The organism is Pantoea sp. NPDC088449 (assembly GCF_044753225.1).
Lineage (GTDB): Bacteria > Pseudomonadota > Gammaproteobacteria > Enterobacterales > Enterobacteriaceae > Pantoea > Pantoea floridensis.
Genome location: NZ_JBIVMT010000003.1, coordinates 574175 through 619765, shown reverse-complemented (window position 1 = coordinate 619765; position 45591 = coordinate 574175). Strand labels below are relative to the sequence as shown.

36 protein-coding genes, 1 rRNA gene and 1 riboswitch (1 of these 38 running past the window's edge) are annotated in these 45591 nt (G+C 55.0%); of the genes, 21 read left to right on the top strand and 16 right to left on the bottom strand.

Annotated features, from left to right (window positions below; genetic code table 11):
• Nucleotides 1-146: 146 nt before the first annotated feature.
• From rrf to aceK, 5 genes are all read left to right on the top strand, one after another.
• Nucleotides 147-262, top strand: a 5S ribosomal RNA gene (rrf, locus tag ACIP6T_RS17305).
• A gap of 297 nt (nucleotides 263-559) precedes the next feature.
• Nucleotides 560-1489 (top strand): homoserine O-succinyltransferase, encoded by a 930-nt coding sequence (metA, locus tag ACIP6T_RS17300; RefSeq protein WP_097095292.1) that lies wholly within the window; start codon nucleotides 560-562, stop codon nucleotides 1487-1489.
• A gap of 263 nt (nucleotides 1490-1752) precedes the next feature.
• On the top strand, nucleotides 1753-3351 hold the full coding sequence (gene aceB, locus ACIP6T_RS17295) for a malate synthase A (protein ID WP_400458193.1): 1599 nt from the start codon (nucleotides 1753-1755) through the stop codon (nucleotides 3349-3351).
• Between the two features lie 16 nt (nucleotides 3352-3367).
• A complete protein-coding gene (aceA, locus tag ACIP6T_RS17290) occupies nucleotides 3368-4669 on the top strand; it encodes an isocitrate lyase (protein ID WP_097095290.1) in 1302 nt (433 codons plus the stop codon).
• A gap of 65 nt (nucleotides 4670-4734) precedes the next feature.
• Nucleotides 4735-6468, top strand: coding sequence for a bifunctional isocitrate dehydrogenase kinase/phosphatase (gene aceK / locus ACIP6T_RS17285; protein ID WP_400458192.1), 1734 nt, complete (start codon nucleotides 4735-4737; stop codon nucleotides 6466-6468).
• On the opposite strand, the gene iclR is transcribed toward aceK, so the two are convergent.
• Nucleotides 6465-7301 (bottom strand): glyoxylate bypass operon transcriptional repressor IclR, encoded by an 837-nt coding sequence (gene iclR, locus ACIP6T_RS17280; RefSeq protein WP_400458191.1) that lies wholly within the window; start codon nucleotides 7299-7301, stop codon nucleotides 6465-6467. The genes aceK and iclR overlap by 4 nt on opposite strands.
• On the opposite strand from iclR, the gene ACIP6T_RS17275 reads away from it, so the two are divergent.
• Complete coding sequence (locus tag ACIP6T_RS17275; RefSeq protein WP_345827454.1) at nucleotides 7300-7503, top strand: hypothetical protein; 204 nt, start codon at nucleotides 7300-7302, stop codon at nucleotides 7501-7503. The genes iclR and ACIP6T_RS17275 overlap by 2 nt on opposite strands.
• A 14-nt stretch (nucleotides 7504-7517) precedes the next feature.
• A complete protein-coding gene (gene metH, locus ACIP6T_RS17270) occupies nucleotides 7518-11183 on the top strand; it encodes a methionine synthase (protein WP_400458200.1) in 3666 nt (1221 codons plus the stop codon).
• Between the two features lie 126 nt (nucleotides 11184-11309).
• On the opposite strand, the gene ACIP6T_RS17265 is transcribed toward metH, so the two are convergent.
• The 5 genes from ACIP6T_RS17265 to ACIP6T_RS17245 form a co-directional block, all read right to left on the bottom strand.
• Entirely contained in the window at nucleotides 11310-13400 is a 2091-nt protein-coding gene (locus tag ACIP6T_RS17265) for a YjbH domain-containing protein (RefSeq protein WP_400458190.1), read from the bottom strand.
• Complete coding sequence (locus tag ACIP6T_RS17260; protein WP_400458189.1) at nucleotides 13400-14137, bottom strand: capsule biosynthesis GfcC D2 domain-containing protein; 738 nt, start codon at nucleotides 14135-14137, stop codon at nucleotides 13400-13402. The genes ACIP6T_RS17265 and ACIP6T_RS17260 overlap by 1 nt, the downstream gene beginning before the upstream one ends.
• Nucleotides 14134-14781, bottom strand: coding sequence for a YjbF family lipoprotein (locus tag ACIP6T_RS17255; RefSeq protein WP_400458188.1), 648 nt, complete (start codon nucleotides 14779-14781; stop codon nucleotides 14134-14136). The genes ACIP6T_RS17260 and ACIP6T_RS17255 overlap by 4 nt, the downstream gene beginning before the upstream one ends.
• Nucleotides 14782-14854: 73 nt before the next feature.
• Nucleotides 14855-15103: an exopolysaccharide production protein YjbE gene (gene yjbE, locus ACIP6T_RS17250; protein ID WP_097095282.1), complete on the bottom strand. Its 249-nt coding sequence runs from the start codon at nucleotides 15101-15103 to the stop codon at nucleotides 14855-14857.
• 584 nt (nucleotides 15104-15687) lie between these two features.
• Nucleotides 15688-16818 carry an ABC transporter substrate-binding protein gene (locus tag ACIP6T_RS17245; RefSeq protein ID WP_400458187.1) on the bottom strand — a complete coding sequence of 377 codons (1131 nt, stop codon included), beginning with the start codon at nucleotides 16816-16818 and terminating at the stop codon, nucleotides 15688-15690.
• A 206-nt stretch (nucleotides 16819-17024) separates the two neighbouring features.
• On the opposite strand from ACIP6T_RS17245, the gene ACIP6T_RS17240 reads away from it, so the two are divergent.
• Entirely contained in the window at nucleotides 17025-19172 is a 2148-nt protein-coding gene (locus ACIP6T_RS17240; protein ID WP_400458186.1) for a TonB-dependent receptor family protein, read from the top strand.
• Nucleotides 19173-19242: 70 nt separating this feature from the next.
• On the opposite strand, the gene pgi is transcribed toward ACIP6T_RS17240, so the two are convergent.
• Entirely contained in the window at nucleotides 19243-20889 is a 1647-nt protein-coding gene (gene pgi / locus ACIP6T_RS17235; RefSeq protein ID WP_097095279.1) for a glucose-6-phosphate isomerase, read from the bottom strand.
• Between the two features lie 89 nt (nucleotides 20890-20978).
• Between pgi and ACIP6T_RS17230 the strand changes: the two genes are divergently transcribed.
• The 4 genes from ACIP6T_RS17230 to panS all read left to right on the top strand — a co-directional run bounded on the left by ACIP6T_RS17230 (nucleotide 20979) and on the right by panS (nucleotide 25105).
• Nucleotides 20979-21203, top strand: coding sequence for a hypothetical protein (locus ACIP6T_RS17230; protein ID WP_400458185.1), 225 nt, complete (start codon nucleotides 20979-20981; stop codon nucleotides 21201-21203).
• Between the two features lie 185 nt (nucleotides 21204-21388).
• A riboswitch (Lysine riboswitch) is annotated at nucleotides 21389-21583 on the top strand.
• Between the two features lie 111 nt (nucleotides 21584-21694).
• Nucleotides 21695-23050, top strand: coding sequence for a lysine-sensitive aspartokinase 3 (gene lysC / locus ACIP6T_RS17225; protein WP_400458184.1), 1356 nt, complete (start codon nucleotides 21695-21697; stop codon nucleotides 23048-23050).
• A gap of 264 nt (nucleotides 23051-23314) precedes the next feature.
• Complete coding sequence (aqpZ, locus tag ACIP6T_RS17220) at nucleotides 23315-24007, top strand: aquaporin Z (RefSeq protein WP_400458183.1); 693 nt, start codon at nucleotides 23315-23317, stop codon at nucleotides 24005-24007.
• Between the two features lie 174 nt (nucleotides 24008-24181).
• Nucleotides 24182-25105, top strand: a complete 924-nt coding sequence (panS, locus tag ACIP6T_RS17215; RefSeq protein ID WP_097095276.1) for a ketopantoate/pantoate/pantothenate transporter PanS — start codon at nucleotides 24182-24184, stop codon at nucleotides 25103-25105.
• Between the two features lie 45 nt (nucleotides 25106-25150).
• Here panS and ACIP6T_RS17210 read toward each other — a convergent pair whose 3' ends face one another.
• The 3 genes from ACIP6T_RS17210 to ACIP6T_RS17200 all read right to left on the bottom strand — a co-directional run bounded on the left by ACIP6T_RS17210 (nucleotide 25151) and on the right by ACIP6T_RS17200 (nucleotide 26615).
• Nucleotides 25151-25585: a hypothetical protein gene (locus ACIP6T_RS17210; protein WP_400458182.1), complete on the bottom strand. Its 435-nt coding sequence runs from the start codon at nucleotides 25583-25585 to the stop codon at nucleotides 25151-25153.
• Nucleotides 25582-25722, bottom strand: a complete 141-nt coding sequence (locus ACIP6T_RS17205) for a hypothetical protein (RefSeq protein ID WP_400458181.1) — start codon at nucleotides 25720-25722, stop codon at nucleotides 25582-25584. The genes ACIP6T_RS17210 and ACIP6T_RS17205 overlap by 4 nt, the downstream gene beginning before the upstream one ends.
• A gap of 299 nt (nucleotides 25723-26021) precedes the next feature.
• Nucleotides 26022-26615, bottom strand: coding sequence for a YhgN family NAAT transporter (locus tag ACIP6T_RS17200; RefSeq protein ID WP_345827447.1), 594 nt, complete (start codon nucleotides 26613-26615; stop codon nucleotides 26022-26024).
• Between the two features lie 221 nt (nucleotides 26616-26836).
• Here ACIP6T_RS17200 and asd point away from each other — a divergent pair, with 221 nt between their 5' ends.
• The 6 genes from asd (at nucleotide 26837) to glgP (ending at nucleotide 37737) form a co-directional block, all read left to right on the top strand.
• The gene (asd, locus tag ACIP6T_RS17195; protein WP_345827446.1) at nucleotides 26837-27946 is read left to right on the top strand and encodes an aspartate-semialdehyde dehydrogenase; all 1110 of its coding nucleotides are present in this window, start codon (nucleotides 26837-26839) and stop codon (nucleotides 27944-27946) included.
• Between the two features lie 356 nt (nucleotides 27947-28302).
• The gene (glgB, locus tag ACIP6T_RS17190; protein WP_097095271.1) at nucleotides 28303-30489 is read left to right on the top strand and encodes a 1,4-alpha-glucan branching enzyme; all 2187 of its coding nucleotides are present in this window, start codon (nucleotides 28303-28305) and stop codon (nucleotides 30487-30489) included.
• The gene (gene glgX, locus ACIP6T_RS17185; protein WP_400458180.1) at nucleotides 30489-32468 is read left to right on the top strand and encodes a glycogen debranching protein GlgX; all 1980 of its coding nucleotides are present in this window, start codon (nucleotides 30489-30491) and stop codon (nucleotides 32466-32468) included. Before glgB ends, glgX begins: the two co-directional genes overlap by 1 nt.
• 10 nt (nucleotides 32469-32478) lie before the next feature.
• Complete coding sequence (gene glgC, locus ACIP6T_RS17180) at nucleotides 32479-33771, top strand: glucose-1-phosphate adenylyltransferase (RefSeq protein ID WP_097095269.1); 1293 nt, start codon at nucleotides 32479-32481, stop codon at nucleotides 33769-33771.
• Between the two features lie 63 nt (nucleotides 33772-33834).
• The gene (glgA, locus tag ACIP6T_RS17175) at nucleotides 33835-35268 is read left to right on the top strand and encodes a glycogen synthase GlgA (RefSeq protein ID WP_097095268.1); all 1434 of its coding nucleotides are present in this window, start codon (nucleotides 33835-33837) and stop codon (nucleotides 35266-35268) included.
• Between the two features lie 21 nt (nucleotides 35269-35289).
• Nucleotides 35290-37737, top strand: coding sequence for a glycogen phosphorylase (gene glgP, locus ACIP6T_RS17170; protein ID WP_097095267.1), 2448 nt, complete (start codon nucleotides 35290-35292; stop codon nucleotides 37735-37737).
• 110 nt (nucleotides 37738-37847) lie between these two features.
• Here the strand turns inward: glgP and ACIP6T_RS17165 are convergent, their stop codons facing one another.
• The gene (locus ACIP6T_RS17165) at nucleotides 37848-38405 is read right to left on the bottom strand and encodes a DcrB family lipoprotein (RefSeq protein WP_400458179.1); all 558 of its coding nucleotides are present in this window, start codon (nucleotides 38403-38405) and stop codon (nucleotides 37848-37850) included.
• Nucleotides 38406-38521: 116 nt separating this feature from the next.
• On the bottom strand, nucleotides 38522-39187 hold the full coding sequence (locus tag ACIP6T_RS17160) for a 7-cyano-7-deazaguanine/7-aminomethyl-7-deazaguanine transporter (RefSeq protein WP_097095265.1): 666 nt from the start codon (nucleotides 39185-39187) through the stop codon (nucleotides 38522-38524).
• Between the two features lie 306 nt (nucleotides 39188-39493).
• On the opposite strand from ACIP6T_RS17160, the gene tusA reads away from it, so the two are divergent.
• A complete protein-coding gene (tusA, locus tag ACIP6T_RS17155; RefSeq protein WP_007891299.1) occupies nucleotides 39494-39739 on the top strand; it encodes a sulfurtransferase TusA in 246 nt (81 codons plus the stop codon).
• On the opposite strand, the gene ACIP6T_RS17150 is transcribed toward tusA, so the two are convergent.
• Both ACIP6T_RS17150 and ACIP6T_RS17145 read right to left on the bottom strand, forming a co-directional pair.
• On the bottom strand, nucleotides 39736-42012 hold the full coding sequence (locus ACIP6T_RS17150) for a zinc/cadmium/mercury/lead-transporting ATPase (protein WP_400458178.1): 2277 nt from the start codon (nucleotides 42010-42012) through the stop codon (nucleotides 39736-39738). The genes tusA and ACIP6T_RS17150 overlap by 4 nt on opposite strands.
• A 93-nt stretch (nucleotides 42013-42105) precedes the next feature.
• Nucleotides 42106-42735: a lysoplasmalogenase gene (locus ACIP6T_RS17145; protein WP_400458177.1), complete on the bottom strand. Its 630-nt coding sequence runs from the start codon at nucleotides 42733-42735 to the stop codon at nucleotides 42106-42108.
• A 164-nt stretch (nucleotides 42736-42899) separates the two neighbouring features.
• Between ACIP6T_RS17145 and ACIP6T_RS17140 the strand changes: the two genes are divergently transcribed.
• Nucleotides 42900-43256: a DUF2500 domain-containing protein gene (locus ACIP6T_RS17140; protein WP_097095262.1), complete on the top strand. Its 357-nt coding sequence runs from the start codon at nucleotides 42900-42902 to the stop codon at nucleotides 43254-43256.
• Between the two features lie 39 nt (nucleotides 43257-43295).
• Here the strand turns inward: ACIP6T_RS17140 and ACIP6T_RS17135 are convergent, their stop codons facing one another.
• Both ACIP6T_RS17135 and rsmD read right to left on the bottom strand, forming a co-directional pair.
• A complete protein-coding gene (locus ACIP6T_RS17135; protein WP_097095261.1) occupies nucleotides 43296-43565 on the bottom strand; it encodes a DUF1145 family protein in 270 nt (89 codons plus the stop codon).
• A complete protein-coding gene (gene rsmD, locus ACIP6T_RS17130; RefSeq protein ID WP_097095260.1) occupies nucleotides 43555-44151 on the bottom strand; it encodes a 16S rRNA (guanine(966)-N(2))-methyltransferase in 597 nt (198 codons plus the stop codon). Before rsmD ends, ACIP6T_RS17135 begins: the two co-directional genes overlap by 11 nt.
• A gap of 230 nt (nucleotides 44152-44381) precedes the next feature.
• Here rsmD and ftsY point away from each other — a divergent pair, with 230 nt between their 5' ends.
• A protein-coding gene (gene ftsY, locus ACIP6T_RS17125; RefSeq protein WP_400458176.1) for a signal recognition particle-docking protein FtsY crosses the window boundary here: on the top strand, nucleotides 44382-45591 show its 5' portion. 209 nt of this gene lie beyond the right edge of the window; 1210 of the gene's 1419 nt are visible here — the first part of the coding sequence; the start codon lies at nucleotides 44382-44384; its stop codon lies off the right edge, out of view.

The window sequence follows — 45591 nt, the reverse complement described above, 5'->3', positions numbered from 1 at the left end:
TGCGTTGAGCTAACCGGTACTAATGACCCGTGAGGCTTAACCTTACAACGCCAGAGGCGTTTTGGTGAGAGAGACCAGAGATTTTCAGCTTGTTTATGGATTGGTTTGCGGTGCCTGACAGGGCTTCGTGAACGAAACAGAATTTGCCTGGCGGCTTTAGCGCGGTGGTCCCACCTGACCCCATGCCGAACTCAGAAGTGAAACGCCGTAGCGCCGATGGTAGTGTGGGGTCTCCCCATGCGAGAGTAGGGAACTGCCAGGCATTAAATAAGTGAAGAAGCCCTGAACTAACGTTCAGGGCTTTTTTACGTCTTAAGAAATGTAGCGCTGTACTTTTATTTTATGCAATAAAGTGCCTATATCAGTTATCAACTGCTTCAACATCATCAATAACCTATGACAAATTCGTCGATCTCCCACGCCTGATTTCAAATTCCACCTAAAGCTGAAACATTTTCATAAACCGCATGAAGACTCGACATTTACGACATATCAGGCTAATGTCGGGCATCTGGATGTCTAAACGTTTATACGGTTGTAAGTAAGAGGTGAGCAGGCTATGCCAATCAGGATTCCCGACGAATTACCGGCAGTGAATTTTTTGCGTGATGAAAACGTCTTTGTCATGACGTCGTCGCGCGCCAGTGTTCAGGAGATCCGTCCGCTAAAAGTGCTGATCCTCAACCTAATGCCTAAGAAGATCGAAACGGAAAATCAGTTCCTGCGCCTGCTCTCAAACTCGCCGCTACAGATTGACGTACAGCTGCTGCGCATTGATAGCCGTGAGTCGCGCAACACACCAACCGAGCATCTGAACAACTTTTACTGCAACTTTGAAGATATTCAAAACGATAACTTTGATGGGTTGATTGTCACGGGTGCGCCGCTGGGATTGGTTGATTTTAATGATGTGGCCTACTGGCCGCAGATTCAGCGCGTGCTGCACTGGGCCAACGAGCACGTCACATCCACACTGTTTGTCTGTTGGGCGGTACAGGCAGCGCTGAACATTTTGTATGGCATTCCTAAGCAGACGCGGCAAAACAAATTGTCAGGCGTCTACGAGCACCAAATCCTGCATCCACACGCGCTGCTAACCCGTGGCTTTGACGATAACTTCCTCGCGCCACATTCACGCTATGCCGATTTCCCTAGCCAGCTAATTCGTGATTACACCGATCTCGAACTGTTTGCCGAGTCGGAGGCAACGGGCGCGTATTTGATGGCGAGTAAAGATAAGCGTTTAGCCTTTGTCACCGGCCATCCTGAGTACGACGCTTTGACGCTATCAGGCGAATATCATCGCGATTACGATGCGGGTCTGCAGCCGGAGGTGCCGTTTAACTACTTCCCACAAAACAATCCAGAATTGCCGCCGCGAGCGACCTGGCGTAGCCATGGCAATCTGCTGTTCTCGAATTGGCTCAACTACTACGTTTATCAGATTACACCGTTCGATCTGCGACATATGAATCCAACACTCGAATAAGTCTCCCCCTCGTTTGATCCTGCCGTGACAGCCGCAAACTGTTGCGGCTTTTTTTTGCTTTCATTCTTTAGTGGAAATCATTGCCTTTAATTCGAGAGATTAAATTACATAAATATCATATTGATGTATGTAATTTGTAATAATAATGGAAATAGTTTTTGAAAATAAAATTAAAACCATTATGCTCTGATCTTGCAGGTTAAAAAACACCCTACATCCGGATCCGATCGCCAGACGATAGATCAACTCAGGAGGCAGCCCGCATGACAGACTCGGTTATCAGCAATACGCTAACCTTTAGCCAGCCCTTTACCCACGCGGAAAAGCAGCTGCTTACCCCGGAAGCCATCGACTTCATTCATTCACTGGTGGTGCGTTTTGCACCGGAACGCGAACGACTGCTGAAAGCACGCCGGCAACGTCAGCAGCGCTATGATCAAGGTGAGTTACCTGGATTCGATGCGGAAACCGCTTCCATTCGTGAAAATGAGTGGCAAGTTCGTCCCATTCCCCAGCTGCTGCAGGATCGCCGCGTAGAGATCACCGGTCCGCCGGATCGCAAAATGGTGATCAACGCGCTCAATGCGAACGTCAAAGTCTTCATGGCTGACTTTGAAGATTCACTGGCACCGACGTGGCAAAAATTGGTGGAAGGACAGCTCACGCTGCGCGATGCGGTTAATGGCTCGCTGAGCTTCACCAGCGAGGCCGGTAAGATCTATCAACTGCGAGCCAACCCGGCACTGCTGATGTGCCGCGTGCGTGGCCTGCATCTGGATGAAAAGCATGTAGAGTGGCGCGATCGGGCCATTCCGGGGGGATTGTTCGACTTTGCGCTCTACTTTTTCCACAACGTTGAAGCGTTGCTGGAGAAGGGCCACGCACCGTGGTTTTATTTGCCGAAAACCGAGCATGCGGCTGAAGTAGCATGGTGGCGTGAGATCTTCCGCTTTAGTGAAGATCGCTTTGATCTACCGCGCGGAACGATCAAAGCCACGGTGTTGATCGAAACGTTGCCCGCGGTATTCCAGATGGATGAGATCCTATGGGAACTGCGCGATCACGCGGTCGGCCTGAACTGCGGTCGCTGGGATTATATCTTCAGCTACATCAAAACATTGGGCCAACATCCCGATCGTATCCTGCCGGATCGTCAGCAAATCAGCATGGACCAGCCGTTCCTTGATGCCTATTCCCGCCTGCTGATCAAAACCTGCCATCGCCGCGGCGCGCTGGCAATGGGCGGCATGTCGGCGCTGATTCCGAGCAAAGATGCAGAGCGCAATTTATGGGTGACGCAAAAAGTACAGGAGGATAAAACGCGCGAAGCGGGCAACGGCCACGATGGTACATGGGTCGCCCATCCCGGCCTGGCTGATATCGCGATGGAGGCGTTTGATCGGCGGTTGGGCCACCAACCTAATCAACTGCATATCACGCGTGCACAAGATGCGCCGATCACCGCCGAACGTCTGCTGGCGCCGTGTCGCGGTAAACGTACGGAAGCGGGCATGCGCGCTAACATCCGCGTGGCGCTGCAATATCTTGAAGCCTGGATCAGCGGCAACGGCTGCGTACCGATTGATGGCTTGATGGAAGATGCCGCCACTGCAGAAATTGCGCGCACCTCTATCTGGCAATGGATTCATCACAAACAAATTCTCAGCGATGGCCAGCCGGTAACAGTCGCGCTGTTCGAACGGCTGCTGGATGAAGAGTTAGCCGCGCTGCAGCACACCCTTGGCACCGAACGTTTTAGCAACGGACGTTTCGAGGATGCTGCTGCGTTGATGGCAAACATCACTACCGATGATGAACTGATTTCTTTCCTCACTCTGCCGGGCTATCGCCTGCTGCCCTGAACCTGGAGATATGGCTATGAATCGTACGCAACAGATCAAACAACTGGAATCGAGCTGGAACGAGGCGCGCTGGGAAGGGATCACACGACCATACAGTGCGGAAGATGTCATCAACCTGCGCGGTTCGGTCAATCCGGCCTGCACGCTGGCAGAGCGCGGCGCGACAAAACTGTGGTCGCTGCTCAACGGCGAATCCAGCAAAGGTTATATCAACAGCCTCGGCGCGTTGACCGGTGGCCAGGCGGTGCAGCAGGCGAAAGCCGGTATTGAGGCGATTTACCTCTCCGGCTGGCAGGTGGCAGCCGATGCCAACCTTGCTGGACAGATGTATCCCGATCAGTCGCTGTATCCGGTGAATTCGGTGCCCAATGTGGTGGAGCGCATCAATCAAAGTTTCCAGCGTGCCGATCAGATTCAATGGGCCAGCGGCGTATCGCCAGAAGATAGCGATTTTATTGATTACTTCCTGCCGATTGTGGCCGATGCAGAAGCGGGATTTGGCGGCGTACTCAACGCGTTCGAGTTGATGAAATCGATGATTCAGGCCGGTGCCGGTGCGGTACATTTTGAAGATCAGCTGGCGGCGGTGAAGAAGTGCGGGCACATGGGCGGTAAAGTGCTAGTGCCGACGCAGGAAGCCATCCAAAAGCTGGTGGCGGCGCGTCTGGCGGCGGATGTAATGAACGTGCCGACAGTATTGATCGCGCGCACCGATGCCGATGCGGCCGATCTGATTACCTCCGACTGCGACCCGCGCGATGCGGCGTTCATCACCGGCGAGCGCACCGCCGAAGGCTTTTTCCGCACGCACGCCGGCATTGAACAGGCGATCAGTCGCGGGCTCTCCTATGCGCCGTATGCCGATGTGCTGTGGTGCGAAACCTCAACGCCCGATCTTGAGCTGGCACAGCGCTTTGCCGATGCGATTCACGCGCAGTATCCCGGCAAGCTGCTGGCCTATAACTGCTCGCCGTCGTTTAACTGGAAGAAAAATCTCGACGATCGCACCATCGCGCGTTTCCAGCAGGCATTGAGCGACATGGGCTATCGCTTCCAGTTCATCACGCTGGCTGGCATTCACAGCATGTGGTTCAACATGTTTGACCTCGCCCACGCCTATGCGCAGGGCGAAGGTATGCGGCATTACGTGGAAAAAGTGCAGCAGCCGGAGTTTGCGGCACGCGATAAAGGCTATACCTTCTCGTCACATCAGCAGGAAGTCGGCACCGGCTATTTCGATCGCATCACCAATGTGATTCAGGGCGGGCAATCCTCGGTAACCGCACTAACCGGTTCCACTGAAGCCTCGCAGTTCTAAACCCACACCGATACTGCCATTGTAGGGTCGCCATTAATGGCGACCGTTTTCCTGGAGCGTTGCCGATGACACCGAGAGAATCGCTGATCGCCCACACCATCCTGCAAGGTTTTGATGCGCAGTATGGTCGCTTTCTGGATATCACTGCCGGCGCACAGCAGCGCTTCGAGCAGGCCGACTGGCTCGCGGTGCAGCAGGCAATGAAAGCGCGTATCCATCTCTACGATCACCACGTTGGCCTGGTTACCCATCAGCTGCGCATTCTCAATGACACCTCGGAATGGGATGAAGCCTTTTGGCTGCGCGTTAAAAGCCATTACGAAACCCTGTTGCCTGGCTATCCGCGCCATGAAATTGCCGAAAGCTTTTTTAACTCGGTCTATTGTCGATTGCAGGGACACAGACACCTCTCGCCCGAACGCCTATTTATCTTCCCGTCGCAGCCTTACGCGCCGGCTCCGGTTGCGCAGCGCCCGCTGTCGCGCCTCTATCGCCCGCAGCAAAATTGGCAGGAGACGCTGCGTCAGGTGTTAAATGACATGCCGCTGCGCCTGACGTGGCAGGATCAGACGCGTGATATCGGCTGGATTGTCCGTCATCTGCATGAACAGTTTGGCGCCGCGCAGTTGGCAACGGCAACGCTGGATGTCGCCTGCGAGCTGTTTTACCGCAACAAAACCGCGTGGATTGTGGCGCGGCTGCAGCTGAGTGATGGCATGGTGCCCTGCTTGCTGCCGATCCAGCGTGATGCTGCTGGACGCTTGTGGATCGATACCTGTCTCACGGATAGCGATGATGCCAGCATCGTGTTTGGCTTCGCGCGCGCTTACTTCATGGTGTACGCGCCGGTGCCGGCAGCGCTGGTGGCGTGGCTACAGCCGATTCTGCCAGGCAAAACCGTCGCTGAGCGCTACATGGCGATTGGCTGTCAGAAGCACGGGAAAACCGAATGTTATCGTGAATATCTGCACTATCTGGCACACAGCCAAGAGGATTTCACCATCGCGCCCGGCATTCGCGGCATGGTGATGATGGTGTTCACGCTTCCCGGTTTTGATCGGGTGTTCAAAGTGATCAAAGACCGCTTCGCGCCACAAAAAGAGGTTACCGATGCGCAGGTGCGCGACTGCTACCGCATGGTTAAAGAGCACGATCGCGTCGGACGCATGGCGGATACGCAGGAGTTCGAACACTTTGCGTTACCGCGCGCGCGTATTCCCGCCGAGCTGATGGCGGAGTTTGAACGCGATATTCCTGAAAAGCTGGAAGTGCGCGACGACGTGGTAATCATCCGCCATTTATGGCTGGAACGGCGCATGGAGCCGCTCAATTTGTGGCTGGCGCAGGCCACGCCGGAGCAGCGGCAGCACGCGATTGGCGAGTACGGCGATGCGATTCGCCAGCTGGCGGCGGCGAATATTTTCCCCGGCGACATGCTGTTCAAAAACTTTGGTATGACGCGCCATGGTCGCGTGGTGTTTTACGACTACGACGAAATCCGTCCGATGAGCGAACTGGTATTCCGCGATGTGCCGCAGGCACGTTATGAAGAGGATGAGCTACAGGCCGAGCCCTGGTATAGCGTTGGCCCGGATGATGTGTTCCCGGAAACCTTCCGCTATGCGCTGTGCAGCGAACCGGCGACCGGTAAATTGCTGCTGGCGCTGCATCCCCAGCTGTTTGATCCCAACTGGTGGCGTGCGCTGCAAGCGCGCATCCGCGCAGGGCATATTGAAGAGGTGATTGCCTGGCGCGCCAGCCAGCGTTTCAGCGCGCGCTATGCTTCGGTGGCCGCTTAGCGGCCAGAATAGGTTTGCGTCACCTGTTTGGCGGCGCGAATTACCAGCGCACCCAGTTCGGTAATGCGGTCGTCGGTCATACGCGCAATCGGGCCGGAAATGGAAATCGCGGCGAACGGTTCGCCGTGCTCGTCATAAATCGGCGCGGCGACACAGCGCAGACCCAGCGCGTGCTCCTCATCATCATGCGAAAAGCCCATTTTGCGAATCAGCGCCAGATTTTCTTTCAGGCTGTGCGGCGACATCAGCGTCTTCGGCGTGTAGTGATGCAATCCTTTTTGGTGCAGCAGCGACGTGACTTGCTCATCACTCAGATGCGCCAAAAAGGCTTTACCGGCACCGGATGCATGCATCGGCAGCTTGCCGCCGATCGGCGCCGACATACGCATTAGCTGCGTGCACTGCACCTGATCGATAATCACCGCCTGATAATCACTAAGATCCAGCACCGCCAGATTCACCGTCTCACCGGCATCTTCCATCAGCTTGCGTAATACCGGATGCACAATCGCCAGCAGATTGCGGCTCTGCAGAAAGCTGCTGCCGACCACAAAGGCATGTGAAGCGATGGTCCATAACCCTAAGTCGCCTACCTGATGGACAAAACCTTGTTGCTGCATGGTGGTGAGCAGGCGATGCGTGGTCGAATTCGGTAAGCCAGCCTGCTGTGCCAGCTCCGTGAGCGCTACGCTGCCGTGGGATTCGGCAATCAGCTCCAGCAGGCGCAGGCCGCGTGTCAGTGACTGAACCTGCCCGCCAACAGGCGCGCTGGTGGTGGTGGTGGTTGTAGCACGAGGTTTCTTGCCGCGTTTCACGGGCGCAGGGGTTGCCATGACTTCTCCACAATCGCATCAATTATGGAAACCATTTTCGTTTTTAATGGTACGAATGCAAACGTTCGCTTTCTGGTCGGATCTGTTAGGCATCATGGCTGAAAATGTCTCATCTGACCTGACTTTTGCTCACCTTAAAGATATGCCAGTATGTCTGGCTGGCATTGTTGCCAACGCAATGACGTGGACGGGGCAAGAGTGAGCAATAAAACAGACATGCTGCAGCAGCAGCTGGCGCAACGCATCATGATTCTGGACGGTGGCATGGGCACCATGATCCAGAGTTATAAACTGAGCGAGCAGGATTTTCGTGGCAGCCGCTTTGCCGACTGGCCATCCGATTTGAAGGGCAACAACGATTTGTTGGTGCTCACCAAACCGCAGGTGATCCGCGAAATTCATGATGCGTACCTCGCTGCGGGCGCGGATATTCTGGAAACCAACACCTTTAACTCCACCACCATTGCGATGGCGGACTATGCGATGGAAGCGCTGTCGGCGGAGATCAACTTCGAAGCCGCTAAACTGGCGCGAGCCTGCGCGGATGCATGGACGGCGAAAACGCCGCATCGCCCGCGCTACGTGGCGGGCGTATTGGGCCCGACCAACCGCACCTGTTCTATCTCGCCGGATGTTAACGATCCCGCCTATCGTAACGTCACCTTTAATCAGCTGGTGGATGCCTATCGTGAATCGACTCATGCGCTGATTGCCGGCGGTTCCGATCTCATCATGATCGAAACGGTGTTCGATACGCTGAATGCCAAAGCGGCCATCTATGCGGTGCAGGCCGAAATGGAAGCGATGGGCGTGAAGCTGCCGCTGATGATCTCCGGCACCATCACCGATGCCTCCGGTCGTACGCTCTCCGGCCAAACTACCGAAGGTTTCTATAACTCGCTGCGCCACGCCGAGCCGCTGTCATTTGGCCTTAACTGTGCACTCGGCCCGGACGAACTGCGTCAATATGTCGCAGAGTTGTCGCGCATAGCCGAAGGTTACGTCACCGCGCACCCGAATGCCGGTTTGCCCAATGCCTTTGGTGAATACGATCTTGATGCCGCCATCATGGCTGAGCAGATTGGTGAGTGGGCACGCGCCGGATTCCTCAACATTATCGGCGGCTGCTGTGGCACCACGCCGGAGCACATCGCGGCGATGGCGGCAGCAGTAGAAGGCGTTGCGCCGCGCCGGCTGCCGGAGATTCCGGTGGCTTGCCGCTTAGCCGGGCTGGAACCGCTCAACATTCACGCCGATTCACTGTTCGTCAACGTTGGCGAACGTACCAACGTCACCGGCTCGGCTAAGTTCAAGCGGCTGATCAAAGAAGAGAAATATAACGAAGCACTGGATGTGGCGCGCCAGCAGGTGGAGAACGGTGCGCAAATCATTGATATCAACATGGATGAAGGCATGCTGGATGCGGAAGCGGCCATGGTGCGCTTCCTCAACCTGATCGCCGGTGAGCCGGATATCGCGCGCGTGCCGATCATGATCGACTCCTCAAAATGGGAGGTGATCGAGAAAGGCCTGCAGTGCATTCAGGGCAAAGGCATCGTTAACTCCATCTCGATGAAAGAGGGCGTTGAACCTTTCATTGAGCACGCACGCAAAGTGCGTCGCTACGGCGCGGCGATGGTGGTGATGGCGTTTGATGAAATCGGCCAGGCGGATACGCGCGCGCGCAAAATCGAAATCTGTCGCCGCGCCTACAAGATCCTCACCGAAGAGGTCGGTTTCCCGCCAGAAGACATCATTTTCGATCCGAATATTTTTGCCGTTGCCACCGGTATTGAAGAGCACAACAACTACGCGATGGACTTTATTGGCGCCTGTGAAGATATTAAGCGCGAGCTGCCACACGCGATGATCTCCGGCGGCGTCTCCAACGTATCGTTCTCGTTCCGCGGTAACGAACCGGTGCGTGAAGCGATCCACGCGGTGTTCCTCTATTACGCCATCCGCAATGGCATGGACATGGGCATCGTCAACGCCGGGCAGCTGGCGATTTATGACGATCTGCCAGCCGAACTACGCGATGCGGTGGAAGACGTGATCCTCAACCGCCGAGATGAGGGTACCGAGCGCCTGCTGGAGCTGGCGGAGAAGTATCGCGGCAATAAAGGCGACGGTGAGCAGGAGAAACAGCAGGCCGAATGGCGCAGCTGGGACGTGGTAAAACGTCTGGAATACTCGCTGGTGAAAGGCATCACCGAGTTTATCGAGCTGGATACCGAGGAGGCGCGTCAGGCATCCGAACGCCCGATTCAGGTGATTGAAGGACCGCTGATGTCCGGCATGAACGTGGTCGGCGACCTGTTCGGCGAGGGCAAAATGTTTCTGCCGCAGGTGGTGAAATCGGCGCGCGTAATGAAGCAAGCAGTGGCCTATCTCGAACCCTATATTCAGGCCAGCAAAGAGGCCGGACGCAGCAACGGCAAGATCGTACTGGCGACGGTGAAGGGCGACGTGCACGACATCGGCAAAAACATCGTCGGCGTCGTACTGCAGTGTAATAACTACGAAATTATCGACCTCGGCGTAATGGTGCCGAGTGACAAAATCCTCAAAACTGCGATTGCTGAGAACGCCGATATTATCGGGCTTTCCGGCCTGATTACGCCGTCGCTGGATGAAATGGTCAACGTGGCGAAAGAGATGGAGCGCCAGGGATTCACCATCCCGCTGCTGATTGGCGGCGCAACCACCTCGAAAGCGCATACCGCGGTGAAGATTGAGCAGAACTACAGCGGCCCGACGGTGTATGTGCAAAACGCCTCGCGCACCGTGGGCGTGGTGTCATCGCTGCTCTCCGACACGCTGAAAGAGGATTTCGTGGCGCGCACGCGCAAAGAGTACGACACGGTGCGCATTCAGCACGGACGTAAAAAGCCGCGCACGCCGCCGGTGAGTCTGCAAACCGCGCGCGATAATGATTATTCCATCGATTGGGAAAGCTACACGCCGCCGGTGCCGCATCGCCTCGGTGTGAGCACGGTGCAAGCCAGCATCGAAACGCTGCGTAATTACATCGACTGGACGCCGTTCTTTATGACCTGGTCGCTGGCGGGGAAATATCCGCGCATTCTGGAAGATGAGGTGGTGGGTGAAGAGGCCAAACGGTTGTATGCCGATGCGAATGCCATGCTCGATATGCTGAGCGCCAGCGGCACGCTCAATCCACGCGGCGTGGTCGGCATCTTCCCGGCTAACCGCGTCGGCGATGATATTGAGATCTATCGCAATGAGAACCGTGATGAGGTGCTGTGCGTGAGCCACCATCTGCGTCAGCAGACGGAGAAAACCGACTTTGCTAACTATTGTCTGGCCGACTTCGTGGCGCCGAAATCCAGCGGTAAAGCCGATTATCTCGGCGCGTTTGCCGTTACCGCAGGCATAGAAGAGGATGCGCTGGCCGAGGCGTATGACAAGCAGCACGATGATTACAACAAAATCATGGTGAAAGCGGTGTCGGATCGTCTGGCAGAAGCCTTTGCCGAGTATCTGCACGAGCGGGTGCGCAAGGTGATTTGGGGCTTTGCCGCCCATGAGAATCTCAGCAACGAAGAGCTGATTCGCGAGAATTATCAGGGCATTCGTCCCGCGCCGGGTTATCCCGCTTGTCCGGAACATACCGAAAAAGCGCCCATTTGGCAGCTGCTGGAGGTGGAAGCCAATACCGGCATGAAACTCACCGAATCCTTCGCCATGTGGCCCGGTGCGGCGGTTTCCGGCTGGTACTTCAGCCATCCTGACAGTAAATATTTCGCCGTGGCGCAGATTCAACGCGACCAGGTGGAAGATTACGCGGCGCGTAAAGGGATGAGCGTGAGCGAGGTTGAGCGCTGGCTGGCGCCGAATCTGGGTTATGACGCGGATTAATTCATTTAGGAGGTCGCCATCAATGGCGGCCCTTCGTAGGGTCGCCATTGATGGCGACCGTGAACGGGGCGCGTAATAAAAAAGGTCGGCATAAATGCCGACCCTACAATTAATGAAAATAATCAATCAGTTAAACCGCGCATCGCGATCTGACGTCAAATCATACAGCTGGTACTTACGGCCCAGCATCTGGCCGCCATCGCGCGTCAGCGGTACCCAATTCACCTGTGCACGGCCACGGGTTGGCGTCACGGTAAACAGATCCATCGGCACCGAAATGTAGAAGCCTTTGGTAAAGTCGCCTTCACCATACGCTTCTGCCGACACGTTGGTTTTGGTGGCGTAGAAGCCAACCATCACGCCGCTGTCGAAGCGCTTCGACACATCCAGCGTCACACCTTTATCTTTTGCCAGATATTGCCCGACGCTGGCTTTCACCAAGACATCCTGCATAAACCACGGACGCCAGTAGGTGGTGAAGTGTCCGGTTGGCGCTTTGTAATCGGTGAACTGCATCATGTTGTCCCAATCACGCTGCTTCACGTAGTTGGCATCAACCCCGAATGCCCAGTTGCTATCAATCGGACGATACAACACTTCGCCACCGACGCCGCCGTACATGGTTTCCAGATAACCGCCGTAAACCTGACCATAGAAACCATTGCCGAGCGAATGCATGTAGTTGGCTTGCAGATCGTTGACGTAAACGTTGTTCTCAACGTAATCGCGAATGTGGGTGCGCACGCGCGGCAGCGTGGAATCCGCAGGTGCGCCGTTGTAGTTAAATTTGTTGTAGTTATTCGCGACGTTGCCGAACAGGCTGCCGCCCACCAGCAGGTGATCGGTGAGCCAGTAATCGGCGTTGGCCATCACGCCAACCTGATACATATAGAAGCTTTCCGGTCCGCCCACCGACTGATTCAGCACCGGCGACAAACTGTAGTTCAGGCGCTCTTTGCGGATAAAGAAGCCTTGCTCAGTGGTGCCGGGATCGACCGGATTATCACGCGTCTGCTGCAGCGGCTGCTCGTGTCCCAGCGGATAACCGGCCAGCTCATTGTGCAGGCTGGCGACGTTGGTGCGCGTGCTGACCTGCGGCATATTGAAGCGCGACTCGGTGACATCGATGGTATCGATACCGGCTGGCAGGTTGTTCATGATGATGCGATTGGCGCGATCGACGCCTTCGCGCGTGTCGCGATATTTGGTTTGTTCGCCGGAAACGTACAGCGTGCTGCCTTTGGTCTGAATATGCGGGCCGTTCAGTCCGGCGTTGTACTTCAGATCCGTCAGCTGATTCGCCACCACCGTTGGTTGCAGCAGGTCGCCCTGCGGCTGCGGGTTGTAGGCCGGTTTCTCGCTATCAATGTGCGACTGATGCAGATCGTTGAAGTTGGTGCGCAGGGTAAAGCCGAACATAAAGGTGTTGCCGCGCTCGTAGCTGGCGTTGATGTCGGCCCAATCGGTGATGCGATAAATCGCGCCGACGTTAACCTTGCTGCGCTGATCCAGACGGCCAGCAAAATCATCCTGATAGTTGTTGCCTTCGTATTCCACTTTGAGGCGCAGCGGCTGCCACGGCGTCTGATACTCCACGCCGCCGAACAGCGCCGACGGGCCATGGAACATCTGCGAACCGTTAATCGAACCCGCTTCGCCACCGCCAGTGCGGCTACAGAAACTGTCGCTGTAGGAACAGAACGGATTTTTGATGGTGCCGCTGTTGCCGAGATAGCCCCAGCCCAGGCCTAAGGTGAAATCAAACGGGCCCCACGCTTTGCTGGCGACCAGATATTCACTGTCGAACAGGCCGGTGCCGCCTAAATCGCGCGAGCCAACCGCCACTTCGGGCAGCCAGTAGCTCTCCTGCCACAGCCGGAGCTTCACATCGAAGGCTTTGTCTTTATAGCTTTGGTTACCGCTGAAACCCTCTACCGCACTGTAGCGACGCGTCCGCACGTCGGTATAACGCACGGTGGTTTCCAGCCACGGGAACAGCTGCAGTGAGGCCGAATAGTAACGATATTGATCGTTATCGCGGAAGTTAACGCTAAATTCACCCTCTTTCGCCATACGCGCCGTTGGCGTTTGCATCAGGCCCACGCCGCCGAAATCCGATTGCGAAGGACCGACCGGTTCAGGCCAGGTTTCCGCATGCACCTGGCAGGCAGCGGCAACGGAAGCAGCCAACAGGCTGAGAAGTAATTTTTTTTTCATCAGTCTGGTATCCGGTGAGTCAGAACGGAAAGCATGCGCGTATTCAAATCGCTTTGGCCCCAGGGCAGGCTCCATGAGGTGAAACCGAGCCAGATAATAGTGCCGGGCTCCACTTCAACGTGGCGATGATTCCAGTAAGCGATAGGCACTTGCTGCTTACTGCCGGACGGCGCAATCACCGTGGCAAAACTGCGCTCCGCGCCGGACAGGCGTTCGTGACCGTCGAGATAATCACGCACCTCACGGCCGGGCTGCCAGCTCTCTTTACCGGGATTGCTCAGCGCACCGAGCACCAGCACCTGCGTGGGCTGCGCCAGCGTGTAAAGGTCATAGCTGCCCTGCAGCGTGCGGTTAGCCTGCGGACGCAGGCGCACTTCATCGGGATCGAGCGAAGTGAACTGGCGGCCAGTGACTTTTACGTCATTGAGCTGGCGGATGACTGCGCCAATAGTGGCGGCCAGCGACTCACCGCTGTCGGCTTGCCAGGCGCGCAGATCGACCAGCAGCTGTTGCTGCTGTTGTTGAGCCACGGCGGTTGCGCCGCGTTCGGCAATCACCGTACCCGGCCACCAACTGCGCAGTGCAGGATTTGTCAGTAATTGAGAGAGGTCTTGCGCATCATCGATTTGCAGTGCGTTTTTACCCTGCACATCGTGCACGGTGACGTGAGCCGCGGCCAGCGCATGGCCAGCCGTTAGCAGCATCAACGCTGCCAGCATTGGAGTTATTTTTTTCATGATTTCGCCGGCTTCAGAATAGTGGTTTCAACAGGGAAGGCGTCGGCGGCCAGCATCTGATTGGCCTGCAGCACCGTGCCATCGCGGTTATCGATCCAGAAGGTGTTCTGCCACTCCGCGCCCAGGCTTTCCATGCGCACGGTTTCATGCCAGACGCGGCAGGGCACGCGCTCACCGGCTATGTCCAGAACGGTATCGTCACCGCGCTGGAAGGTGGAGGTGGCCGTTGCGGCACGGACTTTTTCCTGTTCGCGCCACTGCACCACGCGCGTCCAGTCAGCACCGTTTTGCAGGTGCAGCGCATCGGCAAGCGGATCCTGCGCCAGATTACTGACATCCGTAAGGTTGCTCGGTAATCCCAGGGTTTTCACCAAACGACCATGCTGCATCACCAGCATGGCTTTATCCTGAGTCACCCATTTCTGCTGACCGTTTTCGTTGTAACCCAGCACCACGAAGATACGTGGGCCATCATTAATGCGGGCATAAAGGCTGGCGTAGGGCAGGTTATTGACCTGTTCGTCAGTGACCGTGACATCATCCGGCCCCTTTACGGCCAGCATTACGGTTTGTTCGAGGCCTTTTTGCGTTTGCGTGCAGGCCTGCAATAACAGGCAAAGTAGTAGCAAAGAGAGTCGGCGCACTGTGTATCCCTGTCTAAATAAGCCAAACAAAAAATAACCACACGACTGTGTGGTTATGTTTAAAGGTGCTACATCAACGAGTGGTGCTCGTTGTGGTGGTTGTTGTTGTACCGGTATTTGCGCCGTCACCGCCGCCAGAAGCAGCAATGCCGAGGCCCACTAACGCACCGAGCGCGCCGATACCCACAGCGGTGGACGCACCGGCAGAGATTGCTCCCGCCTGCGCGCCCGCTGCAGCACCAGCTTCTTCCGGTGCGGCAATCGCAGAGGAAGAGACGGCAACGTAAAGTAAGGCTGCACCGGCAACCATCAGTTTTTTCATAACAACGTTTCCTGCATTTATATAAATGAATGAATGTAGGATGTACCCAGATTTCGGGCGCGTTCAGTATAGGGCAACAAATTACCAGAGTTCAGTCTGAGTAAAAGAGGGTAACAAACAGTGATGTTTCTGGTGATAAATACGGCGAATTGGCGTTAGATGCTTTTTTTAAATGCACTTTTTTGCAGGCGTGGAATAATTAATGGGTTGTGCGAAGTGAGGCAGGATTTTTCACTTTTGCATTAACTATTGGTACGGAATAGGAATAATCAGATTTTCCTGAAGCAGGATAAATAAAAATCATAAATCAATCATACGGATAGATTTAAATTCTCGGTAAATAGATCCATTTTTTAGTGAGCGCCATTCGGAATTATCTTGAAAAGATCCGATTATCCTTAGGTCACTTTAAGAATAATCTAACTGTGACGTGATGGGTAAATAACGGCGTTGTCAGCGGTATTAGGGAGTTAAACGTCATAGTGAAGGGAATATTGCCGGGGTCATGGCTTTGCTGCGGTGAAATTCATCCCAACAAGCAGGGATGAATTAATCTATCTGTGGATCTGATGTGGCAGGAAATATCAAGGCGTCGCCGTTAGCCAAAATAATCCGGAATAAGGCATTTTAAGGAAGTCGTGATGAACCGTCTCCAGATCTGCCTGAGGGTTGAGGTCGGTGAATAGCTGCGGATGCAGGAATTTCGCCATGGCTTCTACTGCCAGGATATTGAGCGGACTGTCATAGAACTGATGATAAATTACCATCACATCGCGCTGTTTCACCGCCTTCAGCACGTTGAGACCGTTGCGATTCAGCAAATGATCAAGGCGTTGCTGAGCGAGCTTAAGGTCAGCGGTATAACCGAGCGGCACGCCGATACTCTGTTTATAGTTATCGCTCCAGTCTGCGCCGGTCATCAGGTATTTGCCCGGTTGGCTGGTAATCAGCTGCTCAAGGCCGATGGTGCCATTTTTGCCCGAGAACAGATCGCTGCCCACATTCTTTCCGCCCGCCGTTTCAATAAATTCGCCAAAGCTGCCATTGCCATAGGTGAAACAACACTCGTCGCCGGTCATGCCCGCATGACGCTCAATAAACACCAGCGGACGCTGTTGGGCGGTGAGGGATGCTGTGCGATCGCGGATCAGGCTCAGACGCTGTTGGTAAAACTGACTCCAGGCTTCCGCATGCTGTTCATCGCCCAGCACTTTGCCCAGCAGGCGAATGCTCGGCACGCTGTTGCTTAATGGGCGCAGGCGAAAATCGATGAACACCACCGGAACGCCAATCTTCTCCAGCTGATCCAATACACGACTCTGCTTCAGCTTCTCCAGCACCCCGAAATCAAAAATGATCAGATCAGGACGCATCTGCACCGTGCGTTCAACGCTGAAATCACTCAGGTAAGCATTCTCCAGCATCGGCAGCTTGCTCAGCTGCGGAAAGCGTTGCAGGTAGAGCGCATAGAGATCCGGCGCTTTGGTTTTAAGCGTGTTATCCCAGGCAATCAAATTTTTGAAGGGATCGTCAGGATGCACGATTTGCAGCGCCTGTAGCGCCCGGGCATCAGCCAATATCACGCGCTGCGCCGGATGCGCTAGCGTCACCTGGCGGCCGGCAATGTCTGTGACAGTAATGGGATCGGCCGCGACGCATGCTGCAGCAGTAAGCAGCAGGCTCGCCAGCAGCGCGCGAATGAGGGGGAATCGCATGGTCAATCAACCTGTAAAAAGTGGAACGGAAACTGGGCTGTTAACCCTTTCATATCAAGGTTACAGCCATAAAAAGCGTGCCGCATAAACAAAAGGGCGTTTACGCATCAACTTGCCTTACTTTATAATTGATAATGGTTATTATTCATATTCTTGTTTCTTTTTTAAAACAAAAACTGTTGTCTTATTGGGGATTGATTTAATAAATGTTAAAGGGTTATCACTATTCGCTGCTTGCGAGCGCTATCGCCTTCGCATTACCCACCTATGCTGCAGAAACATCAACTTCTACAACCGCCGATCGTACCGACAACTTAACCGTGGTGGGCAACTGGCTCGACAATGCTGATCCAGACAGCGTGGTGCTTGACCATCCCGGCGCGCGAACCATTGTTTCTAGTCAGCAGGTGAAAGAGAAAGGGGCTGAAACGGTTTCCGAAGCTCTGCGCGGCATTCCCGGCGTGCAGGTCCAGGAAAACAACGGTACGGGCGGCAGTGACGTGTCGCTGAACGTCGGCGTACGTGGTTTGACCTCACGCCTCTCTCCGCGCTCCACCATTATGATGGATGGCGTGCCTCTGGCCGTTGCACCGTACGGCCAACCGCAGCTGTCGATGGCGCCTCTGTCGATGGGCAATATTCAGTCGATTGACGTGATTCGCGGTGGCACCGCGGTACGCTACGGGCCGCAAAACGTGGGCGGGGTGATTAACTTCGTCTCCAAAGAGATCCCGAAAACCTTCGGCGGCGGCGTTAGCACGCAGACCGAAGGCGCAGAACATGGCGGATTGAAAACGCTTACCAGTGCTTCCATCGGCGGTACCGCCGATAACGGTTTCGGCGCGGAGTTGCTCTACTCCGGACTGCACGGCCAGGGCTATCGCGCCAACAATGACAATACCGATATCGATGATTTCATGCTGAAGACTCGCTATGACTTCACGGATAAAGATCAGCTAACTGCCAACTTCCACTACTACAACGCGTCAGCGGGGATGCCGGGTGGTTTAACGGCAGCCCAGTACAAAGCCAATCCGTTCCAGTCGGTGCGTCGCTACGATCAATTTGAAGGCCGCCGTCAGGATATGTCATTCAAATATCGCCATCAGGAAGAGGATAGCCAGCTTGAAGTGCTGACTTACTTCACCAAAAGTTTCCGTACCAGTGATATTCAAAGCGGCATTGGCACCGGTGTGAATCTGGGTAAAAGTCGCCTGGCTGCCGCACCGCGCCATTATACGACCTGGGCGGTAGAGCCGAGTTATTCCCGGATGTTCCGCATCTGGGATATGGCGCATGAAGTCACGGTAGGTTACCGCTATCTGAATGAAACCTCTGATGAAAAGGGCTATCGCTCAGGGTGGTACGATCCGGACACCACCTTTTCTGCGCCGGATGCTAAAGAAAATTATTACCAGCATTCGTCAGGCGGTTCTGAAGCTCATGCGGTATATATCGATGACGCGGTAAACGTCGGCAACTGGACAATCACGCCGGGTGTGCGTTACGAAAATATCAAAACTCACGTCTCAGATGGTTTTGCCAATATTGACCGCAACAAGTCATACAGCGAACCTCTGCCGTCGCTGAATGTGATGTATCACCTGAGTGATTCATGGAAACTGTTCGCCAACGCCAATACCTCCTTTGGTAGCCTGCAATACTTCCAGCTGACGCGCGGTGGCAGTGGCGGCCAGCCTGCACCCGGTCTTGAGCCGGAAAAAGCCTATACCTATGAAGTGGGAACGCGTTACGACGATACCGTGGTGAAAGCTGAGCTGACGGCGTTCTACATCGATTTCAACAACCAGCTGCAGTACATCAACAATACCATTGGCTGGACCACGCTGGGTGCCACGCGGCATGAAGGGATTGAGCTGGCGCTGAACTACGATTTGAGCGAGTGGGCACCCGCGCTGGAAGGGATGAGCCTCTACACCACCTACACGTACACCAAAGCCACGGCGCAGAAAGGGGAGTTTGCCGGTAAAGATCTGCCGTTTTACTCGCGCCAGGTATTTACCGTGGGTTCCCGTTATCAGACCGGAAATTGGGTATGGAACTTAGACGGTTTCGCCCAGTCTGGCCAGCGTTCGCCGGGTTCTGCGGACGCCGGCAATGGATACATTACCGAAGAGACGCCTGATGGTCAGTATGGTGATATTCCGGGCTGGATGGTGTGGAACGCGCGCGGCGAGTATGACTTCGGTCCAGCGTGGTCAAATCTGACGCTGGGGGCCGGGGTGAAAAACCTGTTTGACCAGCGCTACTTCACCCGATCCACCGATAACAACTACGGCAAGTATGTGGGTGAACCGCGTACATACTTCGTGCAGGCGTCGGTAAAGTTCTAATTCAGCAAATAAAAAAGCCGTCATCCTGCGATAACGGCTTGTTACTGGCGATGGGGTTGCCCCGATGAACTCAACGCCAGGATTTGTAACGGTTGATCAGGCCATTGGTCGAGCTGTCGTGGCTACTGATTTTCGCGTCATTCTCCAGCTCTGGCAGAATGCGGTTTGCCAGCTGTTTACCCAACTCAACGCCCCATTGGTCAAAGGTGAAGATGTTGAGAATCGCGCCCTGGGTGAAGATCTTGTGCTCGTATAGCGCGATCAGCGCTCCGAGGCTAAACGGCGTAATTTCACGCAGCAGGATGGAGTTGGTTGGACGGTTGCCCTGGAACACCTTGAACGGCACGATGTGCGCCACGGATTCGGCCGATTTACCGGCATCGGTGTACTCTTTCTCTACCACATCACGCGACTTACCAAACGCCAGCGCTTCGGTCTGCGCGAAGAAGTTCGATAGCAGTTTTGGATGATGATCGGCCAACACGTTGTGGCTCAGCGCCGGGGCAATGAAGTCGCACGGAATCAGTTTGGTGCCCTGATGAATCAGCTGGTAAAACGCATGCTGACCGTTGGTGCCCGGCTCGCCCCAGATGATTGGACCCGTCTGGTAATCCACTGGATTGCCTTCACGATCGACGTATTTACCGTTGGACTCCATGTTGCCCTGCTGGAAGTAGGCAGCAAAGCGGTGCATGTATTGGTCGTACGGCAGAATGGCTTCGGTTTCTGCACCGAAGAAGTTGTTGTACCAGATACCAATCAGCGCCAGCAGCACCGGCAGGTTCTGCTCGGCAGGCGTGTTGGCGAAGTGTTTGTCCATGGCATGCGCGCCGCTCAGCAGCTGCTCGAAGTTCTCGAAGCCAATAGACAGAATGATCGACAGACCGATGGCTGACCACAGTGAATAGCGGCCACCTACCCAATCCCAGAATTCGAACATGTTGTCGGTATCAATACCGAACTCACCGACCGCTTTGCCATTGGTCGACAGCGCGGCAAAGTGCTTCGCCACGTGCTGTTGGTCGCCTGCGGTTTTCAGGAACCAGTCACGCGCGCTGTGGGCGTTGGTCATGGTTTCCTGGGTGGTGAAGGTTTTGGAGGCGACGAGGAACAGCGTGGTTTCCGGGCTGAGATCTTTCAACGTTTCGGCGATGTGTGTGCCATCGACGTTGGAAACAAAGTGCATGTTGAGGTGATTTTTGTACGGACGCAGCGCTTCGGTCACCATGAAGGGACCGAGGTCGGAACCACCGATACCAATGTTAACCACGTCGGTGATCGCTTTACCGGTATAGCCTTTCCATTCGCCGCTGATGATGCGCTCCGAGAAGCCTTTCATCTTCGCCAGCACCGCGTTGACTTCCGGCATCACGTCTTTGCCATCGACCACAATCGGCGTGTTGCTGCGGTTACGCAGCGCTACGTGCAGTACCGCGCGCTCTTCGGTGCGGTTGATCTTCTCGCCAGAGAACATCGATTTAATGGCGCCTGCCAGATCGGTCTCTTTAGCCAGCGCCTGTAATTTTTCGAGGGTTTCCTCGGTGATGCGGTTTTTTGAGAAATCCACCAGCATCTGGTCATCGAAAGTGGCAGAGAATTTCGCAAAACGATCGGCATCTTGCGCAAACAGGTCGGCAATTTGCACCGATTTCATCTGTTCAAAATGCTGCTGCAGCGCTTTCCAGGCTGCGGTTTGTGTCGGATTGATATTTTTCATGGCAACACTCTAGTTGAAATAAGAACCGTCATTCCATCCGGGGCATCCTGCTGGCCCGGCATCCTTAGCATTCTTGCACGGGGTTGAGTATGACCACAGTTACCACCGAAGGGAAAAAATTTGTGACCGTGGCCGCAGTGTTTCAGGTAAATCCGGCGGCGATTGTCAGCGGAACGCCAGGAAATTTCCCTGTGCCGCATCAGCAAAAAGCCGCGTTTGTTGCATTCGGACTCTACTTTAGGTCGGTGTTAGTCATCACGTTTGTTCAACGATGCGTTTACCGCAGTGTAAAGGTGAGCAAATCTTCAACCTGAAATAAGCCTAGCCAAAATAATTCGAGTTTCAGGAAGGCGGCAAGTGTATTCATCTCAAGAGCTTACTGAAGTAAGTGACTGAGATGAAAAGACGCAGCCAACGCACCTGAAACTTGACGTATGAAGGGTATGGACAGCAGAACAATTAATCAGTACTTTATGCGCGCTACTTACACCTCCGGGTGTAAGCCAGAAGAGGCGCGTCGCCCAGGCAGTGTGTTTGAGGATCCGTATCCGCAGATAACACATCAGGGGGTGTGACGCCGAGGTGGGGCAACACGCGGGGTGTTGCACTGTCGGCTGCAGGGGCTGAATCCTCTGGGTTGTCACCAGAATCGTCCACAGTCGGACGCTTCGCAAGGTGAAGCGCTTCTGGGTGACTTGTCTTCTGATCTTGTCTGCCCAATTCTGCTCTTCTCTTGTGCCTAGGCTGCTACTATGTCTTCCGCCCCAAAAACGGAAGAAAGATAACCTGACACGGGGTTCGTTACATGTCTCAACATCTGATCGTGGCTAAATTTGGCGGCACCAGCGTTGCCGATTTTGATGCTATGAACCGCAGCGCGGATGTCGTGCTGTCAAATGCCAATACTTGCTTAGTGGTGCTCTCTGCTTCCGCTGGCGTCACCAACCTGCTGGTTTCTCTTGCTGAAGGCCAGGAACAAGCGCAGCGTGCATACCTGCTGGATGAAATCCGCCGTATTCAGTACGCCATCATCGATCGCCTGCAGTCACCGGATGTGATTCGCGACGAAATCGATCGCATGCTGGAAAATATCACCATGCTATCTGAGGCCACGTCGCTGGCGACTTCGCACGCGCTGACCGATGAGCTGGTCAGCCACGGTGAGCTGATGTCGACGCTGCTGTTCGTGGAGATCCTGCGCGAGCGTCAGGTAAACAGCGAATGGTTCGACGTGCGTAAAGTGATGCGCACCAGCGACCGTTTTGGCCGCGCGGAACCGGAAGTGGCTACGGTGAAAGAGCTGGCGGCGGCGCAGCTGCAGCCACGTATTGCTGAAGCGCTGGTGGTGACACAAGGCTTTATCGGCAGCGAAATTAAAGGCCGTACCACCACGCTGGGCCGTGGCGGTAGCGACTACACCGCCGCGCTGTTAGGCGAAGCGCTGCAGGCGGCGCGTATCGATATCTGGACTGACGTTGCGGGCATCTACACCACCGATCCTCGCGTGGTGCCAACGGCAAAACGTATCGAAGAAATTACCTTCGAAGAAGCCGCTGAAATGGCGATTTTTGGCGCCAAAGTGCTGCATCCTGCCACGCTGCTGCCAGCAGTGCGCAGCGATATCCCGGTGTTTGTCGGTTCGAGCAAAGATCCGGCCGCCGGCGGTACGCGCGTGTGCAACGAAACCAAAAATCCACCGCTGTTCCGGGCACTGGCGCTGCGTCGTAAGCAAACGCTGGTGACGCTGCATAGCCTGAATATGCTGCATGCCCACGGCTTCCTCGCCGAAGTGTTCAACATCCTGGCGCGCCACAGCATCTCTGTCGATCTGGTTACTACCTCCGAAGTGAGCGTGGCGCTAACGCTGGATAGCACCGGCTCCACCACCACCGGTGACAGCTTGCTGACGCAGGCGCTGCTGACTGAACTCTCTTCGCTGTGTCGTGTGGAAGTGGAAGAGAATCTGGCGCTGGTGGCGATCATCGGCAATAACCTATCGAAAGCCTGTGGCGTGGGCAAAGAGGTCTTCGGCGCTCTGGAGCCGTTTAATTTACGCATGATTTGCTACGGTGCCAGCAGCTACAACCTGTGCTTCCTGGTGCCAACGCCAGATGCAGAAGAGGTGGTACGCGCACTGCATAAGAATCTTTTTGGTTCCTAAGGCAAATTTTTAGCGGTAAAAATCAAGCCGGACATGGTCCGGCTTTTTTATTGGTAAATTTTTTTAAACAATAATTTAAGCCTAGCGGTAGCGTCGCTTTCGAGCCAGACATTTCTGAAAAATCCCGGATAAGCGCCTGAGACCCTTCTTGTTTTCACTGGAATTGCCTAAAAATCACACTAATCTCTCATTCAGCGGTTGTGCTTTAATCGCCTGAAACGATAATCCCGCCGCGAAAACATTAAATTATTTGAGGGAATAGATATGAAAAGGCTCGTGGCAGAAAGTCTCGGCACATTTGTGTTGGTTTTGGGTGGTTGTGGTAGCGCGGTGTTGGCTGCAGCGTTTCCAGAACTGGGCATTGGTTTTGCGGGTGTCGCACTGGCGTTTGGTTTAACGGTTTTGGTGATGGCGTTTGCCGTTGGCCATATCTCAGGTGGCCATTTTAACCCGGCGGTGACGATTGGTTTAACCGCTGGCGGACGTTTTCCAGCGGCTCAGGTAGTGCCTTATATTATTGCACAATTGGTCGGCGCGATTGCGGCGGCAGGCGTGTTGTATCTGATCGCCAGTGGTAAAGCGGGTTTCGATGCGGCTGCTAGCGGCTTCGCGTCCAACGGTTACGGTGAACACTCACCGGGTGGCTTTAGCCTGCAGGCGGGCATGATCAGCGAGTTGGTTCTGACGGCAGTGTTCCTGGTTGTGATCATGGGGGCGACCGATAAATATGCTCCGGCAGGTTTTGCGCCAATTGCTATCGGTCTGGCGTTAACGCTGCTCCATCTGGTGAGCATCCCTGTCACCAACACCTCCGTCAATCCGGCGCGCAGTACCGGTGTTGCCATCTTCCAGGGGGGTTGGGCATTGGAGCAGCTGTGGATGTTCTGGGTGTTACCGATTATTGGTGCCGCGATTGGTGGTGTGATCTACCGCTTTTTGCTGGAAAAAGCAGAGTAATTTCGCCGTATTCCACGGATCGGCAGCAGCCGATCCGCATTTGTCCCCGCAGGCGTCTTCCCGCCTTACGTCATGATAATGAAATGTTATGATCCTGCCTCCGTCGCTGTGGTCGTTCCCTGCGCGACATTTCATCTGTGGCAATAATAAAATAATTCCTAAGGAAGTCTGGTTATGCTCGGCAAACTTACTCGCCTGTTCCCGCTCTGGGCCGTGCTGCTCTCGGTTGCGGCTTATTATTCACCTTCCACCTTTCTTGGCATTGGTCCGTGGGTCACCTATCTACTGATGCTGATTATGTTCGGCATGGGCGTAACGCTCAATATTGATGATTTCAAACGCGTGCTGGTACGCCCGGCGCCGGTGATTGCCGGGACTTTCCTGCACTACCTGGTGATGCCGCTGGCCGCGTGGGGACTGGCGAAACTGTTCCAGATGCCACCCGATCTGGCGGCAGGCATGATTCTGGTCGGTAGCGTGGCGAGCGGCACCGCATCCAACGTGATGATCTATCTGGCCAAGGGGGATGTGGCACTGTCGGTGACCATCTCGTCGGTGTCGGCGCTGGTTGGCGTATTCGCTACGCCGCTGCTGACGCGCCTCTATGTCGATACGCACATTCAGGTGGATGTCGTCGGCATGCTGCTTAGCATTGTGAAAATCGTGGTGATCCCTATCAGCCTTGGCTTGATTATCCACCACTCGATGAATAGCGTGGTGCGCCGCGTAGAGCCTTATCTGCCGGCATTTTCCATGGTGTGTATTCTGCTTATTATCAGTGCGGTAGTGGCAGGCAGCCAAAGCTTTATCGGTTCGGTCGGCTTAATGGTGATTGCGGCGGTGATTCTGCACAACGCGATTGGTCTGCTAGGCGGTTACTGGGGCGGCAAACTGTTCGGCTTCGATGAATCGACCTGCCGCACGCTGGCGCTGGAAGTGGGTATGCAAAACTCCGGTCTGGCGGCGACGCTGGGCAAACTCTACTTCTCACCGCTGGCAGCACTGCCGGGCGCGCTGTTCTCGGTGTGGCACAACCTTTCCGGTTCGCTGCTGGCCGGTTACTGGTCAGGTAAGCCGGTAGATAAGAAAAAGCCGTGATTAAATTTTATGGGGTGCCATAGCTGCACCCCTGTGCTTTACCATTTAATCAGCCATTCTTTTTCGGATTGTGATAAATAAAGCAAAAGATAAGGCGCTGGATGTGATGTAAATTAACATGATATCCATGCTTTCAATGCTTACTAATTTAGATTGGGTGACTAGCTCAGCAGATTTTTTCCATGCAATCAGCCATCCTGTAATTAATAAAGTGAATGTGTTTGTTATCTGAAACGCAATCTGAAATATACATTCTTTATAAGTGCTGAATTTAACTACTCTATTGAATAAACGAAATGCTGCGCTTTGATAAAACAAACAGAATAATGCAGCATAGAGTGGTGCAGTGAAGATAACGCTAATGTCAGATGTTATGCCATCGAATCCGATAAGGTAAAAATCCAGAATTTGATGACAAGAATAGAAACCATAAAGCAAAGCAAGTGCAGCAAATACTAATGGTAAGCAGAAAGCTCTCATAACTCATCTTTTGGCGTTGACATAGGATGAGCGCTAGCAAGAAGTGTCGAGAAAGCTATTGACACGTCAAGATTATAAATCCTTTCAATGAGGATAAATATTCCTGTCGCTTTGTAAGAATCGATATTATTTAACATGGCATCCTCCTGGTGTTCAGAAAATATACCCATTTTTTTGAAAGAAGTGTGATGCCTTGATGAGAGAGTACAACTTTAAGTAACTGCTTATAGTTACATCCTACAATTCTTAAGCCAATATTCGAAATTAAACGCTGATATTCATATCGTGATGCTTGTCAGTTAAGAGCACCCCAATAACCCAGCGCACACATTGTAGCGGCGCGATAAATCGCGCCGCTACAGAATGTGCAGTGATTCAATGCGGCGCCTAACTGAGCGGCATGGTGATATTCATATCGTGCTTCTCCTGAAGATAATTACAACTTCAGGTAAGTACGAATCCCATCAAGAAACATCTGCGTTGCCAGCATAATCAATATTAATCCCATCAGACGTTCCAGCGCGTTAACCCCTTTATCGCCGAGCAGGCGTAAAAATAGCCCCGACATTAGCAAAATCACCACCGTGACGCCCCATGCAATCAGCAGCGCGCCCACCAGATGCGTCATCTGATGGGGATACTGATGCGATAACAACATCAGTGTCGCCAGCAGCGACGGGCCGGCAACCAGCGGGATCGCCAGCGGCACGAGGAACGGCTCTTCACCCGCCGGTAATCCGCTGGTGCTGCTTTCGCCAGAAGGGAAAATCATGCGGATGGCGATCAGGAACAGAATGATGCCGCCGGAAATCGACACGGTTTCGGTGCGCAGATTGAGAAATGCCAGGATGCGTTCACCCGCGAATAAAAACAGCAGCATCAGGATGAGCGCGATCAGCATTTCGCGCATCAGCACCACCCGGCGGCGCTTGGGTTCGAGGTGCTTTAATACCGACATAAAGATCGGCAGGTTGCCCAGCGGGTCCATAATCAACAGCAGCAATATGGTCGCGGATATCATTTCAGTCATGTCAGGTAAACCATCCTATCGATTTGGCCGGGGGCCATTATTAGTTGTACTGCTGAAAAAGTTAGCGCAATCGAATTAATTCACTTGCCAGAAATGCTGCATTTTGTAGAGTTGACGGTCATAGGTAAACCTGATTATTACGCAGACGGGCGCGATCGTTCGGCCGGTCTTTTCCTCGCACCACATAGGGCCTCTCCAGAAGCGCCCGAGACGGACAGAAAATGAAGAATGTAGGTTTTATTGGTTGGCGTGGCATGGTCGGCTCAGTGCTGATGTCACGCATGAGCGAAGAACGCGATTTTGACGTCATCAATCCGGTCTTCTTCTCCACGTCACAGCTTGGTCAGGCGGCACCGGCGTTCGGCGCTAAGTCGACCGGTGCGCTGCAGGATGCTTTCGATATCGAGGCGCTGAAGGCGCTGGATATCATTATCACCTGCCAGGGCGGCGATTACACCAGTGAAGTCTACCCGAAGCTGCGTGAAAGCGGCTGGCAGGGCTACTGGATCGATGCGGCTTCCACGCTGCGCATGAAGGATGACGCCATCATCATTCTCGATCCGGTGAACCACAATGTGATTCGTCAAGGCCTTGATAACGGCATTAAAACCTTCGTCGGCGGCAACTGCACCGTGAGTCTGATGCTGATGTCACTCGGCGGACTGTTTGCCAACGATCTGGTGGAGTGGGCATCGGTTGCTACTTATCAGGCGGCGTCCGGTGGCGGTGCGCGTCATATGCGTGAACTGCTGACCCAAATGGGCATGCTGCATGATCACGTGGCGAAATCACTGCAGGATCCGGCTTCCGCGATTCTGGATATCGAGCGTAGCGTTACTGATTTCACGCGTTCTGGTACCTTGCCAACCGACAACTTTGGCGTACCACTGGCGGGCAGCCTGATTCCATGGATCGACAAACAGCTGGACAACGGCCAGAGTCGCGAAGAGTGGAAAGGCCAGGCGGAAACCAACAAAATCCTGCGCACCAGCAGTGTGATTCCGGTTGATGGCCTGTGCGTGCGCGTTGGTGCGCTGCGCTGCCACAGCCAGGCATTTACCCTGAAGCTGAAAAAAGACCTGCCGCTGAGTGAAATAGAACAGCTGCTGGCTTCGCATAACGAGTGGGTCAAAGTGGTGCCAAACGATCGCGAAATCACCATGCGCGAACTGACGCCTGCCGCCGTTACCGGCACGTTGACCACGCCGGTTGGCCGCCTGCGTAAACTGAATATGGGGCCTGAATACCTTTCTGCCTTCACCGTGGGCGATCAGTTACTGTGGGGCGCGGCTGAACCGCTGCGTCGCATGCTGCGTCTGCTGATTGACTAAGCGCAGCGGAAAACCAGACAGGCCGGGGTTTCCCGGCTTTTTTTTGACCTTCAGGCTGCAAAAATTCATGCAAATTGCGCCAGACAAGTGATCCGCTTCCCCTTTTTGCTCGCCCGACAACAATTTTTCGCATTCCTCCCTGGCTTCTGCCAGCCCCAAGCTATGATTTAACAGAGATGTGCCGGTTGTTAACTGTTTTCGTTTTTTGAACTGAATGGTTTGTTGTACACGGTGATGATCTTTCCCACGGACGGTTGTGTCCTCGCAGTGTACCTATGGCTCAATGAAAAGCAGCGCACCCCAGTCGATAATTCTGCCGACTCGGGTCGCCTGCGCAAAATCATAGGAAGAAAGTCATGTCAGAGCTTCCCGATCGCCAGGCGATCAATGCCCTTTTTGCCGGGAATTACGCCGATCCCTTCTCGTTACTGGGGATGCACCAAACTACCGAAGGCCTTGAAGTGCGTGCGCTGCTGCCTGATGCCTCCGATGTGTGGGTGATTGAAACCAACACCGGACGTAAGTGCGCCCAACTTAAATGCCTCGACTCACGTGGCTTCTTCTGTGGCGTGATCCCGCGCCGTAAAAATCTGTTTGGCTACCAGCTGGCGGTGAATTGGCACGGTCAGCAAAACCTGATTGATGATGCTTATCGCTTTGGTCCGCTGCTGCAGGAGATGGATGCGTGGCTGCTGGGCGAAGGTACGCACCTACGCCCTTACGAAACCCTGGGCGCGCACGGCACCACTATCGATGGCGTGCACGGTACGCGCTTCGCCGTCTGGGCACCTAACGCACGTCGGGTATCAGTCGTGGGTGAGTTCAACTTCTGGGACGGCCGTCGTCACCCGATGCGCTTCCGCCGGGAACTGGGCGTGTGGGAGCTGTTCGTCCCGGGCGCGGTAAACGGCCAGCTGTATAAGTTTGAGATTATTGATAATTCAGGCCAGCTGCGTATCAAAGCCGACCCTTTTGCCTTCGAAGCACAGATGCGCCCACAAACGGCTTCGATGATCTGTGGCCTGCCGCCGAAAACCGAGATGCAACCGCAGCGCAAAGCGGCGAATGCCTTTGATCAGCCGATTTCGATTTATGAAGTCCATCTGGGCTCGTGGCGGCGTCATACCGACGATAACTTCTGGTTAAGTTACAAAGAGCTGGCTGAACAGCTGATTCCCTACGTCAAAGAGATGGGTTTCACTCACATTGAACTGATGCCGATTAACGAACATCCGTTCGATGGCAGCTGGGGCTATCAGCCGTTGGGAATGTACGCGCCAACGCGCCGCTTCGGTACGCGTGATGAGTTCCGCCACTTCATTGCCGCTGCACACGATGCAGGGATTAATGTCCTGCTCGATTGGGTGCCGGGCCACTTCCCGAGCGATGATTTTGGTTTAGCAAAATTCGATGGCACTGAACTCTATGAGCACAGCGATCCGCGCGAAGGCTTTCATCAGGACTGGAATACGCTGATCTACAACTTCGGGCGACGCGAAGTCAGCAACTATTTGTCCGGCAACGCCTTGTACTGGATGGAACGCTTCGGCATTGACGGACTGCGCGTGGATGCGGTGGCCTCGATGATTTATCGCGACTACAGTCGCGCCGAAGGTGAGTGGGTACCGAACCAGTTTGGTGGACGGGAAAACCTCGAAGCGATCTCTTTCCTGCGCCACACCAATCGCACGCTAGGCCGCGCCGCGCCAGGCAGCGTGACGGTAGCGGAAGAGTCCACCGATTATCCCGGCGTCACGCGTCCCTCGGAAGACGGCGGGCTTGGCTTCTGGTTCAAATGGAACCTTGGCTGGATGCACGACACCCTGGACTACATGAAGCTCGATCCGGTGCATCGCCGCTACCATCACCACCTGATGACCTTCGGCATGCTTTACAACTACACCGAAAACTTTGTGCTGCCGCTATCGCATGACGAAGTGGTGCACGGTAAACGCTCTATCCTCGATCGCATGCCGGGCGACGCCTGGCAAAAGTTCGCTAATCTGCGCGCTTATTACGGTTGGATGTGGGGTTTCCCCGGTAAGAAGCTGCAATTTATGGGCAACGAGTTTGCGCAAGGCCGTGAATGGAACCATGACACCAGCCTTGACTGGCATCTGCTGGAGGGGGAAGACAACTGGCACAACGGCGTACAGCGGCTGGTGCGCGACCTCAACCATACCTATCGTCACTATGCGCCGCTGCATCAGCTTGATTTTGATGGACAAGGGTTTGAGTGGCTGGTGGTAGACGATCACGAGAATTCGGTCTTTGCCTTTGCGCGTCGCGATCGCGACGGCAATGAGATCATCGTCATCAGTAACTTCACCCCCGTGGTGCGTCATCACTACCGTTTTGGCGTCAATCAGCGTGGCGGCTGGCGTGAAGTGATGAATACCGACCAGCACGATTATCACGGCAGCGACACGCGTAACCACGGCGTGGTGCATACCGATGAGATTGACAGCCACGGTCGACCGCAGTCGTTGAGCCTGACCGTGCCGCCGCTGGCAACCCTCTGGCTGGTGCGGGAGAGCGACTGATGCTGGAGCAGGGGCAGCCGAAACCGTTAGGTGCACATTACGATGGGCACGGCGTCAATTTCACGCTGTTTTCCCAGCACGCTGAGCGCGTCGAGCTGTGCCTGTTTGACGCACACGGCGCTGAGCGACGTTTTCCGCTGCCCGCGCGCAGCGGTGATATCTGGCACGGCTATTTTCCCGCGCTCAAGCCCGGCCAGCGTTATGGTTATCGGGTTCACGGTCCGTGGGCACCGCAGCAGGGACATCGCTTCAATCCTGCCAAGCTGCTGGTTGATCCCTGCGCCAAAGCGGTAGTAGGAGATGTGGCGGACGAGGCGTGTGTTTATGGCGGTGAACGTGAGCCGGATCCGCTGGATAACGCCGCCGTTGCCCCTAAATCATTAGTGATTGCCGAGGATTTTAATTGGGAGAGTGACCAGCCACCGCGCACGCCGTGGGGTAATACGGTGATTTATGAAGCGCACGTGCGTGGCTTGACGCAGCAGCATCCGGAAATTCCGGAAAGGCTGCGTGGGACTTATGCGGCGCTAGGTCATCCTGCTATGGTGAACTACCTGCGCCATCTTGGCGTTACCGCGCTGGAACTGCTGCCGATTGCCCAGTTCACCAGCGAGCCGCGCCTGCGCCGTTTGGGTTTGAGCAACTATTGGGGCTACAACCCCTTCGCTTTATGGGCGGTAGATGCGCGCTACGCGTCGGGTGAAAACGGCTTATCACCGCTGCAGGAGTTTCAGCAGGCGGTAAAAGCGCTGCATGCCGCGGGCATCGAAGTGATTCTGGATGTGGTGTTCAACCACACCGCCGAACTGGAAGAGATCGGACCGACGATTTCCCAGCGCGGCGTGGATAACGCCAGCTATTACTGGCTTGATGGCAACGGTGAGTATCAAAACTGGACCGGCTGCGGCAACACGCTGAATCTCAGCCATCCGCAGGTAATGGCATGGGTGCTGGAAGCGCTACGCTATTGGGTGCGCAACTGCCATATCGATGGTTTTCGTTTTGATCTCGCCAGCGTATTAGGCCGTACGCCGGAATTTCGTCAGGATGCACCGCTGTTCGCCGCCATCAAAGCGTGTCCGCTGCTCTCGCAGGTGAAGCTGATTGCCGAGCCGTGGGATATTGGCCCTGGCGGTTACCAGGTGGGTAATTTCCCACCAGACTTTGCCGAATGGAATGATCATTTTCGCGACGCGGCGCGTCGTTACTGGCTGCAAGGTGAGCTGAATAACGGAGATTTTGCCCGCCGTTTTGCCGCATCCAGCGACGTTTTCCAGCGTGAGGCGCGCCTGCCGCACGCCAGCATCAATCTTATTACCGCCCACGACGGCTTCACGCTGCGCGACGTGGTGAGCTTCAACACCAAACACAATCAGGCCAACGGCGAAGATAATCGCGACGGCAGCAGCAATAACTTCAGCCATAACCACGGCAAAGAGGGGCTGCAGGTCAGTTTCGATATTGTCGAGCGGCGGCGGCGCAGCGTGCATGGCTTGCTGACGACGCTGCTACTGGCACAGGGCACGCCGATGTTGCTGGCGGGCGATGAACGCGGTCACAGCCAGCATGGCAACAACAATGCCTATTGTCAGGACAATCCGCTGACCTGGCTCAACTGGCAACAGGATGATTTTGGACTGGTCGACTTCACTGCTGCATTAATCCATCTGCGCCAGCGCATTCCTGCGCTGACCGAGGATGGCTGGTGGCAGGAGGGCGATGGCAACGTGCAGTGGTTCAACGCCAGCGGCAAACCACTGGAAACAGAGCAGTGGGAACAGGGGACGCACAGAATGCAGATCCTGCTCTCCGGCCGCTGGTTAATAACAATAAACGCCACGGAATCGGTGAATGATATCGCCTTACCAGACGGAGAGTGGCGTGCCATTCCTCCTTTCGCCGGGGAAGATAACCCCATCCTGACAACTGTCTGGCACGGTCCCGCACACGGTGTGTGCGTGTTCCAAAAGCAATCATAAGGAGTCAGACATGGTGAAATTAGATAGAACAGATCATCTGATGCTGGCGCGCCAGCTCCCTACACAAACGGTTGCCTTGATCCTTGCTGGCGGGCGCGGTACGCGCCTGAAAGATCTCACCGCGAAACGCGCCAAACCTGCCGTGCACTTCGGTGGCAAGTTCCGCATCATCGACTTTGCGCTGTCCAACTGCATCAACTCGGGCATTCGGCGCATCGGCGTGATCACCCAATATCAGTCACATACTTTGGTGCAGCATATCCAACGTGGCTGGTCCCTGTTCAACGAAGAGATGAACGAATTTGTCGATCTGCTGCCCGCCCAGCAGCGTGCCGCTACCGAACACTGGTATCGCGGTACCGCCGATGCGGTGACGCAAAATCTCGACATCATTCGTCGCTATAACGCGCAATACATCGTGATTCTCGCCGGGGATCACATCTACAAGATGGACTACTCGCGCATGCTGCTCGACCACGTCGATCGCGGTGCCAAATGCACTATCGCGTGCTTACCGGTGCCGTTGGCCGAAGCCACGGCGTTTGGTGTGATGGCGGTTGATGCCGAAAACAACGTGATCGATTTTGTTGAAAAGCCGCCAAAACCGCCGTCAATGCCGGGGGATGACACCCGAGCGCTGGCGAGCATGGGCATTTACGTATTCAACGCCGATTACCTTTATCAGCTGCTGGAAGAAGACCTGCAGGTAGCCGATTCCAGTCACGACTTTGGTAAAGATTTGCTGCCAAAAATTGTCGCCAGCGGCGAAGCTTACGCGCACTCCTTTACGCTTTCTTGCGTGCAGATTGACGAAAAGGCCGAGCCGTACTGGCGCGACGTCGGCACGCTGGAAGCCTACTGGCGCGCCAACCTCGATTTAGCCTCGGTGACGCCTGAGCTGGATATGTACGACCATAGTTGGCCGATTCGCACCCATATGGAGCCGCTACCACCGGCGAAATTTGTGCAGGATCGTTCCGGCAGCCACGGCATGACGATGAACTCGCTGGTTTCGGGCGGCTGCATCATTTCTGGCTCGGTGGTGGTGAATTCCGTGCTGTTCCCACGCATTCGCGTGAACTCGTTTTGCAATATTGATTCCGCAGTGCTGCTGCCCGATGTGGTGGTTGGCCGATCGTGTCGTCTGCGCCGCTGCGTGATTGATCGCGCCTGCGAGCTGCCAGAAGGCATGGTCATTGGCGAAAACCCCGATGAAGACAGCCGTCGTTTTTACCGTTCAGAAGAGGGCATCGTACTGGTGACGCGCGCCATGCTGGCCAAATTAGCCAGAGCGGGTCAGTAGATGACGAAAGATTATAGAGAAAATTGCCGCGTGGAACGCGTGCGATAACAATAGGGGTTCAGGATGCAGGTTTTACATGTCTGTTCAGAGCTTTTCCCGCTGTTGAAAACCGGCGGACTGGCTGATGTCGTCGGTGCATTACCACAGGCGCAAATAGCCGATGGTACGGATGCGCGGGTGTTGATTCCCGCCTATCCGGATCTGCGTAAAGGGATTCCTGATACTGAAATCCTGGCGGAGCTGCAAACTTTTGCTGGACCGGTGCGCTTACTTTTTGGACAATTTAACGGCGTTGGCATTTATTTAATTGATGCGCCGGGACTGTATGAGCGTCCCGGCAGTCCGTATCACGATACGTCGCAGTTTGCCTATGTGGATAACTACCTGCGCTTTGCCCTGTTGGGCTGGATGGGCGCAGAGATTGCCAGCGGATTAGATATGTACTGGCAGCCCGATATCGTGCATGCGCATGACTGGCATGCTGGCTTAACCTGCGCCTACATTGCTGCGCGCGGTCACCCGGCGAAAACGGTGTTCACCGTGCACAATCTGGCGTATCAGGGGCTGTTTTCCGCGCGTCATTTGGATGAAATTCAGATACCGCGCGCCTTCTTCGATATGCATGGCCTGGAGTTCTTTGGACAGATCTCCTACCTCAAGGCGGGACTGTTCTATGCCGATCATATTACGGCGGTCAGCCCGACTTATGCGCTGGAGATTACCCGACCCGAATTTGGTTACGGTATGGAAGCGTTACTCGAGCAGCGCCTGCGCGAGGGAAGACTGAGCGGGATTCTCAACGGTGTCGATCCTGGCATTTGGGATCCGGCGCATGATTTGCTGCTCACCGCGCGCTACGACAGCGAAACGCTGGAGAGCAAAGCCGAGAACAAACGCCAGCTGCAGATTGCCATGGGCCTGAAGGTGGATGACAAAGCGCCGGTGTTCTGCGTGATCAGCCGCCTGACGAAACAGAAAGGGCTGGATTTGGTGCTGGAAGCGCTGCCGGGCCTACTGGCGCAGGGCGGCCAGCTGGTGCTGCTCGGTCAGGGGGATGCCGAGTTACAGCAAGGTTTCCTCGCGGCGGCTGCGGAGCATCCGGGTCGCGTTGGCGTGCAGATTGGTTATCACGAAGCCTTCTCGCACCGCATTGTTGGCGGCGCGGATGTGATTATGGTGCCGAGCCGCTTTGAGCCGTGCGGCTTAACCCAGCTGTATGGATTGAAATACGGCACGCTGCCGCTGGTGCGTCGCACCGGTGGTCTGGCGGATACGGTGCAAGACAGCTCACTGGAGAATCTGGCGGACGGTGTCGCCAGCGGATTCACCTTTGAAGACAGTAATGCCTGGTCGCTGCTGCGGGCGATTCGGCGCGCATTTGTTCTGTGGTCTCGACCTGCACTCTGGCGTTACGTTCAGCGGCAGGCGATGGGGATGGATTTTAGTTGGCAGGTGGCAGCACAAGCCTACCGCGATCTTTATCAACGTTTGCTGTAATGAGAGATTGGGATACTTGATATGAATGCACCTTTCACCTATGCCTCACCCACGCTGACGGTTGACGCGCTGAAGCACTCAATCGCCTATAAGCTGATGTTTACTATTGGTAAAGATCCCTCGATCGCGAATAAGCATGAGTGGCTCAACGCCGCACTGCTGGCGGTGCGTGATCGCATGGTGGAACGCTGGCTGCGCTCCAGTCGCGCGCAGCTCTCACAGGATGTGCGGCAGGTATATTATCTGTCGATGGAGTTCCTGATGGGACGCACGCTCGGTAACGCGCTGCTGGCGATGGGCATCTACGACGATCTCAATCAGGCGCTGGACGAGATGGGGTTGGATCTCAGCGAACTGATGGAAGAGGAGAACGATCCCGGTCTCGGCAACGGCGGCCTTGGACGTTTGGCCGCCTGCTTCCTTGATTCGCTCGCCACGCTGGGTTTGCCGGGACGTGGCTACGGTATTCGTTACGATTACGGCATGTTCAAGCAGAATATCGTTGACGGGCAGCAGCGCGAATCACCGGATTACTGGCTGGAATATGGTAATCCGTGGGAATTCCAGCGCTTTAATACGCGCTACAAGGTGCGTTTCGGCGGCCGTTTGCAGCACGAAGGGGCGCGGGTGCGCTGGATCGAAACCGAAGAGATCGTCGCGATGGCTTACGATCAGATCATCCCCGGTTTTGACACCGATGCCACCAACACGCTGCGTTTGTGGGGCGCGCAGGCCAGCAACGAGATCAATCTCGGTAAGTTTAACCAGGGTGATTACTTCGCTGCGGTGGAAGATAAGAACCATTCGGAAAACGTCTCGCGCGTGCTCTATCCCGATGATTCAACCTATTCCGGCCGCGAGCTGCGTCTGCGCCAGGAGTATTTCCTCGTCTCTTCAACGGTGCAGGATATTCTCAATCGTCACTGGCAGATGCATGAAACCTGGGACAATCTGCCGGATAAAATTGCCATTCACCTTAATGATACTCATCCGGTGTTGGCGATCCCTGAATTGATGCGACTGCTGATCGACGAGCAAAAATTCAGTTGGGACGATGCGTTTGAAGTGACCTGTCAGGTGTTCTCCTACACCAACCACACCTTGATGACGGAAGCGCTGGAAACCTGGCCGGTGGATATGATCGGCAAAATTCTGCCGCGTCATCTCAGCATCATTTTTGAAATTAATGACTATTTCCTGAAAACCATCCAGGAATACTATCCGGATGATTGGGAGCTGATGGCGCGCATCTCGATCATTGACGAAAACGACGGTCGGCGCATTCGCATGGCGTGGCTGGCGGTGGTGGTAAGCCACAAGGTCAATGGCGTGTCGGAACTGCACTCCAATTTGATGGTGCAATCGCTGTTCGCTGATTTCGCGCGTTTATTCCCTGGCCGTTTCTGCAATAAAACCAATGGGGTGACGCCGCGTCGCTGGCTGGCGCTGGCCAACCCGCCGCTGTCCGATGTATTAGATGAAGCGATTGGTCGCAACTGGCGCACCGATCTCGGCCAGCTCAACGAGCTAACGGCACAAATCGATTACCCAGCGTTTATCGAGCAGATCGCCGACGCCAAATTCGCCAACAAAAAGCGCCTGGCGGATTGGGTGGCGAAAAATATGGATATTGTGCTGGACCCGCATGCGCTCTTCGATGTGCAGATTAAACGCATCCATGAATACAAACGTCAGCTACTGAACGTGCTGCACGTTATTACGCGCTATAACCGCATCAAGGCCGATCCCAACGCTGAATGGGTGCCGCGCGTGAATATCTTCGCCGGTAAAGCGGCGTCGGCGTATTACGTAGCGAAGCACATCATCCACTTGATCAACGATGTCGCCAACGTGATCAACAACGATCCGCAGGTGAAGAACAAGCTGAAGGTGGTGTTCATCCCGAACTATGGCGTGAGTCTGGCGCAGATCATTATCCCTGCGGCGGATCTCTCCGAGCAGATCTCCACTGCTGGCACCGAAGCATCGGGCACCAGTAACATGAAATTTGCGCTGAACGGCGCGTTAACCATCGGTACGCTGGATGGCGCTAATGTGGAGATGCTGGAGCATGTCGGCAAGGAGAATATCTTTATCTTCGGCAACACCACGCCGCAGGTCGAGAAGCTGCGTACCGACGGCTACAACCCGCGTAAGTATTACGAGGAAGATCCTGAGCTGCATCAGGCGCTGACGCAAATCGCCAGCGGCGTGTTCAGTCCGCAGGAACCGGGTCGCTATCGCAATCTGTTTGATGCGCTGGTGAACTTCGGCGACCACTATCAGCTGCTAGCGGATTATCGCAGCTATGTGGATACGCAGGACAAGGTAGACAAGCTCTATCGTCAGCCGGATAAGTGGCAACGCAGCGCGGCGCTGAATATCGCCAATATGGGCTACTTCTCGTCAGATCGAACCATTCAGGAGTATGCGGATGAGATCTGGCACATCTCGCCAGTGAGGTTGTAAGGCGGGAATTTCAAAGTCCAGGTCGCCATAAATGGCGACCCTACCAAACCGCACTGAACAAATGTAGGGTCGCCATTCATGGCGACCGATAAACGTTCAGATTTTAAGGATTATTTTAAAGTGATGCTTTTGACAATCCCGTCAGCATCACTTTGTGCCTGTTGCTGGTTATCCGCTGGCAAGGTAATTTGCAGCGTCAGCAGTTTGCCGTCCACTTTTGCCAGAATCACCGAAGACCATGACGTCTGGTTATTGGCAGAAATCACCGTATCCAGCTGCTGAGCCGGCTGATCCTTCAGCGTCACCGCTTTATTCGACACCACTTGCAGCTGTGGATCGCGGCTGCGCTGCTGCTGTTCCAGGCGCTGCGCCAACGCATCTAGCGCTTCGTTAGTGGGATCGCCCGCAATCACGATAATCGCGCGCTGGCCAGTTTCGTCGGCATAGACGTGCATGTTGGTGGATTCAGAACCGAGTTTGCCGCTCTTATCAGACATGCCCGCCGGCAGTGAGAAGCTCAGCTTGCCGTCCATCAGATTGACCGTCTGAGCAGACTGGCTGGCGCTGGCACCGTTGCTGTTTTCTGCTGCATCATCTTTCTTCTGGTCACATGCCGCCAGGCCTATCACCAGCAGGCCAATACCCACATATTTCACTACGTTACGCATTCTTTTCCCTTTTACATGATTCCAGTCAGGCGTTATCAAAACGGAATCGGCGGGCAAAAGCAACCGCCGGAGTGTCAGGAAATTTTAGCGTGCCATGGCGTTACGTCTATGTGGAATCAGCCGAAATTCACCTGTCGCTGTGCGGAACGCTCGGCTAATCGCTTCAGCATGGCATTCAGCAGCACGCCGTAAGCCGGCAGGAAGAAGATCATGCAGATCAGCACTTTGAAGCTGTAATCCACCAGGGCGATCTCGACCCAATGCGTAGCCATAAACGGGTCTGGACTCTTGTAAAAGGCGATGAAAAAGAAGGCCAGCGTATCGCTGATATTGCCAAGGAACATCGCGGCCGCAGGGGCAATCCACCACTGGGGTAATTGGCGCAAACGGTTAAAAACGTGGACGTCAAGGATCTGGCCCAGCGCATAAGCCATAAAGCTGGCGCAGGCGATACGCGCGACAAACAGATTAACCTCTTCCAGCGATGCCCAACCCTGCCATTCGCCTTGATAAAAGACGCACGAGACGATGTAGGAGATCACCAGTGCTGGAATCATAACCGCCAAAATGATGCGACGAGCCAGCGGCGCGCCAAAGATGCGCACGGTGAGATCGGTTGCGAGGAAAATAAACGGAAAGCTAAACGCGCCCCAGGTGGTGTGGAAGCCGAAGATGGAAACCGGCAGCTGCACCAGGTAGTTACTGGAGGTGATCACCAGCAGATGGAAAAGCGATAGCCAAAACAGCGCATGCATGCGCTGACGTGCAGAAAAAGCAATCATGTAGGACCTTTTTAATAGTGGGGTGAGGGAACCCATTGCCCGTCATACTTCAAGCCGTAGCTGCGTTGGCTGCGTGCGTCCACCCCAGTCACTTACTTCAGTAAGCTCCTGGGGCTGCTCGCACTTGCCGCCTTGCTACAGCTCGAATTATTTAGGGCAAAATATGGTAGCAATTTAAAAATCGGCGGCATCTTAACGCGTTGCGTAATTTATGCAATGGTTAATTTTAACGCAATCGTTATCGCCTTGCGTTGGCTAATTCACACGCTAAAATGTGCGCCCATCATCCACCATAGACAGAGAATCATGAGCGATCCCTTTTCTGCGCCTGACCATCAGCTTGATGCCCTTGGCCTGCGCTGTCCAGAGCCGGTAATGATGGTGCGTAAAACCGTGCGCAGCATGCAGGCCGGTGAAACCTTGCTGATCATCGCCGATGATCCCGCCACCACGCGCGATATTCCCGGTTTCTGCCGTTTTATGGAACATCAGCTGCTGGCACAGCAGACCGAAAGCCTGCCGTACCAGTTTCTCATCAAAAAAGGCGCTTAACGCTGACGCAGCAAGCGCAGCGCATTCGCGGTAACCAGCGCGGTGGCACCGGAATCTGCCAGCACCGCCAGCCACAAACCGGTAAAGCCGAGCAGCGTGGTGACGAGGAAAATCGCTTTCAGGCCCAGCGCCAGCGCCACGTTTTGCCGAATGATGGCGCGCGTGCGCCGTGCCAGCACGATCGTGCGCGGCAGAATCGCCAGCTGATTTTGCGTTAATGCTACATCGGCGGCTTCCAGCGCGACGTCGGTGCCGCTGCCCATCGCGATGCCGATCGTCGCTGCTTTCAACGCAGGCGCATCGTTGATGCCGTCGCCCACCATCGCCAGCGATTGTTGTGCGCCTAATTGCCGCACGGCTTCCACTTTATCGGCGGGTAAGAGACCGGCGCGATAATCAATCTGCAATTCGGCGGCAATGGCAGCGGCTGCTCGCGGGTTATCACCGGTCAACATCACGCTATTTACACCCAGTTTTTGCAGTTGAGAGAGTGCGCTTATCGCCTCTTCACGCAACTGATCCCGCAACGCCAATGCGCCGAGTACCTGCTGATCCTGCAACAGCAGCACCACGGTTTGACCCTGGGCTTCCAGCTCGGCAATCAGCTGCTGCTGAGTTGCGTTAAGCTGCCTGGCTTCACGTGGCGTGAGTAACTGATAGGTCACGCCATCAATGTCGGCACGAATACCGCTGCCCGCCAGGGTTTGCTGCTGAGAAGCGGAAGGGATCGCAAGCTGACGCCGCTCGGCTGCAGTGACAATGGCTCGCGCCAGTGGATGCGTGGAGCCCTGTTCAACGGCAGCGGCAATGCTGAGCAGGCTGTTTTCCGCTGTTCCACCGAACGACTGAATATGGGTGATCTGTGGCTTGCCCGCGGTCAGTGTGCCGGTTTTGTCGAACGCCATCATGCTAACGCGACTGAGCCGCTCCAGTGCCGCGCCGCCTTTTATCAGCGCGCCCTGACGGGCGGCAGCGGCCAATCCAGAGGTAATGGCCGCGGGTGTGGAGATCACCAGCGCACACGGGCAACCAATCAGCAGCAGCGTTAGCCCTTTATAAATCCACGGCAGCCATGCGCCAACGCCGAGCAGCGGTGGCAGCACCATCACCAGCAGCGCCAACAGCATAATCGCCGGCGTATAAATGCGGCTGAAGCGATCGATAAAGCGTTCAACCGGCGCACGATGGCTTTCGGCTTCTTCAATCAGCTGCAGGATGCGGTCGATAGCACTTTGCCCCGGCTGGGAAAGCACTTTCAAGGTAACCAGACGATCGAGGCTGGTGGCACCGGCCATGATCTGTTCACCCGGCTCACGCGCCACCGGCAGCGATTCGCCGGTCAGCGCGCTTTCATCAAAACTGGCACTGGCATGCAATAACTCGCCGTCCGCCGGTAAACGGCCACCGGCCGCGACTTCAATCACATCACCAGGCTGCAGCACGTCTAAGCGGACATTTTCCCGTTGTGTGCCGACAATGCGCGTGGCGGTGTCAGGACGCAGCGCCATTAGCGCGGTCACGCCGCGACGTGCGCGCGCGGCGGCGTAGGCTTCCAGGCGTTCGCCCAGCTGGAACAGCAGCAGCACCATGGCGGCTTCAGCGTGAGCACCAATCACCAACGCACCGGCGGCGGCGATGGTCATCAGCATCTCAATACTAAATGGCGATCCGCTGCGCAGCAGTTGCCAGGCGTTGCGCGCGATGGGGGCCAAACCAATCAGCGTGGTAGCAATAAACAGGCGATCGCCCCAAAGCGGTGAAACCTGGCTCAGCAGCCAGCTGGCGAGCATCAGTACGCCAAGCAGCAGTAAACCGGCATTTTCCTGCCAGCGGCTTTCCGGTGGTGGGGGCGATTGAGGATCGCTGGAGGTCAGCGTGAAGCCAGCATGTTTCACGGCTTGTTCGATAGCGCTGCGGATATCGTTTTCGGCATCCACCACCAGTTTTTCGCTGGCGAAAATCACCCGCGCTTGCTGCACCTGCGGCACGCGTTGTACGGCAGATTCGATTTTTCGTGCGCAGCTGGGACAATCCATGCCGGCAATCTGCCAGCGAAATTGGTGTGAAGTGAGTGCGGGCCTGTCACTTTCGGCGTCGCTTTCGCCGCCGGGCGAGCCGCTATCGCTGTCGCAGCAGCCACAATCACCTTCTGGCGTAACTGGCTGCGCGGCTGAGATTTTCAGGGCTGAGGGCGTTACGCTGCGAATCGAGCACAGCGGCTGCGGTTGGCGATGAGACTTTCCACAGCGGCAAGGATGGGCATGTTGATGCATATAACCTCCGGAATTAGGGGGCGGGATAGCACCCGCACCCTAATGCTACACTCTGGAGTCAACTCCAGAGTCAAGCTGAAGGTGAGATTTTCTTCAATAAAGCCACAGGGAGCGCACAATCATAAAATGACCGGCGAAGTAACAGGCGGCGACGATGGCGCTATCGGCGCTGAAGCGGCGGCGATAGTGCGAGAAAAACCAGACAATGTTGGCTAACAGCAATAACGCGGCGCCGACAAGCAGCGAGAAACTGTAATCGGTTGGGCGGAAGAAGTAGTTCTCCGCTGCCATCCAGTTCATCACCAATGTCATGCCGATCAAGGTGCAGATTGGCCAGCGTAGATCTTCCAGCCTGGTCCAGAGAACGCCGATAACAATTACGCCAATCACCAGGAAGGTGAGGGGAATCGGCCAGAAGAAACTCATGGTCATGTGCGCGGCAAAGCTGATGGTGTACAGCAGATGCGACAGGAAAAATGCGCCCAATGCATAGAGCATCTGCTGACGCGGCAGCAGCATCAGCGCATCACCCGCCAGCGTGGCAATAAGACCAGCCAGGATCAGATAATCAGTGGTGTTAAGCGTTGGCGCTTGCCACGCCCAGGCAACGAGCAACAGCAAGGTGACAGGTTTAAATAGCCAGCGCTGCCATTGCGGGCCGCGGTATGAAGCATCGACGTAGAGCCAGCCGGAAAAAAGTACGGCAAGGAAAGACCAAAGCATGTTTTCTCCCTTTTCTGAACGAAATGTCCGCCAGTTTGATGAATTTTCCCAAAATCACTTACTCAGTGTAAGTTACCGCCGCCAAATGTGACAATCAGCCGACTCTGGTTGTATGCTTTGTCGTCTTTACCCGTTCCGACTTAACGCAAAGCACGAGATAAATTATGAGCAAACCACCGCTAATCTTTTTCATCGTACTGGCCATTATTGCCGTTCTGGCGACGCGTCAGTTTATCAAGCAGCGCCGCGAAACCGCGGTGAACGATGCCTCTCCAGTGCGATCTTTGAGCGTAGAAGTGAAAACTAAGCGCGAATTTCCCTCTCCTAATCGCCGTTCACGCCAGCGCGAAGTCATTGCCGGAGAAGAGATGAAGTATGAAGCCTGGTTTCATCCACTGAATGGCGCGAGCGATATCAAAGTGACGGTCAACGCCAGTGATTATCATCAGATGGATAAGGGCGTGAAAGGGGAGCTGAAAATGCAAGGGACACGCTTTGTCAGTTTTACGCCAGCGCCGTAAGGCCGCCATTCACGGCGACCTGGTCACTAAACGCACTCATTACATCTTCGGATAATGCTTTTTCTGCCACGCCAGCAGCTCAAACACGCCAAAGAAGAAGATCTTCGCCTGGGTTACGCCGCTCAGTTTGGGCGCGTCTTTTGCCTGAGTGGCGCGCAGCAGCACCAATTGCAGGCCGTGCATAATCACCATAAAGAACAGCGCCACATGCACAAAATAGCGCAGCGGCGTGGGGAAGGGCTGCACCAGATTGAGCAGCAAAAATGCCCATACGCAAATCATCAGCAAGCGACCCAAATTAAGCCACATTCTGCTTCTCCTGTTGGCGTTGATATAAGCGATAAGCCACCTGGCCGGCGATTTTCTCGCGGTACAAATCCCAATTGGCCGGTGCCACGGGCGTGCCGTTTTCCACTTCGCTTTCCACATAGATCAGCGCTTCATCGGCCAGCCAGCCATTTTGCTCCAGTAAGGTCAACGTTTCCTGTAACAGGCCTTTACGGAACGGCGGATCGACAAACACCACGTCAAACGGTTCGCCCGGCTGGCTCAGCCACTGCAACGTGTTGGTTTGCACTACTTTCGCCTGCGTGGCGCGCAGCGTTTGCAGGTTCTGCGAAAGCTGCTGCGCTACAGTACGTTCCAGCTCCAGCAGCGTGGCTGATGCGGCATAACGAGAGAGTGCTTCAAGGCCGAGTGCGCCGCTGCCGGCAAAGCAGTCGAGGCAACGCGCGTCCTGAATGTCTGGCGCTAGCCAGTTGAACAGGGTTTCACGCACGCGATCGGTGGTCGGGCGCAGGCCAGCGCTATCCGGTACCGGTAATTTACGGCCGCGCCACTGGCCGCCAATGATGCGGATCTGGCCAGCGCCGTTGCTGCGGGGGGATTTGCTCATTTTGCTCACAACTCGTCATAATTTGTTGCGTAGTTTAACGGGCGTAGCGGGCAGAAGAAACGTTAAAAAAGGGTGCTGTGGTGCGCTGGCTGGAAAGTGTTAGACTACTGAGTTGGTAGAGCGCGCGTAATTACCTGATTTTTACGCGGCTCCCCGCAAAAAAATGCATATTTTATCCCCTGGGAACAGCGTGCTACCGGGAATAAGCCATCGAGGAGTAGGGTCACACAATGGCAAAAGAGAAAAAACGCGGCTTTTTTTCCTGGCTAGGCTTTGGCAAAGAAGAAGAGACGCAACAGCCTGTTGAAGAGCAGCAGCAAACTGCCGAGGTGGCACCTGAGCCCGCCGTTGAAGAGAGTGCGTTAGATCGCGCCGAAGCGCAGGCTGAAGACACCGTCGCGGTTACCGAGCAGGTTGCGGAACATCAGCAGGTTGAACCAGAGGTTATTGCCGAGCCGGTTACCGCCATCGAAGAAGAAGTGCTACCGGAAGAGATCGTCCAGCCGGTTGTCGCACCTATCGAAGAAGAGCCTCAGCTGGAAGAGCTGGCGCTTGATGCACCAGACGTTGATGAAGAAGCCCCCTTAAGCGACGAAGAGCTGGAAGCGCTGGCGCTGGCAGAAACCTATGCAGAAGATGCTGAGCTGGCTGAGGAACCTCAGGATACCGTTAGCGATCTGCCGCTGGCTGCTGCGCCCATTATCACCCAGGAGCAGGAGCGTCCTACCAAAGAGGGCTTTTTCGCCCGTCTGAAGCGCAGCCTGGTTAAAACGCGTGAAAACCTCGGTTCCGGTTTTATCAGCCTGTTCCGCGGCAAAAAGATTGATGACGACCTGTTTGAGGAGCTGGAAGAGCAGCTGCTGATTGCGGACGTTGGCGTTGAAACGACGCGCCGCATCATCACCAATCTGACCCAGCAGGCCAACCGCAAGCAGCTGCGTGATGCTGAAGCGCTGTATGGGCTGCTGAAAGCCGAAATGGCCGACATTCTGGAAAAAGTGGACCAGCCGCTGGAAGTGGGCGGCAAAACGCCATTCGTCATCCTGATGGTTGGCGTCAACGGCGTGGGTAAAACCACCACCATCGGTAAGCTGGCGCGCCAGTATCAGGCGCAGGGCAAATCCGTCATGCTGGCGGCAGGCGATACCTTCCGTGCTGCGGCCGTTGAACAGCTGCAGGTGTGGGGCCAGCGCAACAATATTCCGGTCGTCGCGCAGCATACCGGCGCGGATTCCGCCTCCGTGATTTTTGATGCCATTCAGGCCGCTAAGTCGCGCAATGTCGATGTCCTGATTGCCGATACCGCCGGTCGCTTGCAAAACAAATCGCACCTGATGGAAGAGCTGAAAAAAATTACCCGTGTGATGAAGAAGCTGGATGAAGAGGCGCCGCATGAGGTGATGTTGACGCTTGACGCCAGCACCGGGCAAAACGCTATCA

Excerpts from the sequence above, each read along its gene's own strand:
- metA (WP_097095292.1), top strand. The coding sequence starts at position 560 with ATGCCAATCAGGATTCCCGACGAATTACCGGCAGTGAATTTTTTGCGT.
- aceB (WP_400458193.1), top strand. The coding sequence starts at position 1,753 with ATGACAGACTCGGTTATCAGCAATACGCTAACCTTTAGCCAGCCCTTT.
- aceA (WP_097095290.1), top strand. The coding sequence starts at position 3,368 with ATGAATCGTACGCAACAGATCAAACAACTGGAATCGAGCTGGAACGAG.
- aceK (WP_400458192.1), top strand. The coding sequence starts at position 4,735 with ATGACACCGAGAGAATCGCTGATCGCCCACACCATCCTGCAAGGTTTT.
- ACIP6T_RS17275 (WP_345827454.1), top strand. The coding sequence starts at position 7,300 with ATGACTTCTCCACAATCGCATCAATTATGGAAACCATTTTCGTTTTTA.
- iclR (WP_400458191.1), bottom strand. The coding sequence starts at position 7,301 with ATGGCAACCCCTGCGCCCGTGAAACGCGGCAAGAAACCTCGTGCTACA.
- metH (WP_400458200.1), top strand. The coding sequence starts at position 7,518 with ATGCTGCAGCAGCAGCTGGCGCAACGCATCATGATTCTGGACGGTGGC.
- ACIP6T_RS17265 (WP_400458190.1), bottom strand. The coding sequence starts at position 13,400 with ATGAAAAAAAAATTACTTCTCAGCCTGTTGGCTGCTTCCGTTGCCGCT.
- ACIP6T_RS17260 (WP_400458189.1), bottom strand. The coding sequence starts at position 14,137 with ATGAAAAAAATAACTCCAATGCTGGCAGCGTTGATGCTGCTAACGGCT.
- yjbE (WP_097095282.1), bottom strand. The coding sequence starts at position 15,103 with ATGAAAAAACTGATGGTTGCCGGTGCAGCCTTACTTTACGTTGCCGTC.
- ACIP6T_RS17245 (WP_400458187.1), bottom strand. The coding sequence starts at position 16,818 with ATGCGATTCCCCCTCATTCGCGCGCTGCTGGCGAGCCTGCTGCTTACT.
- ACIP6T_RS17240 (WP_400458186.1), top strand. The coding sequence starts at position 17,025 with ATGTTAAAGGGTTATCACTATTCGCTGCTTGCGAGCGCTATCGCCTTC.
- pgi (WP_097095279.1), bottom strand. The coding sequence starts at position 20,889 with ATGAAAAATATCAATCCGACACAAACCGCAGCCTGGAAAGCGCTGCAG.
- ACIP6T_RS17230 (WP_400458185.1), top strand. The coding sequence starts at position 20,979 with ATGACCACAGTTACCACCGAAGGGAAAAAATTTGTGACCGTGGCCGCA.
- lysC (WP_400458184.1), top strand. The coding sequence starts at position 21,695 with ATGTCTCAACATCTGATCGTGGCTAAATTTGGCGGCACCAGCGTTGCC.
- aqpZ (WP_400458183.1), top strand. The coding sequence starts at position 23,315 with ATGAAAAGGCTCGTGGCAGAAAGTCTCGGCACATTTGTGTTGGTTTTG.
- panS (WP_097095276.1), top strand. The coding sequence starts at position 24,182 with ATGCTCGGCAAACTTACTCGCCTGTTCCCGCTCTGGGCCGTGCTGCTC.
- ACIP6T_RS17210 (WP_400458182.1), bottom strand. The coding sequence starts at position 25,585 with ATGAGAGCTTTCTGCTTACCATTAGTATTTGCTGCACTTGCTTTGCTT.
- ACIP6T_RS17205 (WP_400458181.1), bottom strand. The coding sequence starts at position 25,722 with ATGTTAAATAATATCGATTCTTACAAAGCGACAGGAATATTTATCCTC.
- ACIP6T_RS17200 (WP_345827447.1), bottom strand. The coding sequence starts at position 26,615 with ATGACTGAAATGATATCCGCGACCATATTGCTGCTGTTGATTATGGAC.
- asd (WP_345827446.1), top strand. The coding sequence starts at position 26,837 with ATGAAGAATGTAGGTTTTATTGGTTGGCGTGGCATGGTCGGCTCAGTG.
- glgB (WP_097095271.1), top strand. The coding sequence starts at position 28,303 with ATGTCAGAGCTTCCCGATCGCCAGGCGATCAATGCCCTTTTTGCCGGG.
- glgX (WP_400458180.1), top strand. The coding sequence starts at position 30,489 with ATGCTGGAGCAGGGGCAGCCGAAACCGTTAGGTGCACATTACGATGGG.
- glgC (WP_097095269.1), top strand. The coding sequence starts at position 32,479 with ATGGTGAAATTAGATAGAACAGATCATCTGATGCTGGCGCGCCAGCTC.
- glgA (WP_097095268.1), top strand. The coding sequence starts at position 33,835 with ATGCAGGTTTTACATGTCTGTTCAGAGCTTTTCCCGCTGTTGAAAACC.
- glgP (WP_097095267.1), top strand. The coding sequence starts at position 35,290 with ATGAATGCACCTTTCACCTATGCCTCACCCACGCTGACGGTTGACGCG.
- ACIP6T_RS17165 (WP_400458179.1), bottom strand. The coding sequence starts at position 38,405 with ATGCGTAACGTAGTGAAATATGTGGGTATTGGCCTGCTGGTGATAGGC.
- ACIP6T_RS17160 (WP_097095265.1), bottom strand. The coding sequence starts at position 39,187 with ATGATTGCTTTTTCTGCACGTCAGCGCATGCATGCGCTGTTTTGGCTA.
- tusA (WP_007891299.1), top strand. The coding sequence starts at position 39,494 with ATGAGCGATCCCTTTTCTGCGCCTGACCATCAGCTTGATGCCCTTGGC.
- ACIP6T_RS17150 (WP_400458178.1), bottom strand. The coding sequence starts at position 42,012 with ATGCATCAACATGCCCATCCTTGCCGCTGTGGAAAGTCTCATCGCCAA.
- ACIP6T_RS17145 (WP_400458177.1), bottom strand. The coding sequence starts at position 42,735 with ATGCTTTGGTCTTTCCTTGCCGTACTTTTTTCCGGCTGGCTCTACGTC.
- ACIP6T_RS17140 (WP_097095262.1), top strand. The coding sequence starts at position 42,900 with ATGAGCAAACCACCGCTAATCTTTTTCATCGTACTGGCCATTATTGCC.
- ACIP6T_RS17135 (WP_097095261.1), bottom strand. The coding sequence starts at position 43,565 with ATGTGGCTTAATTTGGGTCGCTTGCTGATGATTTGCGTATGGGCATTT.
- rsmD (WP_097095260.1), bottom strand. The coding sequence starts at position 44,151 with ATGAGCAAATCCCCCCGCAGCAACGGCGCTGGCCAGATCCGCATCATT.